Here is a 56,260-nt window from a genome sequence, read left to right as displayed (position 1 = left end):
CTTGCCGGAGCCGGTCGGGGCGACCACCAGGACGTCCGAGCCCTGCGAGATCGCTTTCCACGTCCCCGCCTGGGCGGCGGTGGGCGCGGAGAAGGCACCCGTGAACCAACCGCGGGTCGCGGGGGAGAAGCCGTCCAGGGCTCGGTGCGCGGAGCTGACCATGGATCCATCGTGCACCCGGGCACTGACAATCGGCCTGATCCGGCCGATCCGGCCGATCATGACGGCAGGCCGGGCAGCGGCACGGCCCGGGTGGGGAGGGGGCCCGGCGGAGGTCGGTGGCCGGGCCCGGTGACGGAGAATGGACGCATGGCGGCATCGGGTGAGCGGGCACGGCACTGGCGGTATGCGGAGCTGCCCCACGTCGACCTGCTGCGGGCCCGGTACATACGGAAGACCTTCGTACGCCACACCCACGAGCACTTCGTCATCGCCGCCATCGCCGACGGAGTGGACGTCTTCCACCACGGCGGCAGCGATCAGTACGCCGGAGCGGGATCACTCGCCCTGGTCAACCCCGACACCCCGCACACGGGGCGGGCCGGAGGGCCGGAGGGATGGCGCTACGGTGCCGTCTACCCGGCGCCCGAACTCGTGACCGGGATCGCGGCGGAGACGACCACGCTGCGCGGGACGCCCGGCTTCGTGCGGCCGGTGCTCGACGACCCGTACGCCGTCGAGCTGGTGCACCGCGTGCTGCGGGCCGCCGACGAGGGGAACGCGCTGGCCGCCGACACGCTGCTCCGGGTGGCCGTGACCCGGCTGCTGCGGTTGAACGGCGGCCCGCTGCCGCGGCGGAAGGTGCGGACGGCAGGGTCCAGGAGCGCGGCACGCGCGCGTGCCGCGCTGGAGGAGCGGATGGCCGACCCGCCGAGCCTGGAGCGCCTCGCCGGAGAGCTGGAAACCAGTCCCTTCGCGCTGCTGCGCGCCTTCCGGGCCACCTACGGCATGCCGCCCCACACCTGGCTGACGGACGCCCGTGTGCGCCGGGCACGGCGACTGCTGGACGCCGGGTCGAGCCCGGCCGAGGCCGCCGTCGCCGTGGGTTTCACCGACCAGCCGCACCTGAACCGGCACTTCGCGCGGATCGTGGGCGTGCCTCCCGGGGCGTACCAACGCGAGCGCAAGAACGTACAAGACGCGCGGTGGCGGCCTCTCCTACCGTGCGGGGCGTGACAGAACAGACAGCCGATCCCGGCGCGGGTGCCGCCGGAGCCAAACCGGACGCCGCCGTCGTACGGGACGCCCTCGGGGTGGGAGTCGCCGTCGGGTTGTCCGGCTTCGCCTTCGGGGTGACCTCGGCAGGCAGCGGACTCACACTGCCGCAGACCTGCGCGCTCAGCCTCCTGGTGTTCACCGGAGCGTCCCAGTTCGCCCTCGTAGGAGCCCTCGCGGCCGGCGGCAACCCGCTGACCGCCGCGGCGGGAGCCTTCTTCCTGGGTGTGCGCAACGCCTTCTACGGACTGCGGCTGTCGCAGCTGCTGGCCCTTCCGCGCGCGGTGCGGCCGTTCGCCGCGCAGTGGGTCATCGACGAGACCACGGCCGTGGCACTCGCCCAGCCCTCGCGGCGCGGCGCCCGGATCGGGTTCACCGTCACCGGGCTCACCCTGTACCTCCTGTGGAACCTGACCACGCTGCTCGGCGCGCTGGGGGCGGAGGCCATCGGGGACACCGACGCCTGGGGGCTCGACGCCGCCGGCCCCGCGGTCTTCCTCGCCCTGCTGGCGCCGATGCTCACCACCATCACCGAGCGCGCGGTCGCCGCGCTGGCCGTTCTCCTGGGGCTCGGCCTGCTTCCCGTGCTGCCCGCGGGTGTGCCCGTCCTGGTGGCCGCGTCGGCGGCACCGGTCGTGCTGTGGGCGCGCGGTCGCCGTGCGGATGACGCCGCAGAGGGCCCCACGCGGGAGGGCGAGCGGTGAACGTCTGGATCGCCATCGGGGTGACGGCGGTGGGCTGCTACGCCGTCAAGCTCCTGGGCCTGCTGGTGCCGGCGGGCGCCATGGAGCGGCCCTTGGTGCGGCGCCTGGCCGCCCTGCTCCCCGTCGCCCTCCTCGCCGCGCTCACCGCCCAGCAGACCTTCGCCGACGGGCAGGCGCTCGTGCTGGACGCCCGGGCCGCTGGGGTCGCCGCGGCCGCCGTCGCCCTGGTGCTGCGCGCACCGTTCCTGCTCGTCGTCGCGGCGGCCGTGGTGGTGACCGCGGGCGTACGAGCCATGGGCGGCTGAGCCGGTTCAGTCGAGGGAACGGCCGTACGCCCGGAGCGTGCGCAGGGCCTCCAGGGTCACCCCCGGGCGGGCTTCCAGGGCGGGGGCGGGCGCCCAGCGGCGCCAGCGGACGGGCCAGCCTCCGTCCTCGTCCTGCGCCGCCGCGAGGAAGTCGAGGGAGCGGGTCATCTCGTCGTCCGTGAACCACGCGCGCGCGAGGGAGTGCGGATGCCTCGCGTAGTCGTGGGGGAAGTGGTGCTCGCCCGGGGCGTAGCCGGGGGAGACCGGGTAGGCGTCGAGGTCGTCCGGGTCCAGCGCCGCGAGGCGCTGCTCGCGCACCAGGCGGCCCAACCGGTCGGCCGCCGCCTGCGCGCGGGGGCGGTCGGGGGCGGCGTCCAGGAAGGCCACGGCGGCCTCGACCTCGTACGGGTGCGAGGTCGTCAGCGACTCGACCGCCCGCCAGCAGAAGTCCGTGGCCCGGAAGAGCCAGGCGTGCCAGACCTCGTTGCGGTGCAGCAGGCCGACCACCGGACCGGTGGCGAGAAGCTCGCCGGGCGGGTCGTCGACGACCGGAACGAAGGGCGCGGTGGGATACCCGCGCTGGCTGGGACGGATCGCCGGCAGGGCACCGTCCGAAGTGGACACGGACGTGAGATAGCGGCACATCCGTTCCACGCGCTGCCCGCCGCAGCGTCCCACGGCATCCAGGACACGCAGGGCGTGGGCGGTGTGCAGCGGCTGGCTGACCGGGCCGCGCAGATCGGGTTCCAGCGCGTGGGCGTATCCACCGTCCTCGTTGCGGTAGGCGTCCAGCGCGGTCTCCACCGGGTCGGCGGCGCCGCCGCGGAAGTGGAAGGCGAAGAGGCGCTGTTCCAGCACGCGCGCGGTGAGCCAGACGAAGTACTCCGCGCGCGCGAGCGGGGAGCGCGTCCCGGAGGTCGGGGGAGACTGGGGGAGTGGGGAAGCTCCGTTTTCGGCCATGGTCAGACGGTAGGGCGGAAAGCGGTACCGGCATGTGGTCCAGGCCCAGGGCCCACCCTCAGGGGCGGGATACTGGAGTCATGCGGTTGACGGTCTTCTGGGAGCGGATGACGGATCACTTCGGTCCGGGCTACGCCGACACCTTCGCGCACGATCACGTGATGTCGGAGCTGGGCGGGCGTACGGTGCACGAGGCACTGGACGCCGGCTGGGACGCCAAGGACGTGTGGCGGGTGGTCTGCACCGTCATGAACGTGCCCCGGGAACATCGCTGACCGGTCACGAAGAGCGCCGGACCGGCCTCCGCCGCCGTCGGCGTGGGCGAGACTTGCTCCGTGGCACCCACTGACGAGACCGGGCAGGCGCCCCGGCACGCATCCCCGACCGGCACGACGCCGCCCTCCGGGCCCCCGGCAGGCGGCACCGCCGGGCCGGGGGCCCGCATGCCGCGCTGGCTGCCGCGGGCCATGGTGCTGGCCCTCGCGCTCATCGCCGTCTTCCAGTTGGGCAGCTGGGCCTTCCACCAGCTCACCGGTCTGCTGATCAACATCCTCATCGCGTTCTTCCTGGCCCTCGCCATCGAACCCGCGGTGAGCTGGATGGCCGGACGCGGACTCCGCCGCGGGCTGGCCACCTTCCTCGTCTTCCTCGCCGTGGTGGTCGCCGCCGCGGGGTTTGTCACCCTGCTCGGTTCGATGCTGGCGGGCCAGATCGTCAAGATGGTCGAGGACTTCCCGGACTATCTCGACTCCGTCATCAACTGGGTCAACGGCCACTTCCACACGGAGCTGCGGCGGGTCGACATCCAGGAGGGCCTGCTCCGCTCCGACTGGCTGCGCAACTACGTGCAGAACAGCGCCACGGGCGTCCTGGACGTGTCGGCTCAGGTCCTCGGCGGACTCTTCCAACTGCTGACGGTCCTGCTGTTCTCGTTCTACTTCGCCGCCGACGGCCCCCGGCTGCGGCGCGGGCTCTGCTCGATCCTGCCGCCCGCCCGGCAGGCCGAGGTCCTGCGCGCGTGGGAGATCGCCGTCGACAAGACCGGCGGCTATCTGTACTCCAGGGGCCTGATGGCGCTGATCTCGGGAATGGCGCACTACATCCTCCTGGAGATCCTGGAAGTGCCCTACGCCCCCGCGCTCGCCGTGTGGGTGGGCCTGGTGTCGCAGTTCATCCCCACCATCGGCACCTATCTCGCGGGCGCCCTGGCCATGCTGATCGCCTTCACGGTCAACCCCTGGTACGCGCTGTGGGTGCTGATCTTCGTCGTGATCTACCAGCAGTTCGAGAACTACGTGCTCCAGCCCAAGCTCACCTCCAAGACCGTGGACATCCACCCCGCGGTCGCCTTCGGCTCCGTCATCGCGGGCACCGCCCTGCTCGGCGCGGTGGGCGCGCTGATCGCCATTCCGGCGATCGCCACGTTGCAGGCGTTCCTCGGGGCCTACGTGAAGCGCTACGACGTCACGGACGACCCGCGTGTCCACGGGCGCCGAGTCCGCCGCTCGGTGCCCGGAACTTCGACGCGTCTGCGGAAGCTGTGGGCCCGGCGTCCGGAACCCGGGAGTCCCGGAACGGACGGGGCGGAGGACGGCGGCTCCTCCGAGGGCCGCACCGACACCTGACCCGGCCGGATGCGCGGGGTCGGCCCGACGGCTCCTGCGGTTCCTGCGTTTCTCGTGCTCCCGCGGTCCTTCTCCCGCGGTCCTTGCAGTCCCTGCGGCTCCTGCCGCTCGGCGTCGGTCCCCGCCTCGACGCCGGTGCCGATCTCGGCCGTGGTGTCCCCCTCCTCACGTGGCCTCCGCACGCCGGCCACCGGTCGCCGGCCCGGCGGACGTACGCTCGGAAGTGCCGCGTGGTGCGCTTGACACGAAAATCGAACATCCATTCTCATGGAGGCTCTGGCGAGGCTCGTGACGGGCGATTCGACTGGGTTCGGGCGGATAAGTGCCCGAGTTATCCACAGGCCGGACCCGCATCAGGGCGGATTGTCAGTGGCAGGCATTAGCGTCTTTGACGTGAAGCGATCGAATCAAGCAAACCGGGTGGAACCCATGGCAGGAACCGACCGCGAGAAGGCTCTCGATGCCGCACTCGCACAGATTGAACGGCAGTTCGGCAAGGGCGCGGTCATGCGCATGGGCGACCGGTCTAAGGAGCCCATCGAGGTCATCCCGACCGGGTCGACCGCGCTCGACGTGGCCCTCGGCGTCGGCGGCCTGCCGCGCGGCCGTGTCATCGAGGTCTACGGTCCGGAGTCCTCCGGCAAGACGACCCTGACCCTGCACGCCGTGGCGAACGCGCAGAAGGCCGGCGGCCAGGTGGCGTTCGTGGACGCGGAGCACGCCCTCGACCCCGAGTACGCGCAGAAGCTCGGCGTCGACATCGACAACCTGATCCTGTCCCAGCCGGACAACGGCGAGCAGGCCCTGGAGATCGTGGACATGCTGGTCCGCTCCGGTGCCCTCGACCTCATCGTCATCGACTCCGTCGCCGCGCTCGTCCCGCGGGCGGAGATCGAGGGCGAGATGGGCGACAGCCACGTCGGTCTCCAGGCCCGGCTGATGAGCCAGGCGCTCCGGAAGATCACCAGTGCGCTCAACCAGTCCAAGACCACCGCGATCTTCATCAACCAGCTCCGCGAGAAGATCGGCGTCATGTTCGGCTCCCCGGAGACCACGACCGGTGGCCGGGCCCTCAAGTTCTACGCCTCGGTGCGACTCGACATCCGACGCATCGAGACGCTCAAGGACGGTACCGACGCGGTCGGCAACCGCACCCGCGTCAAGGTCGTCAAGAACAAGGTCGCGCCGCCCTTCAAGCAGGCCGAGTTCGACATCCTCTACGGCCAGGGCATCAGCCGCGAGGGCGGCCTGATCGACATGGGCGTGGAGCACGGCTTCGTCCGCAAGGCCGGTGCCTGGTACACGTACGAGGGCGACCAACTCGGCCAGGGCAAGGAGAACGCGCGCAATTTCCTGAAGGACAATCCCGACCTCGCCAACGAGATCGAGAGGAAGATCAAGGAGAAGCTGGGCGTCGGAGTCCGTCCCGAGGAGCCGACGGCCACCGAGTCCGGACCGGCCGCCGCGACGGCCGAATCCGCACCGGCGGTGCCCGCGCCCGCGACCGCCAAGGTCACCAAGGCCAAGGCCGCGGCAGCCAAGAGCTGACCCGTGACACGACGAACCGACTGGGCCGAGTACGCCTTTCCGGATGCCGCTGCGCGGAAGCGTGAGCGGAGGGGACCGGGTGGCCGCGGCTCCGGGACGGACGACGGCGCGTACGGGGTGGCTGCGGCCCCGTACGGGACGGGCCTGTCCGCCGCCGCGGATGACCCGGCCGGCCCTTCCGCGCCGACCGGCGCGGGCGGCACGGACGACGCCGAGGGCTGGTACGACACGGGGGAGACGCACGAGGCCGGTTCGCCCGACGGCGGCGCGACGCGCCGCGGTGACGGCGGGGCGCGCCGCGGCGGGCTGGGCACCGGCGGCGGGCGCGGGCGCCGGCGGCGCGAGCGGACGGAGTCGTCCGCCGAGGACGGAGGTGACGCCTCCTCGTCGAGGGCCGAGCAGGGGGAGCCTCCGCGGGACCCGGTCGAGCAGGCCCGGGCGATCTGCCTGCGCCTGCTCACCGGGACCCCGCGCACACGTAAGCAACTCGCCGACGCCCTGCGTAAACGGGAGATCCCTGACGAGGCCGCAGAGGAGGTGCTGTCCCGGTTCGAGGAGGTCGGGCTGATCAACGACGGCGCCTTCGCCGACGCCTGGGTGGAGTCCCGGCACCACGGGCGCGGGCTGGCCCGCCGCGCGCTCGCCAGAGAACTGCGCACCAAGGGCGTCGAACCCACGCTCATCGACGCGGCGGTCTCCCAGCTGGACTCCGAACAGGAGGAGGAGACGGCGCGGGATCTGGTCGACCGGAAGCTGCGCGCCACCCGCGGCCTCGACCGCGACAAGAGGCTGCGTCGCCTCGCGGGCATGCTGGCACGTAAGGGCTACCCCGAAGGCATGGCCCTCCGAGTGGTCCGTCAGGCGCTGGAGGAGGAGGGCGAGGACACGGACTTCCTCGGCGAGGAGGGGTTCTGATCCCCGACGCCCGCCGGGTCGCGGCCGGCTGTTGGACGACGGACGGCGCGCGCACGGGGCCGCCGCACGCTTCGACCGCGCACGCCGCATTGGCGTGTGACGCGGGCCCAGGGGAGGGGGCGGATCGGACTGCGCTGTGGACTCCGAGGTCGAGTCCGCGCCGGCGCGCGGCACGGTCTACGAGGCCGCACCTGGACCGGAACGCGGCACAGTGCGTGATGAGGCTGCGCCTACCGGGACGCGGCACAGTGCATGGGGCCGCTCCCGGACCAGGACGCGGCACAGGTCGATCCGGCCCCGAGCAAGGCGCAGGACGAGGTCGCGTGGGGACCGGTGACGCGCGGATCGGGGCCGCGAACGGACCGGGTGAGGCGTAGACCAGGGCCGGTTCGGACCCGAGTCGGTGTCCCGGTCGGGGCGGGGCTTGGGCCGGTGCCCTGGTCCGTGCGGGGCCCGGGTCGGTGTCCCGGTCCGGGCGGGACACGGGTCGGCGTCCCGGCCCGGCTCCAAGGGGTCGGCGGACGTGCCGACGACCTCCGGACCGGGACAGCCCGGTCAAGCAGCGGCCACCGGCAGTCCGGCCGCCCGCCACGCCTGGAACCCGCCGATCAGATCGGTGGCCCGGTACAGACCCAGGCGGTGCAGGGACTCCGCCGCCAGGCTGGAGGCATAGCCCTCGTTGCACACCACGACCACGCGCAGGTCATGGCCCGTGGCCTCGGGGAGACGGTGGCTGCCCTGCGGATCGAGGCGCCACTCCAGCTCGTTGCGCTCGACCACCAGGGCGCCGGGGATCACGCCGTCCCGTTCGCGCAGGGCTGCGTACCGGATGTCCACCAGCAGCGCCGCACCTGCCTCGGCGGCCTCGTACGCGGCGTCCGGCTCGGTCCGTCGGTAGCCCCTGCGCACCCGCTCCAGCAGTGTGTCGATTCCGGTCGGCTCGCTCACTGCCAGTCCTCCGGGCGCTCGACCTGCTCCAGCCGCAGGGTCTGCCCGCTGCGGCTGTAACGGCGGATCTGCGGCAGGGGCGGATAGTAGGCGTGCACGGAGACCGCGTGCCGGTCGGGCGACTCGTTGAGCACCTCGTGCACGTGGTGCCGGCCGAAGGCACGCCCTTCTCCGGCCGACAGCCGGCGCTCCCGGTCCACACCGTCGGTGAGTTCCAGGGTCTTCCAGCCGTCGGAGGGGAGGCGGGCGGCGAGGGCATGCTCCGTGAGTTCGCCCGCGGCGGTCACGAAGGCGCCGACGGACTCGGCGTGGTCGTGCCAGCCGGTGCCCGTGCCGGGCGGCCAGCCGATCAGCCAGGCCTCGCTGCCGCCCGGTCCGGCCAGCCGCACCCAGGTGCGGCCCTCGGGATCGAGCGGCAGGGAGTCGATCAGGTCCGCGTCGGCGGCCGTGCGCCGTGCGAAAACAAGGAGTTCGGCCTGGGTGGGAGCGGATGCGGACACAGGGGCGGGTGAGGCGACAGACACGGGTACCGTCCTGGAGGTTTCGCAAGGGAGCGCGCGGCAGTCCGCCGGAGCGGCGCGCGCGGGGAACGTGGTGCGAAGTCAGCAGGACGGGCGACACACGCAGCCCGCATAGCGGACGAGGTCCATATGGACCCTCCGCCACAGGCGCGCATAGGTGTCGGTCACGATCCGGAGTAGACCATGGCGGATTCGGCCGGTCAACTCACCGTCACCATACGGACAGTGACCGACCGATGCAGTCACTTTCCGGAGGCGGGCACAGGCACCTGGCGAAGGATGCCGGTGCCGACAGCACGACCGGCGCCGGTACGACTGCCGACGGCACAACCGCCGACAGCCGAAGACCCGTGGAGCGATGCCCCAGTCAGCGAGGCCCGGTCCCCGCCCCCGCGCCCGCCTCCGCCGCCTCCTGCGTGGCCGTCGGCGCCCCGCCGAGCACCGCCTCGGCCGCCGCGTACAGGTCGGCCGGCCGCACCCCGCCCAGCGCCGTGACCAGGTGCCCGTCGGGCCGCACCAACAGCACCGTGTGCGCCGCGGCGCCCGGGTAGGCCTCGGTCACCAGCAGCTCGGCTCGGCACGGCAGGGCCGTCACCGCAGCCGCCAGGCGGGGCATGATCCCGGCGGTCACCCAGTGCTTGCGGTCCCACACCCCCGTACCCGGCGCGATCAGCAGCACCAGCAGAGCCCCGCGCCCGAGCCGGTCGCGCAGCCGCACGAAGGTGCCGTCCTCCGCCGTGACCCGCACATCGGTGACGGGCTCCCCGGGCGGGGTGTCGACAGCCACTTCCCCGGTGAGCCCGGCAGGCGCCAGCGGCGACTCGGCGTACGTCCCCGGCGCACCGAGCGCCCCGCGCCCCAGGTGACCGTCCGCGAGCAGCGCGTCGTTGCCGCGGGCCGAGCCGGGGACGTAGGAGCGCAGGCCCCCGCCGCCGCGCAGCAGCGGCAGCACCTGGTCGGCGGCGCGCAGCCGCGCGGCGATCGCGGTGCGCCGCTCCTCCTGGTAGCTGTCGAGCAGGGTCTCGTGCGGCCCGTGGTGCCAGGCCAGGGCCAGTTTCCAGGCGAGGTTGTCGGCGTCCCGCAGCCCCTCCTCGAGGCCCTGCGTGCCCAGGGTGCCCAGCAGATGCGCCGCGTCCCCGGCGAGGAGCACGCGCCCCACCCGCCAGCGGCGGGCCAGTCGGTGGTGGACCGTGTGGACGCCGGTGTCGAGGAGTTCGTAGGACGGGGTCGTTCCCTCGGCCCAGCCGGTGAGGGTCTCGCGGACCCGGTTCACCAGGAGTTCCGGGGTGACGAGGTCCTTTCCGGGCGGCAGCAGCCAGTCCAGGCGCCACACGCCGTCCGGCAGCGGGCGGGCGACGATCTCGCCGGCCGAGGGACCGGAGGTGCGCCACGGCGGCATCCGGTGGAGCAGCGCCTGGTCGGTCCACGGGAGTTCGGTGCGCAGCGCGGCGACGGCGTATCGTTCCACCGCCGTGCGGCCGGGGAAACGGATGTCCTGGAGCTTGCGCACGGTCGAGCGTGCGCCGTCGCAGCCGACCAGGTAACTGCCGCGCCACCAGGTACCGCCGGGGCCGCGGGTGTGGGCCGTGACGCCCGAGGTCTCCTGCTCGACGGTGTCGAGCCGGCTGTCCACCGCCGTCTCGACGAGCGGCTCGCGGGCGATCGCGGTGCGCAGGACGCCGGTCAGCTCGTGCTGGGCGATGTGCAGCGGGGCCGGATCGGCCTCGCCGAACTCGACCTGGCGGATCACCTGCTTGCGCCGCATCGACCGCCATCCGGCCCAACGGGAACCCAGCCCCGTCAGGGGCGTGCCGGTCAGCCGCTCGACGAGGGCGACGGTGTCCTCGCGCAGCACGACCGTGCGCGAGGGGCGGGGCTCGTCCTTGCCCGGACCTTCGTCGAGGACGACACTGGGCACCTCCTGCCGCGCCAGCGCCAGGGCGAGCGTGAGCCCGACGGGCCCCGCTCCGGTGATGATCACCGGGTCCACGGCGCGGCGCCCCCTGCCCGTGACGGTGTCCCGGGGGACGTGGGTGAACAGGACATTGGGGCAGGGTGCACGGTCACAGAACGTATGCAACCTATTGCCGCTGCTTGCGTCAAGCGACGGAGGCAGTGGCGATCACGCCACTGCCTCCGTGATGGTCGTACGAACTGACCGGTTGTCAGGCGGTGCCGCCCGCGCCGGTCGCGCCCGTGCCGGCCATTCCGGCGTCGTCCGCCTTGAGCACCGCTCCGGTCGACTTCTTGGCCCGCCGCAGCCTGCGCTCCAGCCAGCTCGCGAAGGTGGTGAGCGCGAAGTTGAGCGCGATGTAGATCACGGCGACCACGGTGAAGCTGGCGATGACGTTGGCGCCGTAGTAGCCGCTCATCGTGTTGGCCGAGGCGAGCAGCTCGGGGAAGGTGAGGACGGCGCCGCCGAGCGCGGTGTCCTTCAGGATGACGACGAGCTGGCTGACGATGGCCGGCAGCATCGTGGTGACCGCCTGCGGCAGCAGGATGGTCCGCATCACCTGGCCCTTGCGCAGGCCGATCGCCATCGCGGCCTCGGACTGGCCCTTGGGCAGGGCCAGGATGCCCGCCCGGACGATCTCCGCGAGGACCGAGGCGTTGTACAGCACCAGGCCGGTGACCACCGCGTACAGCGGACGGTCGTCGGAGCTGACGTTGGTGTACTCGGCGAACAGGGCGAGCCCGAAGATCATCAGGACCAGCACCGGGATGGACCGGAAGAACTCGACCACGATCGCGGCCGGGACCCGCACCCACACGTGGTCCGACATGCGTGCGATGCCGAGGACCGCACCCAGCGGCAGCGCGATGACCACCGCGAGCGCCGCGGCCTTGAGGGTGTTCTCCAGACCCGGCCAGATGTACGTGGACCACGCCTCGGTACCGGTGAAGAACGGCTCCCACAGCGCCCATTCCAGCTGGCCCTTGTCCTTGAGGGTGCCGAACACCCACCAGAGCAGGGCCGCGAGGGCCACCACGAAGACCGCCGTGAAGACGATGTTGCGCCGCTTGGCCCGGGGGCCCTGGGCGTCGTAGAGAACGGAACTCATCGCTTCACCGCCACCTTCTTGCCCACCCAGCCCAGGATCAGGCCGGTCGGCAGCGTCAGAACCACGAAACAGAAGGCGATGACCGCGGAGATCAGCAGCAGCTGTGCCTCGTTCTCGATCATCTCCTTCATCAGGAGCGCCGACTCGGCCACACCGATCGCGGCGGCCACCGTGGTGTTCTTGATCAGCGCGATCAGCACGTTCGCCATCGGGACGACGGACGAGCGGAAGGCCTGCGGCAGCACGACCAGGCTGAGCACCTGACCGAAGCTGAAGCCGATCGCGCGGGCCGCCTCCGCCTGTCCGACCGGCACCGTGTTGATGCCGGAGCGCAGCGCCTCGCAGACGAACGACGAGGTGTAGAGGATCAGGCCGAGGACGGCGAGCCGGAAGTTGATCGTCTCGACATCGTTCGCGCCGAGGGACACTCCCAGGGTCTGGTTCAGGCCCAGCGACGTGAACAGGATGATGACGGTGAGCGGGATGTTCCGCACGATGTTCACGTAGGCGGTCCCGAAGCCGCGCATCAGCGGCACCGGGCCGACCCGCATGGCCGCCAGTGCGGTGCCCCAAATCAGGGAGCCGACGGCCGACAGCACAGCGAGCTGCACCGTCGTCCAGAAGGCTCCCAGCAGGTCGTAATCCTTAAGAAAGTCGAACACGATCTCCCGCGCTTCCGCGTGTAGGGATGCCCGCCCCAGTGCGCCGCCCCTTCCGGAGGGCGGCGCACTCTGTCAGGCGCTGCCTCAGCTCTTGATGTCGCCGATCTTGGGCGCCGGCTCGTTCTGGTAGTTGGCCGGGCCGAAGTTGTCCTCGACGGCCTTGTCCCAGGACTTGTCGGAGACCATCTCCTCGAGGGCGGTGTTGATCTTGTCCTTGAGGTCGCTGCCCTTCTTGACGCCGATGCCGTAGTTCTCGTTCGTCAGCTTGAAGCCGCCGAGCTTGAACTTGCCCTTGAACTGCGACTGGGCGGCGTAACCGGCGAGGATCGAGTCGTCGGTGGTCAGCGCGTCGATGGCACCGTTCTGCAGGCCGGGCAGGCAGGCGGAGTACGTCGGGTACGGCTGGAGCTGGGCCTTGGGCGCCAGCTTGTCCTTGACGTTCTGCGCGGAGGTCGAGCCGGTGACCGAGCAGAGCTTCGCGGAGTTCAGGTCCTCCGGCGACTTGATCTTGTCGTCGTCGGCGCGGATCAGCACGTCCTGGTGGGCGAGGAGGTACGGGCCGGCGAAGTCGACCTTCTCCTGGCGCTCCGGGGTGATCGAGTACGTGGCGGCGATGAAGTCGACGTCACCGCGCTGGAGCATGGTCTCGCGGTCGGCGCTCTTCGACTCCTTCCACTCGATCTGGTCCTCGGTGTAGCCGAGCTTCTTGGCGACGTACGTGGCGACGTCCACGTCGAAGCCCGCGTAGCCGTCGGGGGTCTTCTGGCCGAGGCCCGGCTGGTCGAACTTGATGCCGATGGTGATCTTCTTGTCGTCACCACCGGAGCCGCCGTCCTTGTCGTCGCCGCCGCACGCGGTGGCGGTGAGGGCGAGCGCGAGCACGGTGGCCGAGGCGGCGGAGACCTTGCGGAGCTTCATGGTGAACATCCTTTGACTGTGATCGGACGATCAGACGATCAGATGCGAGAGGCGTACCGGGCCGGCCTGGCGCGAAAGGCGCCGGGCGCCGGAGCCGGACGGTGTCAGTGGTGCAGGATCTTCGACAGGAAGTCCTTGGCACGGTCGCTGCGCGGATTGCTGAAGAACTGGTCCGGCGTGGCCTCTTCGACGATGCGGCCGTCCGCCATGAACACCACGCGGTTGGCCGCGGAGCGGGCGAAGCCCATCTCGTGCGTCACCACGATCATGGTCATGCCGTCCTCGGCGAGCTGCTTCATGACCTCCAGGACCTCGTTGATCATCTCCGGGTCGAGAGCCGACGTCGGCTCGTCGAAGAGCATGACCTTCGGGTCCATGGCCAGCGCCCGCGCGATGGCGACGCGCTGCTGCTGACCACCGGAGAGCTGCGCGGGGTACTTGTCCGCCTGGGCGGCCACGCCGACCCGGTCGAGCAGGGCGCGCGCCTTCTCCTCGGCCTTCTTGGAGTCGACCTTGCGGACCTTGATCTGTCCCAGGGTCACGTTCTCGAGCACGGTCTTGTGCGCGAAGAGGTTGAAGGACTGGAACACCATGCCGACGTCCGCCCGCAGGCGCGCGAGCTCCTTGCCCTCCGCGGGGAGGGGCTTGCCGTCGATCGTGATCGACCCTGAGTCGATGGTCTCCAGGCGGTTGATGGTGCGGCACAGAGTGGACTTGCCGGACCCGGAGGGCCCGATGACCACGACGACCTCGCCGCGGGTGATCGTCAGGTCGATGTCCTGGAGCACGTGCAACGCGCCGAAGTGCTTGTTGACACTCTTCAGGACGACCAGTTCGCCGGTCGCGGCCACATCTTCCTTGGCCACCGATACTTCGGTCATCGCTCTCGGGCTCCGTCCTCCTCGGTTTCGGAGGACAGTAATAACGGTGAACGACCTGCGTCTCTACATCTGAGGGGAATCTGAGCATCACGATCCGATAGCAATCGGACACGAGTCGTAGCACTTGTGAGCAGGGCGCATATCGGCCGGATAACTTCGAGCGGCCGCAACCGGAACCCTCTTGACGCCGTCCCCCTCCATCGGCGTCACTGCACAAGGTGCACGCGCGTGTGCCCGCGTCTTTGTACCCATCCCGAACGTACGGCCGATGAACCGAAGGGGGCCCGGATGAGACTGCTGCTCGTCGAGGACGACAACCACGTAGCCGCCGCTCTGTCCGCGATCCTGGCACGGCACGGCTTCGACGTCACCCACGCGCGCAACGGCGAGGAGGCGCTCCAGGCGCTCGTCCCCGAGAGCGACTGCTTCGGCGTCGTCCTCCTCGACCTCGGCCTGCCCGATCAGGACGGCTACGAGGTCTGCGGCAAGATCCGCAAGCGCACCGCCACCCCGGTCATCATGGTCACCGCCCGCTCCGACGTCCGCTCCCGCATCCACGGGCTGAACCTGGGCGCCGACGACTACGTGGTGAAGCCGTACGACACCGGCGAGCTGCTCGCCCGCATCCACGCCGTCAGCCGGCGCACCGCCCACGAGGACGCCACCGGGAGCACCGAGACCGTGGTCCGCCTCGGTGCCGTGCGCATCGAGCTGCCGACCCGCCAGGTCACCGTGGACGGCGCGGCCGTCCAGCTCACCCGCAAGGAGTTCGACCTCCTCGCCCTGCTCGCCCAGCGCCCCGGCGTGGTCTTCCGGCGCGAGCAGATCATCAGCGAGGTGTGGCGCACCAGCTGGGAGGGGACCGGGCGCACGCTGGAGGTCCACGTCGCGTCACTGCGGGCCAAGCTGCGCATGCCGGCCCTCATCGAGACCGTCCGCGGCGTCGGCTACCGCCTCGTCGCCCCCACCGCGTAGCGGGGCCGGGTGAGCACACGCCTGCTTCCGCTGCTCATCGTCCTGATGGCGGCCGTCCTGCTCGCCCTGGGGGTGCCCCTGGGCGTGAGCGTCGCCCGCGCGGAGCAGCAGAAGGTCGTCATCGACCGCATCGACGACACGGCGCGCTTCGCCGCCCTCGCCCAGTTCGTCACCGAGGACGTCCCGGGCGGTTCGCGCCGGACGACCACCGACGAGCGCCTGGAGACCCTGCAGACCGAGCTGATCAGCTACCACGAGGTCTACGGCATCAAGGCGGGCGTCTTCTACCGCAACCACATCCCCATGGCCAACGCCCCGACGACCTGGTTCCTCCCGCAGACCGGCGAGGTCCGCGACTCCTTCGACGAGGCGCTGCTCAGCCGGCGCAGCCACGATCCCCAGCAGGTGTGGCCCTGGGAGGACGGCACGCTCGTGGTCGCCTCACCGGTGATCCGGGACGGGGACGTGGTCGCGGTCGTGGTCACCGAGTCACCCACCGACTCCATGCGGTCGCGCACCCTGCGCGGCTGGCTGGTCATCGGCGCCGGGGAGATCGCCGCGATGCTGCTCGCCGTGGGCGCCGCGCTCCGGCTGACCGGGTGGGTGCTCAAGCCGGTACGGGTGCTCGACGCCACCACCCACGACATCGCCACCGGCCGGCTCAAGTCCCGGGTGGCACCGGCCGGAGGACCGCCGGAGCTCAGACGTCTGGCCCGTTCCTTCAACGAGATGGCCGACCACGTCGAGGACGTGCTGGAGCAGCAGCGCGCCTTCGTCGCCGACGCCTCCCACCAGCTGCGCAACCCCCTCTCGGCGCTCCTGCTGCGCATCGAGCTGCTCGCCCTGGAACTGCCCGAGGGCAACCAGGAGATCGCCTCCGTCCAGGCCGAGGGCAAGCGTCTGGCCCGGGTCCTGGACGACCTGCTCGACCTGGCCCTCGCCGAGCACAGCGAGGCGGACCTCCAGGTCACCGACATCGGCGCACTGGCCGCCGAGCGCGTGGCGGCCTGGTCACCGACGGCCGAGGCCAAGGGCGTACGGCTGGTGGGGGACTGCCCGCCGACCACGGGCTGGGCCGACCCGGTGACGCTGTCCAGCGCCCTGGACGCGGTCATCGACAACGCGGTGAAGTTCACGCCGAGCGACGAGACCGTCCGGGTCGTGGTCGCCTCCAACGGGGACGCCGCCACGGTCGTCGTCACGGACAACGGCCCCGGACTGACCGAGGACGAGCTGACGCGCGTGGGCGACCGTTTCTGGCGCAGCGGCAGGCACCAGAACGTCAAGGGGTCCGGCCTCGGCCTGTCCATCTGCCGGGCACTGCTCGCGGCGGGCGACGGCTCGATCTCCTTCGGCCACCACACGCCGCACGGCCTGGAGGTGACGGTCACCGTGCCGAGGTCGGCCCCGCGCACCGAGCCGGAGCTTCCCTACGGCTTGACGGACCGGTAGTAGCGCCGGGCGCCCTCGTGCAGCTCCAGCGGGTCGGTGTAGATCCCCGTCCGCAGATCCACGAGCTGCGCGGAGTGGACGTGGGCCCCGATGCCGTCGCGGCTGTCGAGCACCGTCCTGGTCAGCCACTCGGTGAGCCGCGGATCCATGTCCGCGCGCGTCATCAGCAGGTTCGAGACGGCCATCGTGGGCACCACGGCGCCGTTCTGCACCGTGGGGTACGCCGACTCGGGCATGTTGGTGGTCCGGTAGTAGCGGGTCGCCCCGCCGGACGCGTGCAGCCTGGTGACGAGGTCCTCGCCGATCGGCACGAACCGGAACGCGGACTTCTCGGCGATCTGCCGCAGGCCGTCCGTCGGCACCCCGCCCGACCAGAAGAACGCGTCCAGCTCGCCGCCCAGCCGCCCGGGGCCGGTGTCGATACCGTCCGCGCGGGGCGTGATGTCCTTCTCCGGGTCGATGCCCTCGGCCTTCAGCAGCCGGGTGGCGATCAGCCGGACGCCCGAGTTCGGCAGCCCGATGGCCACCCGCTTGCCGCGCAGGTCGGCGACGGACTGGATGTCCGAGTCGCTGGGCACCACGAGCTGCACGTAGTCGTCGTAGAGGCGGGTGACGCCCCGCAGGCCCTCGGCGCCGGGCCTGCCGGCGATCTTGTACGTCTCCACCGCGTCGGCCGCCGCGATCGTGAAGTCGGCCTTCCCGGAGGCGACCCGCTCCACGTTCTCCTGCGAGCCCGCGCTGGTCATCAGCCGCACCTTCAGGCCCGGCATGTCCTTGCGCAGCTCGGCGCGGAGCAGCTCGCCGTACTTCTGGTAGACCCCCGCGCGCGTGCCGGTGCTGAAGGTGATCGTCCCGCTCGGCGGCTCCTCGCCCAGTGGCAGCAGCCACCACAGCAGCAGCCCGAGGGCGACGGCACCGGCGACCGCGCCCTGGACGGCCCGGCGCCCGCCGATGCGGGAGAACAGCGTGGACATGGGCGCGATCCTGCCAGTCCGCAACGGTGCTGACCAGGGCCGAGCTCACACGGCGACCGCACGGAGGCGGGCGTCCACTGTCAGTGGTGCTCGCTACAGTCGTCGGCATGAGCTCTTCGCCCGCCGACCTGGTCCGTGCCTTCCACCGCGCCTTCGGGCTGGACGCCCGCTCCACCCCGGCCGAGGTCGCCCCGGACCTGGCCGCCCACAGAGGAGAGCTGCTGGCCGAGGAGGCCGCCGAGGTCGCCGAGGTGTCGGTGCGGGGCCCGCTCGACCGGCTCGCGCACGAGCTGGCCGACGTGGTCTACGTCGCCTACGGCACGGCCCTCGTCCACGGCATCGACCTCGACGAGGTGATCGCCGAGGTCCACCGCTCCAACATGACGAAGGTGGGCCCGGACGGACAGGTGAGCCGCAGGGCCGACGGCAAGGTCCTCAAGGGCGAGCACTACGAGGCTCCGGACGTCTCGGGCGTCCTGCGCAGACAGGGCTGGACGCCGACGGGGGCGCGGACGCAGGGCGCGTGACACGGGGCGGGGAGCGCGGCGCGGCCTCCGCCGACGCCGAAGCACGACGACCCCGGTACCTGCGTACCGGGGTCGTGCGGTGGCCGGCGGGACGATGTCCCGGGCCGGGAACGGGGGTCAGTCGCCCACCGACGCCTCGGCCGTGCGAGGCGCTCCGTCGGCCCGGTCGGGAACGCCGCCCTGGCGGCCGGGGCCGTCGGGGTCGTCGCGGCGGCGGAACAGGCGCGACGCCAGCGGTTCCGTGAAGCGCGCGGTGAGCGGACCGAGAACGACCAGGATGAGGACGTAGGCCGTGGCCAGCGGGCCCAGGGAGGGCTCGATGCCGGCCGAGACCGCCAGACCCGCGATGACGATCGAGAACTCGCCGCGTGCCACCAGCGCGCCGCCCGCGCGCCAACGGCCCTTGACGGAGATCCCGGCGCGCCGCGCGGCCCAGTACCCGGTGGCGATCTTGGTCACGGCGGTGAGCAGAGCCAGCGCGAGAGCGGGCAGCAGGACCGGCGGAATGCTGGCCGGGTCCGTGTGCAGGCCGAAGAAGACGAAGAAGACCGCGGCGAACAGGTCCCGAAGCGGACTGAGCAGGGTGTGCGCCCCTTCGGCGACCTCGCCGGACAGCGCGATGCCCACCAGGAACGCGCCCACCGCCGCCGACACCTGCAGCTGCTGTGCGACACCCGCGACCAGGATGGTCAGGCCCAGCACCACCAGCAGCAGCTTCTCCGGGTCGTCGCTGGAGACGAAACGCGAGATGACACGGCCGTAGCGCAGTGCCAGGAAGAGCACCAGCCCCGCCGCGGCCAGCGCGATCGCCAGCGTGATGCTGCCCGTCATCAGCCCGGCACCGGCGACCAGAGCCGTCACGATGGGCAGGTACACCGCCATCGCCAGGTCCTCCAGGACCAGCACGCTCAGGATCACCGGGGTCTCCCGGTTGCCGACGCGTCCGAGATCACCGAGCACCTTCGCGATGACACCGGACGACGAGATCCACGTCACCCCGGCGAGAACCACGGCGGCCACCGGGCCCCAGCCCAGCAGCAGCGCGGCCACCGCGCCCGGCACGGCGTTGAGCGCGCAGTCGACGAGGCCCGCCGGGTAGTGGGACTTGAGGTTGGTCACCAGGTCACTGGCCGTGTATTCCAGCCCCAGCATCAGCAGCAGGAGGATGACGCCGATCTCGGCGCCGGCCGCCACGAACTCCTCGCTCGCGCCCAGCGGCAGCAGCCCGCCCTCGCCGAACGCCAGCCCGGCCAGCAGGTACAGCGGAATGGGGGAGAGACGGTACCGGCCGGCGAACCGGCCGAGCAGCCCGAGCCCCAGGATGATGGAACCGAACTCGATCAGCAGAACCGCGGAGTGCACCGGCTCACTCCTGCCCGAGTATCGCCGCGGCCGCGTCGACGCCCTCGCGGGTGCCGATGACGATCAAGGTGTCACCGCCCACCAGCCGGAAGTCGGGTGCCGGCGACGGAATGGCCTCGGCCCGGCGCAGCACCGCGACGATCGACGCGCCGGTCTCGGTCCGCAGGCACGTCTCGCCGAGCAGACGGCCGTTCCACCGGGAGGTCGCGGAGACCTCGATCCGCTCGGCGACCAGCCCGAGGTCGGTGGTGTAGAGCAGGCTCGGGCTGTGGTGGGAGGGCATCAGCGCGTCGATCAGCGCGCCCGCCTCCGCCGCGGCCAGCCGCAGCGAGTGGGCACAGGAATCGGGGTCGTCGGTCCGGTACACGTTCACCGTTCGGGCGCCGTCGCGGTGCGCCACCACCGACAGGTGGCGGTGTTCGCGGGTCACCAGGTCGTACTGGACCCCGATACCCGGCAGCGGCGTCGCCCTCAGGCGTGGAGCTGACACGAGCTTTCCCCTCATTCGTCTTGCTTTCCTGACCGCGCTTGCCGCACGTGTGTGACGTGCTCGCGGCCTCGCCATGCTGTCATCCGCACGTACCGTGGCGATATGGGTGTCGCGACGGATATACGAAGCCGGCCGTGGGCGGCGAAGGTGGTCGCGGCGGTGTCGTGCGCGAAGGCCGGGAGGAGCGGAAAGAGGAACGTGTCGCTGTTCTGGCGGATCTTCTCGCTCAACGCCGTCGGCCTGGTCGTGGCCACCGCACTGCTGCTGGGACCGGTCACCGTGTCCACGCCCGTCCTCCCGGGAGAGGCGCTGATCCTGCTGGCGGGCCTCACCGCGCTGCTGGCGGGCAACGCGGTCGTCCTGCGCATCGGGCTCACTCCGCTGCACCGGCTCGGCCGGGCCATGGCCACCGCCGACCTGCTGGTGTCCGGGGCCCGTCCCACGGTCGCCGGACCGGCCGAGGCGGCGGAGCTGATCGCCACGTACAACACGATGCTGGACCGGCTCCAGGCCGAACGGGCCGCCGGCGCGGGCCGCGCGCTGCAGGCCCAGGAACGCGAACGCCACCGCATCGCCCGCGAACTCCACGACGAGGTCGGTCAGACCCTCACCGCCGTCCTCCTGCAACTGAAGCGGGTCGCCGACCGGGTCCCCGGTGAACTGCGTGAGGAAGTGTCCCTGGCCCAGGAGGCCACCCGGGCCGGCCTGGACGAGATCCGCCGCATCGCCCGCCGCCTGCGGCCCGGGGTCCTCGAGGAGCTGGGCCTCGCCAGTGCCCTGCGTTCGCTCGCCGCCGAGTTCACCCACCACGGGCTGACCGTCCACCACCACGTCCACGGCGACCTGCCCCGGCTCGGCCCGGAGGCGGAACTCGTGATCTACCGGGTCGCCCAGGAGGGCCTGACCAACACCGCCCGCCACGCCTCCGCCGACCGCGCGGAACTCCGCCTCCGGCCGGTGCCCGACGGCGTCGAACTGCTCGTCCGCGACAACGGCACCGGTCTCGGCGCGGCCCCCGAGGGAGCCGGCATCCGGGGGATGCGCGAGCGGGCCCTGTTGACGGGGGCCGACCTCCGCGTCGCCCCCGCACCCGGCCGGGGCACCGAAGTACGCCTGCGCGTCCCCGCCCCGAACCGGGGACCGCACGGCGGGCACCAGTCCCCACCCGTAACGCCTGCCCCCGCCCCCGCACACCCCGTCGGCGACCGCACCGCAGACCGAACCGGAGACCGCCCCTGATGCCCCCACGGCCCCCGATCCGCGTCCTGCTGGCCGACGACCACACCCTCGTGCGCCGCGGGGTGCGCCTCATCCTGGACGGCGAACCGGACCTGACCGTGGTCGCCGAGGCCGGTGACGGCGCGGAGGCGGTGTCCGCGGCGCGGGCCACCGAGGTCGACCTGGCCGTCCTGGACGTCGCCATGCCCCGCATGACCGGTCTCCAGGCGGCGCGCGAACTCTCCCGCCGTCTGCCAGAGCTGCGCATCCTCATACTGACGATGTACGACAACGAGCAGTACTTCTTCGAGGCCCTCAAGGCCGGTGCCTGCGGATACGTCCTCAAGTCCGTCGCCGACCGCGACCTCGTCGAGGCGTGCCGCGCCGCCGTGCGCGACGAGCCGTTCATCTACCCGGGCGCGGAGCGGGCCCTGGTCCGCTCCTACCTGGACCGCCTGCACAGCGGTGGCGGCCTGCCCGAGCGACCCATCACCGAGCGGGAAGAGGAGATCCTCAAACTGGTCGCCGAGGGCCACACCTCGAAGGAGATCGGCGAGCTGCTGTTCATCAGCGCCAAGACCGTGGAACGCCACCGTGCGAACCTCCTCCAGAAGCTGGGCGTCCGGGACCGCCTGGAACTCACCCGGTACGCGATCCGCGCGGGCCTCATCGAGCCCTGAGCGCCAGGCGCCCCCTCCGGCCCCGCCCGCTCCGAACAGCCTCTGACCAGCCGTGTCCCCCGCCCCGGCCGTCCGTCGCCCCGGTTGTCCACAGGCGGCCCGGGTCATCGCCGCGGACCGCCTACCCTTATTGCCATGAGCAGCATCGACCGGAGCCAGTCAGTGGGCGGCACGCGCACCTACGAAGTACGCACCTACGGGTGCCAGATGAACGTCCACGACTCCGAGCGATTGTCCGGTCTGCTGGAGGGCGCGGGCTACGTGCGTGCCCCGGAGGGTGCCGACGGCGAGGCGGACGTCGTCGTCTTCAACACCTGCGCCGTCCGGGAGAACGCCGACAACAAGCTGTACGGCAACCTCGGCCACCTCGCCCCGAAGAAGGCGAGCCGGCCCGGGATGCAGATCGCGGTCGGCGGCTGCCTGGCGCAGAAGGACCGCGACACCATCGTGAAGCGGGCCCCCTGGGTGGACGTCGTCTTCGGCACGCACAACATCGGCAAGCTGCCGGTGCTGCTGGAGCGCGCCCGCGTCCAGGAGGAGGCGCAGGTCGAGATCGCCGAGTCCCTGGAGGCGTTCCCCTCCACGCTGCCGACGCGCCGCGAGAGCGCGTACGCGGCCTGGGTCTCCATCTCCGTCGGCTGCAACAACACGTGCACCTTCTGCATCGTCCCGGCGCTGCGCGGCAAGGAGAAGGACCGGCGTCCCGGCGACATCCTCGCCGAGGTCGAGGCCCTGGTCGCCGAGGGCGTCTCCGAGATCACCCTGCTCGGGCAGAACGTCAACGCGTACGGCTCCGACATCGGCGACCGGGAGGCGTTCAGCAAGCTGCTCCGCGCCTGCGGGTCGATCGAGGGCCTGGAGCGGGTCCGCTTCACCTCTCCGCACCCGCGCGACTTCACCGACGACGTCATCGCCGCCATGGCCGAGACACCGAACGTCATGCCGCAGCTGCACATGCCGCTGCAGTCCGGCTCCGACCCGGTACTGAAGGCGATGCGCCGCTCCTACCGCCAGGAGCGCTACCTGGGCATCATCGAGAAGGTGCGGGCCGCCATCCCGCACGCTGCGATCACCACCGACATCATCGTGGGCTTCCCCGGCGAGACCGAGGAGGACTTCGAGCAGACGCTGCACGTGATCCGCGAGGCCCGCTTCGCGCAGGCCTACACCTTCCAGTACTCCAAGCGTCCCGGCACCCCGGCCGCCGAGATGGACGGCCAGATCCCCAAGAAGGTCGTCCAGGAGCGTTACGAGCGTCTCGTCGCCCTTCAGGAGGAGATCTCCTGGGAGGAGAACAAGAAGCAGGTCGGCCGCACCCTGGAGCTGATGGTCGCCGAGGGCGAAGGCCGCAAGGACGGCGCCACGCACCGCCTCTCCGGCCGCGCTCCCGACAACCGCCTGGTGCACTTCACCAAGCCCGGCCAGGAGGTCCGCCCGGGCGATGTCGTGACGGTCGCGATCACCTACGCCGCCCCGCACCACCTGCTCGCCGAGGGCGAGGTGCTCGGCGTGCGCCGCACCCGCGCGGGCGACGCGTGGGAGAAGCGCAACGCGACCGAGAAGGCGAAGCCCGTGGGCGTGATGCTGGGCCTGCCGAAGATCGGCGCTCCCGAGCCCCAGCCCGTCGTGGCGAGCGGCTGCGGCTGCGACTGACCGCACGGAGGACGGCGGCCGACCGCGGGTGCGGCGGCCGCGGACGCGGGACGGGACTACGCTGCCGATCATGCTTGTCGCCGCCGCTGTCTGTCCCTGCCCGCCGCTCCTCGTGCCGGAGGTCGCCGCGGGCGCCGCACCCGAGCTGGACGCCGCACGGGCCGCGTGCATGGACGCGCTGGGCCTGCTCGCGGCCGCCCGGCCCGACCGGCTGGTGGTCGTCGGACCCGGTGACGGCCCGGGACCGGAGGTCTTCCCCCAGGGCACGCCGGGCTCGTTCCGTGGCTTCGGCGTGGACACGGACGTGTGCCTGGGCCCGGAGGCCGGTGCGCGGACCGAGCGCACGGGGCGCGAACTGCCGTACGGGCTCGCCGTCGGCGCCTGGCTGCTCGGACGGACCGGGTGGGCGGAGGTCCCCGTCGAGGGCGTCGGCGTGGGCGAGTCCCTTCCCGCCGGGCGCTGCGTCGACCTCGGACGGGAGGTCGTGGCAGGGGGCGGGAGAGTGGCGCTGCTCGTGCTGGGTGACGCCAGCGCGTGCCGCACGCTCAAGGCTCCGGGTTACCTCGACGAGCGGGCGGCACCCTTCGACGCCGAGGTGGGGCGGGCGCTGGGAACGGCGGACGTGGCCGCCCTGGCGGCGATGGACGTGGTGCGGGCCCGCGAGCTGAAGGCGTCCGGCCGGGCGCCGTGGCAAGTGCTGGCGGGCGCGGCGGAGGGTGCCGGTCTCGCCGGCGCGCTGCTGTACGAGGACGCGCCCTACGGGGTGGGTTACGTCGTGGCCGCCTGGTCATAGCGCGGCGCCTGGAGGGCCGGGGAGGCCTGGCAGACGGCCGGAGGGAGCGAGGGATACGCGGAGCATCGCGGCGCCTGGCACGGCATCGGCTGTGCGCGAGCGGGCGGACGGCCCGGAGCTGGCCGCTCGTGACCGTCCGCCGCCGCGGTGGCGGTGACCCGTGTGCGGGCCGATGCCCGGGGCGTACTCGGCCCGTACCCGGTCAGGAAGCAGGCGGCGGACCGGCGGGCGGGGTGCCGCCGCTTCCGTCCGTGCCGTCGGCGTCCTTGTGGGCGAGGCGATCCATGGCGCCCTTGGCCTTGCCGGAGCCGGTCTGGATCCGATCGCTGTACTTGCCCTTGGTCTTCTCGTCCACGGTCCTCGCCACTTTGTCGAGACCGCGGTCGATCTTGTCCCCGTGCTGCTGCGCGAGGTCGGTGACCTTGCCCTTCGCCGGTTCCAGCTTGGCTTTCAGATTGTCCAGGAGACCCATGGTTCGCCTTCCCTCACGGAAGCAGTCAGGTGCGGGCGCCCTTGTCGGCCTCGTTGTCGACGGCCTCCCCGGCGGACTGCTGCTTGGGGATGCCGACGCTGTCCGAGTCGGCGGCCTCGTCGGCCTCCGCGGGCTGTGCCGTGTTCCGGGGGCCGGTCTCGGCCGCCTCCGCGGTCTCGGCCGCGCCTTCCTCCGCCGCGCGCTCGGTGTCCGGGGTGTCGGTCTCCGTCTCGGCGACCGGTGCCTCCTCGGAGGTCTTCGACTTCTGGAAGAACCGTGCAAAAACGCCCATATCAACTCCATACGTTACTCGTGCGGGCGAAATCCCGCGGCATCCGGTGCGTCCGTTTGCGTGGCCGGGGCCATGGCCCCGGTGATCCGGGGAGCGGGAACCTCGAACGAGCAACGACCCCGGATCCGCGCCGTCACGTAACTCGTTCGAGGGTGGAGAGAGAGGTTTGCGAGACTGGTGCGGTGAGCAGCGCGCATCCCGCACCCCGAGTCATCGCCGTAGTCGGACCCACTGCGGCCGGAAAGTCCGATCTGGGCGTTTTCCTGGCCCAGCGGCTCGGCGGCGAGGTCGTCAACGCCGACTCCATGCAGCTCTACCGTGGGATGGACATCGGCACCGCCAAGCTGACGCCCGGGGAACGCGGCGACGTGCCCCACCACCTCCTCGACATCTGGGACGTCACGGTCACGGCTTCCGTCGCCGAGTACCAGCGGATGGCGCGGGAGCGGATCGACGCCCTGCTCGCCCAGGGGCGCTGGCCCGTCCTCGTCGGCGGCTCCGGCCTCTACGTCCGCGGCGCCGTCGACAACCTCGAGTTCCCCGGAACCGACCCCGAGGTCAGGGCCCGGCTGGAGGAGGAGCTCGCGCTGCGGGGCCCGGCTGCGCTCCACGCCCGGCTGGCCGCAGCCGACCCTGAGGCGGGACGGGCCATCCTGCCGAGCAACGGGCGCCGGATCGTGCGCGCCCTGGAGGTGATCGAGATCACCGGCAGGCCCTTCACCGCCAACCTCCCCGGCCACGACTCGGTCTACGACACCGTGCAGATCGGCGTGGACGTGGCGCGCCCCGAGCTGGACGAGCGCATCGCCCTGCGGGTCGACCGGATGTGGGAGGCGGGGCTGGTCGACGAAGTGCGCGCACTCGAAGCCCAGGGGTTGCGCGGGGGGCGTACGGCGTCGCGCGCGCTCGGCTACCAGCAGGTGCTCGCGGCCCTCGCCGGCGAGTGCACGATGGACGAGGCGCGGGCCGAGACCGTCCGTGCCACCAAACGCTTCGCGCGCCGTCAGGATTCGTGGTTCAGGCGCGACCCGCGGGTGCATTGGTTGAGTGGGGCTGTGGCGGATCGCACGGAACTTCCGCGGCTCGCGCTGTCGTTGGTCGAACGACCGGTTACAGCCTGATCACGTGATGGCATCGGGACGCCCCGGCCGTCATCGCGGCCTCCGGCGGCGTGCCATCATCGAGCTTCGATCGACCGATTGAGTCCTAGTTGGGAGGGCGCGTGGCGATGGAGGCCGGCCCTCGCGACACCGCACCGAGTACCGAGCACGAGCCCGCCGACCACGACGGGCCGGAGCCGGCCGGAGCCGCTCTGAGCCCCGACGGACCCGACGAGACGCCGGTGGGTGTGGCGGCCGACGGTCCGCAGCCCGAGGAGATGTACCCGGACGAGGTCGAGGTCGAGCTGCGCCCGCAGCGGCGACTGCGGATCTGGCAGCTCGCGCCCATCGTGTGTCTGGCCGCGGTCGGCTCCCTGATGTTCGCGTTCCCGCTCGCCTTCGACTTCGGCGACAGCGGCGCCGTGATCGCGATGCTCGGACTGCTGATCTGCTCCTGCGCGGCGGGCTGGGGCATGATGGCCGCCCGCCGGGTCGGTTACACCTGGCCGGGCCTGCCGCAGCGCGGCTCGGGACGCCGTGCCGACTGGCGGATGATCCTGGTCTACGTCCTGGCGGTCGCCGCCGTGGTCGTCCTGGCCGTGTGGCGGGTGGCCCGCCTGCGCGGCTGACCCGGCGCACAGCCGAGGGTCCGGCGGTCGAGCGCACCCGACGCGCGCCGCGTCACGCCCCGGCTCCCGTCCGTGGCCGGGCCGACCGGCGTGTGCCGTCGCGGCGCCCGCCCCCGTCGTCCTGTCGTCGCCACCCCGTACGATCGAGGAATGAGCACGCGGATCGCCTTCCTCAAGGGTCACGGCACCGAGAACGACTTCGTGATCGTCCCGGACCCGGAGAACGCCATCGACCTGCCCCCCGCCGCGGCCGCGGCCCTGTGCGACCGCCGCGCGGGCATCGGCGCCGACGGGCTGCTGCACGTGGTGCGCTCCGCAGCGCACCCCGAGGCCAGGAACATGGCGGCCGAGGCGGAGTGGTTCATGGACTACCGCAACGGCGACGGCTCGGTCGCGGAGATGTGCGGCAACGGCGTCCGGGTCTTCGCGCGCTACCTCCAGCGTGCCGGACTCGCCACCGAGGGCGACCTCGCCGTCGCCACGCGCGGTGGTGTGAAGACCGTGCACATCGCCAAGAACGGCGACATCACCGTGGGCATGGGCCGCGCGCTGCTCCCCGAGGGCGACGTCTCGGTGAGCGTCGGCGAGCGCAGCTGGCCCGCGCGGAACGTGAACATGGGCAATCCGCACGCGGTGGCCTTCGTCACGGACCTCGACCACGCGGGCGACCTGTTCGCCCCGCCGCCGTTCGAGCCCGCGGCCGCCTACCCGGACGGGGTGAACATCGAGTTCGTCGTCGACCGCGGACCGGGCCACGTCGCGATGCGCGTGCACGAGCGCGGCTCCGGGGAGACCCGCTCCTGCGGCACCGGCGCCTGCGCCGTCGCCGTCGCCACCGCCCGCAGGGACGGCGCCGACCCGGCCGTCACCGGTACCCCGGTGACGTACACCGTCGACGTACCCGGTGGCACCCTGGTGATCACCGAGCGGCCCGACGGCGAGATCGAGATGACGGGCCCCGCGGTGATCGTCGCCGAGGGCGAGTTCGACGCAGACTGGCTGGAAGGGGTACTCGACTGAACCACAGCCCGGTCCAAGACACTCAGTGCGAAAACGTAAACCCTCGGTCCATCGCTCGAATGGGTGATCCGTTTCACGCTCGGCGAGAGGCGGTCAGCCGCACGTGATGGGCTCGATAGCATCAAGCACCGGCCCGGACGGGGGACCGACACCATCCCCTGAGCCGTGTCCGCCCTGGGATACCCCGTCCGCCGGTCCGCGCAGCCGGAGGTGCCCATGAATGCGGAGGCCGTGAATCCAGCGAGCCCAGGCCCGATGACGCCCGCGGTCGCCGGCGGCGTCGCGCCGTCCGCGCCCCGCCGGAAGTCCCGCCCCCGGATCGACCTGCGCCGCCTGGGGCGCGCCGCACTGCTCGGCTCCACCGCCCGCGGCCGGCTGCCCGACGCCATCGGCCACGTCGTCGAGGCCCACCGCGCCCACCACCCCGACGCCGACCTGGACCCGCTCCGTCGCGCCTACGTCCTGGCCGAGTCCTCGCACCGCGGCCAGATGCGCAAGAGCGGCGAGCCCTACATCACGCACCCCCTCGCCGTGACCCTGATCCTTGCGGAACTGGGCGCGGAGACCACCACGTTGACCGCCTCCCTCCTCCACGACACGGTCGAGGACACCGAGGTGACCCTCGACCAGGTGGGCGAGGAGTTCGGCGCCGAGGTCCGCTATCTCGTCGACGGCGTCACCAAGCTGGAGAAGGTCGACTACGGCGCCGCCGCCGAGCCCGAGACCTTCCGCAAGATGCTCCTCGCCACCGGCAACGACGTCCGCGTGATGTCGATCAAACTCGCCGACCGGCTGCACAACATGCGCACCCTCGGCGTCATGCGCCGCGAGAAGCAGGAGCGTATCGCCAAGGTCACCCGGGACGTGCTCATCCCACTCGCCGAACGGCTCGGCGTGCAGGCGCTCAAGTCCGAACTGGAGGACCTCGTCTTCGCGGTCATGCACCCCGAGGAGTACGAGCGCACGCGGAAACTGGTCGACGAGAATGCCGCCCGCGCGGACGACCCCCTGGCGGCGGTCGCCGACGAGGTGCGCAAGGTGCTGCGCGAGGCCGACATCCCCGCCGAAGTCCTCATCCGGCCCCGCCACTTCGTCTCCGTCCACCGCGTCTCCCGCAAACGCGGTCCGCTGGGCGGCGCCGACTTCGGCCGTCTCCTGGTCCTTGTACAGGAGGACGCCGACTGCTACGCCGTCCTCGGCGAGTTGCACACCTGCATGACGCCCGTCGTCTCGGAGTTCAAGGACTTCATCGCCGTCCCCAAGTTCAACCTGTACCAGTCGCTGCACACCGCGGTGGCCCGCGCGCACGACGGACAGGTCGTCGAAGTCCTCATCCGCACCCACCAGATGCACAAGGTCGCGGAGGCCGGCGTCGTCGCCCTCGGCAACCCCTACGCCCAGCCGCCGGAGGAGCAGACCACCGGCGACGGCGAGCGGATCGACCCGACCCGGCCCGGCTGGCTGTCGCGGCTGCTCGACTGGCAGCGGGGCGCCCCCGACCCCGACACCTTCTGGTCCACCCTCCGCGAGGACCTCGCCCAGGACCGCGAGATCACCGTCTTCCGCCCCGACGGCCGGGCCCTGGGCCTCCCCGAGGGCGCGACCTGCGTCGACGCCGCGTACGCCCAGTACGGAGAGGACGCGCACGCCTCCATGGGCGCCCGGGTCAACGGCCGTCTGGCGACGATGAGCACGGTGCTCCGGGACGGCGACACCGTGCAGCTCCTGATGGGCCAGGACCCGGCCTCGCAACCCTCCAGGGAGTGGCTGGAGCACGCCCACACGCCCGCCGCGCGGATCGCCATCCAGCGCCGGCTGGCCTCCCACCCGGAGCCGGTGCCCGCCGCCGAAGCGGAGCGGACCTCCGAGGACTCCGAGGACTCCGAGCACTCCCTTTCCGGCGACGCGCCCGCCCCCCGCCCCGCGGCCGACGGGCCGGCCCTCCGCCCCGTGTCCGCCGACGTCCTGGTGGACCTGCCGGGGGCGACCGTACGGCTGGCCGGCTGCTGCACCCCCGTGCCGCCCGACGAGATCACCGGCTTCGCCGTGCGCGGGGGAGTGGTGACCGTGCACCGCGCGGAGTGCGCCGTGGTGGCGCGGATGAAGAGCGCGGGTCGCCCGGAGGTGGGCGTGCGCTGGGGAGAGAGCACCCAGTGCCGGGTCACCCTGCTCGCCGAATCGTTCGGCCGCCCGCACCTCCTCGCCGACCTCACCGAGGCCATGGCCCTCGAAGGCGCCGAGATCGTCTCCGCGACCGTCGAGCCCCCCGACCGGCAGCGGGTACGCCACAGCTACACCGTCCTGCTCCCGGACGCGGCCAGGCTGCCCGCCCTCATGCGCGCCATGCGCGACGTGGCCGGCGTCTACGACGTGAGCCGGGCCCAGCCGCAGACCACGGGAGTCTGAGCCGCACCGGGCCGGGCCGAGTCGTAAGAAGGCCGGGCGGCGGGGGCGCCGGGCCGCACGGGCCGCACCGGGCCCAGTCGTCTGCAGGCCGGGCCACACGGGTCGGGCCGCACCGGGTCGGTCCCGGCGGCCGGGACCTACACGTTCGGGTGTCCCGGGCGCGCGCCGTCGCCGCGACGCACGCGCGCGTTGATAGCCGTGAGGGATGCCGCACACCCCGCACACCCCGACTCCGCGCCCCCGTGGCCGGGCCCGCCGCCGGCTCCGGCTCGCCGCGCTGCTCGCCTCGGCCGTCTCCGTCTGCATGGTCGCCGCGAGCGCCCCGCCGGTCCCCCTCGGCGTAGGCGACCGCCTCTTCCCGCACCTGGGCAACCCCGGCTACGACGTGGCGGCGTACGACCTGTCCTTCACCTACACCGGCAGCAACAGCGAGCCGCTCAAGGCCGTCACCACCATCGACGCCCGGACCACGGCCGACCTGGACCGGGTCAACCTCGACTTCGCCCACGGCACGGTCGACTCCGTCGAGGTCGACGGCGAGCCCGCCGGGTTCGCGGCGGCCGGCGAGGACCTCGTCGTCACGCCCGAGGACGCGCTCGACGAGGGCGAGTGGACGCGCATCACCGTCCGGCACACCAGCGACCCCGTCTACCCCGAGGACCGCGAGGGCGGCTGGGTGCGCACCGCCGACGGCCTCGCCATGGCCAATCAGGCCGACGTCGCCCACTTGGTGTTCCCCTGCAACGACCACCCCTCCGACAAGGCGCGCTTCACCATCCGCGTCACCGCCCCCGACGGACTCACGGCCGTCGCGAACGGCCTGCCGGCGGGTGTGGAGCGCGACGGCGGAGCGACCACCTGGACGTACCGGCACGACCACCCCATGGCCACCGAGCTTGCCCAGGTCTCTATCGGCCGCTCCACCGTGCTGCGCCGCACCGGCCCGCACGGACTGCCCCTCAGGGACGTCGTGCCGACCGGGCACCGCGCGGCGCTCGAACCGTGGCTGGCGAAGACCCCCGACCAGATCACCTGGATGGAGGACAAGGTCGGGCCCTACCCCTTCGAGACGTACGGCCTGCTCATGGCCGACGCCACCACCGGATTCGAGCTGGAGACCCAGACGCTCTCCCTCTTCGAACGGGAGCTGTTCACCGAGCCCGGCTACCCCGAGTGGTACGTCGAGTCGATCATGGTGCACGAGCTGGCCCACCAGTGGTTCGGCAACAGCGTCGGCCCCGCCACCTGGTCCGACCTGTGGCTCAACGAGGGCCACGCCACCTGGTACGAGGCGCTCTACGCGGAGGAGACCGCCGACAAGCCCATGGAGGCGCGCATGAAGGCCGCCTACGGCGCCTCCGACCGCTGGCGTGCGAAGGGCGGACCGCCGGCCGCCCCGAAACCGCCCACCTCCGGCAGCAAGACCGGCATCTTCCGGGCCAACGTCTACGACGGCGCGGCCCTCGTGCTCTACGCCCTGCGCCAGGAGATCGGCCGCGCCGCCTTCGAGCGCCTCGAACGGACCTGGGTCGCCCGCCACCGGGACGGCACCGCGACGACCGCCGACTTCGTCCGGCTCGCCTCCGAGGTCTCCGGCCGTGACCTGGGCGCCTTCCTCCAGGCATGGTTGTACGGCCAGAAGACCCCGCCGATGCCCGGCCACCCGGACTGGAAGCCCACGGCGACCGACCAGGCGCCGGCGTCGGCCCCGGTCGCGGCCGGGGCGCACGGAGAATAAGCCGGTGACGAGACGGCCCGTGCCGTGCGACCATCTTCGCGGCGACGCGGTGCGGGCCGCGGGAATCTCCCCGGTGGCTCGCGCGTTGTGCACAGTGATGCGGTAGCAGTGCCGCACGCCACGTTTCCCAGCTACGTAAGGATCCAATGACCTCCTCTTCTTCCCCCTCCCAGGACACCAAGCGTCTCGCGCAGACCTATCCCGAGGGCCTTCGGGCCGATGCCCTGATGGAAGAGGACGTCGCCTGGAGCCACGACATCGCGTCCGAGTGGGACGGCGAGCAGCTCGACCGCGCCGACCGCGCGGCCCTGCGCCGGGTGGCAGGCCTCTCCACAGAGCTCGAGGACGTCACCGAGGTCGAGTACCGCCAGCTCCGTCTGGAACGGGTCGTCCTCGTCGGCGTGTGGACCTCGGGCACGGTGCAGGACGCCGAGAACTCCCTCGCCGAGCTCGCCGCGCTCGCGGAGACCGCGGGCGCGCTCGTGCTCGACGGGGTCGTCCAGCGCCGCGACAAGCCCGACGCCGCCACCTACATCGGCTCCGGCAAGGCCGAGGAGCTGCGGGACGTCGTCCTCGACACGGGCGCGGACACCGTCATCTGCGACGGTGAACTCAGCCCGGGCCAGCTGATCCACCTCGAGGACGTCGTCAAGGTCAAGGTCATCGACCGCACGGCCCTGATCCTGGACATCTTCGCCCAGCACGCCAAGTCCCGAGAGGGCAAGGCGCAGGTAGCGCTCGCGCAGATGCAGTACATGCTGCCGAGGCTGCGCGGCTGGGGTCAGTCGCTGTCCCGTCAGATGGGCGGCGGCAAGGGCGGCGGCCTCGCCACCCGTGGCCCCGGTGAGACCAAGATCGAGACGGACCGGCGCCGCATCCGCGAGAAGATGGCGAAGATGCGCCGGGAGATCGCGGAGATGAAGACCGGCCGCGAGATCAAGCGCCAGGAGCGCAAGCGCCACAAGGTGCCGTCCGTCGCCATCGCGGGCTACACCAACGCGGGCAAGTCCTCGCTGCTCAACCGCCTCACCGGCGCGGGCGTGCTGGTCGAGAACGCGCTGTTCGCGACCCTCGACCCGACCGTGCGCCGGGCCGAGACGCCGAGCGGCCGGCTGTACACGCTGGCGGACACCGTCGGCTTCGTCCGGCACCTGCCGCACCACCTGGTCGAGGCGTTCCGCTCCACGATGGAGGAGGTCGGCGACTCCGACCTGATCCTGCACGTGGTGGACGGTTCGCATCCGGCTCCGGAGGAGCAGCTGGCCGCCGTGCGCGAGGTGATCAGGGACGTCGGTGCCACCGACGTGCCCGAGATCGTCGTGATCAACAAGGCCGACATGGCGGACCCGGTGGTCCTCCAGCGACTGCTGCGGGTGGAGAAGCGCTCCATCGCCGTCTCGGCCCGCACCGGGCAGGGCATCGCCGAGCTGCTCGCCCTGGTCGACAACGAGCTGCCGCGTCCGTCGGTCGAGGTCGAGGCGCTCGTGCCGTACACCCGGGGTGGGCTGGTCGCCCGCGCCCACGACGAGGGCGAGGTGCTGTCCGAGGAGCACACCCCGGAGGGCACCCTCCTCAAGGTGCGGGTGCACGAGGAGCTGGCGGCGGAGCTGACGCCGTACGCTCCGGCGCCCCTCGGCTGAGGCACGCACGGCAATGACGAGGGCCCGCTTCCCACGACGGGGGAGCGGGCCCTCGCACGTGCGGATCACTGACCGCCGTACGTCCTGCTCATGTTCTGGTACATCGCCTCGGCCTCCCGGCCCAGCTGCGGGCCCGCCAGCCAGGTGTTCTCCAGCGGACCGATCGAGGTGTTCGAGACCAGCACGGTCTCACCGTCCACCACCCGGAACCAGCCGCCGCCGGACGAGCCCCCGGTCATGGTGCAGCCGATGCGGTACATCGTCGGCAGCGACGGGCTGAGCGACAGCCGGCCGGGCCGGTCGACGCACTTGAACATGGTCAGGCCGTTGTAGGGCGGAGCGGCGGGGTAGCCCCAGGCGCCCATGCTGGCGATCTCCGTCGCGGACGGGGCGGAGAAGTCCACCTCCAGCGCCGCGCCCACCGTCTCCTCCAGGGACTTGCCGCCCTGCTCCGGCTTCACGTGCAGCACGGAGTAGTCGTACGCGGCTCCGTCACCGCCGTCCTGCGCGCCGCCCCGGATCCACTGGTTCGAGGTCGACGCCCAGTCGGCCCACCAGGTGCCGTACGGGGCCATCTCGCCGGTCGTCGCGTCCGCCAGCTCCGTCTCGCTCTTGTCGAGATCGTTGTACGACGGCACGAAGGCGAGGTTGCGGTACCAGCCGCCGCTGCCCCCCGCGTGCACGCAGTGGCCCGCCGTCCAGACCAGGTTGGACTTGCCCGGGTGGTTCACGTCCTTGACGACCGTGCCGGAACAGACCATCGAACCCTCGGGGGAGTCGAAGAAGACCTTGCCGACCGGGGCGGCGTTCCGGCGGTACGGCGTCTTCTCGGCCACGGCCTCGACGGGGGCCGGCTCCGGGTCGGTGGCCCCCTGGTCGGCGGCGGCGTCCTTGGTGCCGATGGTCTTGTCGGCCGCCTTCGCGGACTTCATCCGGTCCGGCTGCCACAGGCCTTCGATCACCGGATTGACGAAGTCCTTGGCCTCACTGAGCCACTTGTCCCTGTCCCAGTCCTTCCAGCCGCCGTCCTTCCACCGGTCGACGTCGATGCCGTGCTCCTCGAGCCGGTCGGCGAGGCCGGTCGGGACCTCCACCTGACCGTCGGCGCCGGTACCGGCGGCCTGGGAGGTGCCGCCGCCGGGCTCCGCGTCGGCCTCGACCCCCTCCGAACCACCGCAGGCGGTCATGGTGAGGGCCAGGGCGGCGACGAGGCCGGTGGCGGCGAGTGCCGTGCGCCGCCAAGGGCGTGGCGCGGCGGACGCGGCTGTGGAACGCATGGTGAGGGGACCCCCGTTGACTTGCCTGTGAGTGCGGACGTACGAGTGTGCGGGCACGTGCGGTGCGGTGCGGGGCGCTCGCCCTGCGCACCCCACCGTTCACCCCGTGCGGCGCCGTGCCTCAGCGCCTGATCACTGGCCGGCGAACTTGCCGCTCACCGCGTCGAACACGCCCTTGGCCTCCTCGCCCAGCCGCGGACCGGCCAGCCAGCCTGCCGTCACCGGGCCGATCGAGGTGTTGGACACCAGCGCGGGCTTGCCGTCGGAACCGGCCGCGATCCAACCGCCGCCGGACGAACCTCCGGTCATGGTGCAGCCGATGCGGTACATCGTCGGGTCGGTGGCGTTGATCGACAGCCGCCCGGGCTTGTCCTCGCACTGGAAGAGCTTCTGGCCGTCGTAGGGCGGCGCGGCCGGGTAGCCGATCGCCTTGATGTTCTCGACCTGCGGCACGGCGGGCGCGTCGAAGTCCACCGGGAGCGCCGAACCGACCGTCTCCTCCAGGGACTTGCCGTCGCTGCCCTTCTCCGGCGTCACGTGGATGACGGCGTAGTCGTGCGGGGCGCCGTCGCCGCCCGTCGCTCCGCCCTGCTCGATCCACTGGTCCGAGGTCTGCGCCCAGTCACCCCACCAGACGCCGTACGGGGCGACTTCTTCCTTGGTGGCGTTCTGGAGTTCCTCGTTCGACTTGCCGGCGTCGTTGTACGACGGTACGAAGGCGATGTTGCGGTACCAGCCGCCCTTCTTGCCGGCGTGCACACAGTGGCCCGCCGTCCACACCAGGTTCGACTTGCCGGGGTTGGCCGGATCCGCCACGACGGTCGCCGAGCAGACCATCGAGCCCTCGGGGGAGTCGAAGAGCAGCTTCCCGGCCGTCGCCGCGCTGTCGTGGTACTTGGGCGGCACGGCCTGCGCCTCGACCGGCACCGGCTCCGGGTCGGTCACGCCCTGGTCACCCGAGAGGTCGTTGTCGTCGACCTGCTGGTCCGGCTCCTCGGCCTCCCGCATCCGGTCCGGGTTCCACAGGTCCTCGATGATCGGGTTGACGAAGTCCTGCGCCTCACGCAGCCAGTCGTCCTTGTTCCAGTTCTTCCAGGCGCCGTCCTTCCACTCGTCGACGTCGATCCCGTGTTCCCTGAGCTTGTCCTTGATGTGCTCCGGGATCCGGATCTCGCCGTTGCCGCCGTCCGCAGCGGTCGCGGAGGCGGAGGCGTCGCCGCCCGCCTCGGCGTCACCGGAATCGCACGCCGTGGCGGTGAGGGCGAGCGCCGAGACGAGTGCCACGGTGACCGGCACGGGGGAGGTGGTGCGCCGCCCGCGCCCGCGCCTGTGTCCGCGCCCGGTGAAGGACGGCCGTATGGATCGCATGGTGTTGACTCCCCCTGCTGTGAACTGCACTGGAACGGCACCACACACTATTGGTTCGCTGTGGGGGAGTTCCGACGGAACGGCAACGGTTCGGATACAAGCCGTCTGACCTGGCCCGTCGCGCCCAGCGGTGGACGCCCCGTCCGGACACACCCGACGCCGGCGGCCTCCCCGACGGATCTCCGGGCAACCCGTAACCCGGCCGACGGGCGGCGGTTGGTACCGGTGGGGCCTGCTGTCCGGACGCGGCCCCTCGTGCCGTGGGCCCCCCGACACGGTGGCGCGTCTCCGGACAGCCGGGAGGTCGGGAGCCGTGGCGGAATCCGCGTACGGGGGAGCTGCGTTCGGGGGAGCTGCGTCCGGGGGCCGGAACGCCGGACCGCTCACGGCGAGACGGGCGGCAGACGCTCCCGCGCGAGCCCTCTCTCCGCGCAGGAGCGGCCCGACGCGTGAGCCCTCGGCCCGCACGTACGCGGGGGCCCTCCCGCTCGTGCCGGTCAGGGCCCGGGGGCTCACCATCGAGGGCGCCGACGGCCGCCGCTACCTGGACTGCGTGTCGGGCGCCGGGACCCTGCCCCTGGGGCACAACCACCCGGTGGTGCGGGAGGCGATCCGCAGGGTTCTCGACTCCGGGGCCCCCTTGCAGGCCGGGGGACTCACCACTCCGGTGGAGGACGCCTTCGTCACCGAGCTGCTGCGCACCCTGCCTGCCGGACCGGGTCACCGCCCGCGCGTGCGGTTCTGCGGACCGGCCGGTGCCGAGCCGGTCGCCACCGCTGCGGCCCTGGTCCGTGCCGCCACCGGTCGGACCCGCATCGTCACCCTCACCGAGTCCGACCACGGCGCGACCACCGACCTCCTGGGCCCCGCCGGCGCCGGGCGTCGGCCGGCCGGGGTGATCTTCGAGCCGGTCCGCGGCGCGGCCGGTGTGCTGCCCGCCCCGGAGGCCTGGATGAGGGACCTGCGCCGCGTCACGGCCGAACGGTCCGTCCCGCTGATCGCCGACGAGACCGAGTCCGGCGTCGGGTGGACCGGTGCCTTCTGGGCGGTCGAGCACGGCGCCGTCACCCCCGACGTCCTGGTCCTCTCCCACGCGATCGGCGGCAGCCTGCCGCTGGCGGCGGTGGTGTACGCCGACGACCTGCACACCGCAGGGCCCGGCGCCGGCACCTTCCGCGGCAATCAACTCGCCCTGGCGGCGGGCGCGGCCACCCTGGCCCACGTCCGCGAACACCGCCTCGCCGAACACGCCGCCACGCTGGGGTCCCGGATGCTGGCCCGACTGCGCGGCCTGGCCCAGGAGTTCCGGTGCGTCGGCGAGGTACGCGGGCGGGGGCTGATGATCGGGATCGAGCCGGTGGCGCCCGAGGGCGCGCGCGAGACGCCCGGCGACGGTACGGGGGACGCGTGCGACGCATGGGACGACGCGGGCGGCGGGAGGGGTGGAACGGGCGCGGGTCGTGCGCTCGGCTCCGCCGCCACGGTCGCCGCCGCCGTGCAACGGGAGTGCCTGCGTCGCGGGTTGATCGTCGGCCTCGCGGGCCCGGCCCGCAACGTCGTGCGACTGCTGCCGCCGCTGATCATCACCGAGGAGCAGACGTCGGCGGTTCTGGAGCGCCTCGCCGACGCCCTGGAAGCGGTCGAGCGCGGTCGCGGCGACCACGCCTTACCGGGCGCGGCGCGCGCCGCACGCTGAACTCCGCCGCCCAGGTTCCAGCCCGTCATGAGGACTCGCGTTGCACACCAACCCCCTGCCCGAACGGGCGCCCGCCGACCTCGCAGAACCGACCTCGGCTGCCGCTGCCGCTGCGGCTCCGGACCCGCACCTCGATCGGTCCGCGCCGGCCTCCACCGGTGGTCCTGTGCTTCCCGGGCAGGCTGCCGCCGGTCCGGTGCTTCCCCAGCAGGCCTCCGCCGTCCATCGCATGCCTGTTCCTGTGCCCTTCTCGGCGGCGGCATCCGAGACCCCGCCACCGGTCGATGCCTGGGACGACCCTGCTCCCGACCTCGGCCGCGCCCCCGGCGCCCACCCCGGTCTCGGCCCCTACGCCGAGGCGCAGGCCGTGGCCGTGGAGAACCTGCTGCGCTGCTGGGCACGCGAGACCGGCGCGTCCGCCCCCGGGAGCGGCAGCCTTCGTGTGCCCCTGCCGGCCAGCGGAACCTCCCTGACCGTTCCCGTCCGCTACTGGTCGCCGACAGGCTGCCACCGCTTCGGCCTCCCCCGCCTGGCGGCCGCTCCCGCCACCACGCCCCCCGTGGACGCCGTCGCGCTCGCCGCGCTGCTCGTCCGGGAGGCGGCCGGCGGTCCGGGCCCCGACGGAGCCGATCTCGTCGCGCGCGTCGCCGACTCCGTACGCCGTACGGCCGTGTTCCTCCGCGAACGCGAACGCGAACGTGAGCGTGAGTGCGAAGGCGTCCGCGACAGCGATGACCGGGAGGAGGGCGGGGACGAGGGCCGAGATGAGCGCGACGACCGCCGGGTAAGTCGCGGGCGCCACCGCCCCGACACCGACGGCTCCGACCTCTTCCTCGCCGCCGAGCAGGCGCTCCTCCTCGGGCATCCGCTGCATCCCACTCCGAAGAGCAGGGAGGGCCTCACCGAGGCCGAGGCGCGCCGGTACTCACCCGAACTGCGCGGCTCCTTCCCCCTGCACTGGATGGCCGTCGCGCCCTCCGTCCTCGCCACCGACTCGGCCTGGACCGAGCGCGGCCGACCGGTCACGGCGCCCGGGCTCACCGCCCGCCTCGCCGGCGACGGTCCGGTGCCGCCGGACGGTTACGCGCTACTGCCCCTGCACCCCTGGCAGTTCCGCGCGGTACGGCACCGGCCGGAGACCGCGGCCCTGCTGGACGCGGGACTGCTCAGGGACCTCGGTGTCGGGGGCGGTGACTGGCACCCCACCTCCTCCGTGCGGACCGTCCACCGACCCGGCGCCGCCGCCATGCTCAAGCTCTCGCTGGCCCTGCACATCACGAACTCCCGCCGGGAGAACCTCCGCAAGGAGCTCCACCGCGGAGTCGAGGTCCACCGTCTGCTGCGCAGGGGCCTGTCCCGCCAGTGGCGGGCCGCCCACCCGGACTTCGACATCGTCCGCGATCCGGCCTGGCTCGGCGTCGACGGACCCGACGGCGGACCCGTTCGCGGGCTCGACGTGGTCATCCGGCACAACCCGTTCCGGCCCTCGGACGACGTCTCCTGCGTCGCCGGCCTCGTCGCGCCGCGTCCGTACGGGCGGGTGGACGGCACGGACCGGCACACCGCCCGCGTCCCGCGCTCCCGGCTCGCCGAGATCCTCACCCGGCTCGCCGTCCGGACCGGCCGCCCGAGCGCAGCCGTGACCGTCGAGTGGTTCCTGCGCTACCTGCGGCACGTCGTACGCCCCGTCCTGTGGCTGGACGCCCACGCCGGTGTCGCCCTGGAGGCGCACCAGCAGAACACGCTCGTCCTGCTGGACTCCTGCGGCTGGCCCGTCGGCGGCCGCTACCGGGACAACCAGGGCTACTACTTCCGCGAGTCCCGCCGCGCGGAACTCGACGCGCGCCTGCCCGGCATCGGCGAACACAGCGACACGTTCGTGTCCGACGAGGTCACCGACGAGCGCCTCACGTACTACCTCGCCGTCAACAACGTCTTCGGCCTGATCGGCGCCCTCGGCTCCCAGCACCTGGCCGACGAACGGCTCCTGCTGGCGGCCTTCCGGGGCTTCCTCCGTGACCTGGCCTCGGGCCCTGCCCCCCTGCGCTGCCCGCCGGCCGAGCATCTCCTCGACTCGTCCGTCCTGCGGTGCAAGGCCAACCTGCTGACCCGGCTGCACGGCCTCGACGAACTCACCGGCCCGGTGGACACCCAGTCCGTCTACGTCACGATTCCCAACCCGCTGCACGCATGAGCGGGCCGCCGCCTGTGCCGTTCCGCCTCCGACTCGGAAACCGAGCCCCCTGCGGGCCCCGCCCCGATCTTCCTCCGCCGAAGGAGCGACACCGTGACCTCCACCGATGCGAGCACCGAAGACACTCTGGACCTCCACCTGCCCGAAGAGCTCGTCGCCCTGCTCCGGCGGGAGCGCCGCGAACGGGCGGAAGCGCACGCGCCGACCCGCGAGGACCTGCTCGACCGTGTCGCCGACTGGGGGCCGGCCGTCACCCCCGAAGGCGGGTTCCAGCTGGTGCCCGTCCACGTCGAACGGGACGTCCCGCTGATCGCCCGCTGGATGAACGACCCCGCCGTCGCCGCCTTCTGGGAGCTGACCGGCCCGCCGAGCGTGACCGAGGACCACGTGCGGGCCCAGCTCGCGGGCGACGGACGCAGCGTTCCCTGCGTCGGCGTCCTGGAGGGCGTGCCGATGAGCTACTGGGAGGTCTACCGGGCCGACCTCGACCCGCTGGCCCGGTACTGCCCCGTCCGCCCGCACGACACCGGCCTCCATCTGCTGATCGGCGACTCCGCCGACCGCGGGCAGGGCCTCGGTACGACGCTGCTGAGGGCCGTCACCGACCTCGTCCTCGCCAGGCGGCCCGCCTGCACGCGTGTGCTCGCCGAACCGGACGTCCGCAACACGCCCTCGGTCGCCGCGTTCCTCGGCGCCGGGTACCGGTTCTCCAGCGAGGTCGACCTGCCCGCCAAGCGTGCCGCCCTCATGATCCGTGAACGGTCCTCCGGTGCACTGCCGTAGCGCCCCGCCGCTCAAACCCGGCCCCGCCGCACCGTCCCTCGCCCACCGGCCTCGCCGTCCAGGAGCCCCCGTGTCACCGCTGTACCCACGGCCCCGCCGGCCCCACGTGTCCGCCTTGCCGACCCGTCTGTCAGTCCTGGGCCGTAGGGTGGTCGCGCTATGACGAAGCCCTCACTCCCCGAACTCCTGCACGCCGCCGTCACCGCCGTCGGCGGCACGGAGCGTCCCGGCCAGGTGGCCATGGCCGAAGCCGTCGAGGAAGCCATCGACGGCGGCTCCCATCTGCTGGTCCAGGCCGGCACCGGCACCGGCAAGTCGCTCGGGTACCTGGTGCCCGCGCTGGCGCACGGGGAGCGGGTCGTCGTGGCGACCGCGACCCTGGCCCTCCAGCGCCAGCTGGTGGAGCGGGACCTGCCGCGGACGGTCGACGCGCTCCACCCGCAGCTGCGCCGCCGCCCGGAGTTCGCGATGCTCAAGGGCAGGTCCAACTACCTGTGCCTGCACCGGCTCCACGAGGGGATGCCGCAGGACGAGGAGGAAGGCCTGTTCGACCAGTTCGAGGCCGCCGCCCCCACCAGCAGGCTGGGCCAGGACCTGCTGCGCATGCGCGACTGGGCGGACGAGACCGAGACCGGCGACCGGGACGATCTCACGCCCGGTGTCTCCGACCGGGCGTGGTCCCAGGTGTCGGTGTCCTCCCGGGAGTGCCTGGGCGCCTCGAAGTGCGCGTACGGCGCCGAGTGCTTCGCCGAGATGGCCCGCGAGCGCGCCAAACTGTCCGAGGTCGTCGTCACCAACCACGCGCTGTTGGCGATCGACGCCATCGAGGGCGCCCCGGTGCTGCCCCCGCACGAGGTGCTGATCGTGGACGAGGCGCACGAGCTGGTGTCCCGGGTCACCGGGGTGGCGACCGGTGAGCTCACTCCCGGGCAGGTCAACCGCGCGGTGCGGCGGGCCGCGAAGCTCGTCAACGAGAAGGCCGCCGACCAGCTGCAGACGGCCGCCGAGGGCTTCGAACGGCTGATGGAGCTGGCGCTGCCAGGCCGTCTGGAGGAGATCCCGGAGGACCTCGGCTACGCTCTGATGGCGCTGCGCGACGCCTGCCGCACGGTCATCTCGGCGATCGGCGCGACCCGCGACAAGTCCGTGCAGGACGAGGACGCGGTCCGCAAGCAGGCACTGGCCTCCGTGGAGTCGGTGCACGACGTGGCGGAGCGGATCACGAACGGCTCCGAGTGGGACGTCGTCTGGTACGAGCGCCACGACCGCTTCGGTGCTTCCCTGCGCGTCGCCCCCATGTCGGTCTCCGGTCTGCTGCGCGAGAAGCTCTTCACGGACCGCTCGGTCGTCCTGACCTCCGCGACCCTGAAACTGGGAGGCGACTTCAACGGCGTGGGCGCCTCGCTGGGCCTCGCCCCGGAGGGCACCGAGGGCGACGACCTCCCGCAGTGGAAGGGTGTCGACGTCGGCTCGCCCTTCGACTACCCGAAGCAGGGCATCCTGTACGTCGCCAAGCATCTGGCGCGCCCCGCGCGGGACGGTGACCGGGGCGACATGCTCGACGAGCTCACGGAGCTGATCCAGGCGGCGGGCGGCCGTACGCTGGGGTTGTTCTCCTCGATGCGGGCGGCTCAGCTCGCCGCCGAGGAGCTGCGCTCCCGCATCCCCGAGTTCCCGATCCTGCTCCAGGGCGAGGAGACACTCGGCGAACTGATCAAGAACTTCGCCGCCGATCCGCAGACCTGCCTCTTCGGCACGCTGTCGCTCTGGCAGGGCGTCGACGTCCCGGGACCGAGCTGCCAGCTGGTCGTCATGGACAAGATCCCGTTCCCACGGCCGGACGACCCCCTGATGAGCGCCCGCCAGAAGGCCGTCGAGGAAGCGGGCGGCAACGGCTTCATGGCGGTCGCCGCCACGCACGCCGCGCTGCTGATGGCCCAGGGCGCGGGCCGTCTCGTACGGGCGTCGGGCGACCGCGGGGTGGTCGCCGTGCTGGACCAGCGACTGGCCACGGCCCGGTACGGGAGCTATCTGAAGGCGTCGCTGCCCGACTTCTGGTTCACCACGGACCGCAATCAGGTCCGCAGATCACTCGCCGCGATCGACGCGGCGGCCCGCCAGACGGAAGGCGACTGACCGCGGGGCCCGCCACCGGCCCCGGGGCCGCCGGCCCGCCACCGCCACCAGGGCCGACGTGACCGCACGCCCGCACGCCCGCACCGGGGCGTCGGCCCCTGGGCCCCACATCCGCCACTCGGCGCGTCCGCGGGACTCCATGCCCGTGACCCGGGTTTGTGAGCCCGCACGCCGGTCGTCGGTTACGGGCCTCGACCGCCCGATGCCCTGCAACGGCCCGCCCGGACAGCGCTGGGCCCCGGAACCGGCGCAGAGGTTCCGGGGCCCGGTCGGGGTCGGCGGGGCGCTGCCGTCTCGGCGCGCCCGCCCGCCGTGGCGCTCAGACGCGGCGCAGTACGGCCACCACCTTGCCGAGGATGGTCGCGTCGTCACCGGGGATCGGCTCGTAGGCCGCGTTGTGCGGGAGGAGCCAGACGTGGCCGTCCTCGCGCTTGAAGCGCTTCACGGTCGCCTCGCCGTCGAGCATCGCGGCCACGATGTCGCCGTTCTCGGCGACCGGCTGGCGGCGGACCGTGACCCAGTCGCCGTCGCAGATGGCGGCCTCGATCATCGAGTCGCCGACGACCTTCAGGACGAACAGCTCGCCGTCACCGACCAGCTGTCGGGGCAGGGGGAAGACGTCCTCGACCGACTCCTCGGCGAGGATCGGCCCACCGGCTGCGATGCGCCCGACGAGCGGCACGTACGACGCGGCCGGCTTGCCGGCGGTGTCCGTGGGCTGGACGGAGGAGGCCTGGTCGGAGCCGCGCACCTCGTAGGCACGCGGACGGTGCGGATCGCGGCGCAGGAAGCCCTTGCGCTCCAGCGCCATCAGCTGGTGAGCGACGGAGGAAGTGCTGGAAAGGCCGACGGCCTGACCGATCTCCCGCATCGACGGCGGGTACCCCCGTCGCTGCACGGAGTCGCGGATGACCTCGATCACCCGGCGCTGCCGATCGGTGAGCCCCGAGCTGTCCGCCCGGATGCCGGGAGGTCGGCCCGGCAAGGAGCGCTTGTGCCCCTCTGGGTTCGTGGCGTCGCTCATCGCGTGCACCGGCTCAGGTCGGCCCTGGGGGCGGTCCTGGCCAGTGATGATGGCACTGTCGGCGGTGGTGGTCACGTCGGCCCCTCTCGATGGTCTCCCTGCTGCACAACGGTAGTAGCTTTCGAAAGGTTGCGCCAAACACACGTTCGAGTGAAAAAAGGCGAATCGCTCGTCCGGAACGCATGTGTGGGTGTATGGCTACCGTGGCGCCCGACGGACAAAAGGGCTCATTGCTGTACTCTTCACCGCCGTGGTGACAACCTCGGGGATGTCGCTCCAGTCTGCCATCCGGCATCCCGTTCGACCGGGCGGGTCCCGTCATCTGTGCGGTAGTGCCACGCCCCCTCCCCGCGGCGCCCACGGTATCTCCGCATGCCCCGGGGTGATACGGCCGTGCGGGTGAGTCCCCGCCCGTGTCGGCGCGTGCCGTCGCGGGCGCGTGCGGCCGTACGCGAGGGGTGTCACGTGTACGCACGGGTGCGACACGCGTGCAGGGTGTGAATGTAAGAGCCAATCCCCATATCTAGTGGTTGGATTGCATCAGCGGCCCACAAGTTGTGGTCCCCCGGGTCTTCGGACCCGCCGCGATCGCCTATGCTGGGGGCTGCTTCGGGGGGCCTGAGTGGCCTTTCGAGGCTGTTGATTCTGCTGTGAGGAGGGTTCGGAGTTCATGCACTGCCCCTTCTGCAGGCACCCCGACAGCCGTGTCGTCGACAGTCGGACGACGGACGACGGCACGTCGATCCGCCGCCGCCGCCAGTGCCCTGACTGTTCCCGTCGCTTCACGACGGTGGAGACGTGCTCGCTCATGGTGGTGAAGCGGTCCGGGGTCACCGAACCGTTCAGTCGCACCAAGATCATCAACGGTGTCCGCAAGGCCTGCCAGGGCCGCCCCGTCACCGAGGACGCGCTCGCCCAGCTCGGCCAGCGGGTCGAGGAGGCGGTGCGGGCCACCGGAAGTGCCGAGCTGACCACCCACGACGTGGGGCTGGCCATCCTCGGCCCGTTGCAGGAACTCGACCTCGTCGCCTATCTGCGGTTCGCCTCCGTCTATCGGGCTTTCGACTCGCTCGAGGACTTCGAGGCCGCGATCGCGGAGCTCAGGGAGGCGACGAGGCCCCCCGGCCCGGACGGCGACGGGGCCGGCGCGGGGAGTCAGGAGAACGACCGCGGGTCCGCGGGGGCGGCACAGGTCCCCGAGCCCGCAGGCGCCGCCGACTGACCGGTGGGCCGGACCCGGTGCCCGGGCCCGGCCGCACGGCGGCGAGTGAGGAAGACCTGTTGCGGGCGGAGTGAGAGACGTCCGCAACACCAGACAGAACATCGTGCCACGGGAACAATCGGGGCACTTCAGGGCGTTTTCGCCCGTACAGGGAGGCGGCATGACAGAGACGGCGAGCGGTCCGGCACGGAGTTCCCGCGCCAAGGGCCCCAAGGCGGGCAAGGGCCTCCGGGTCGAGCGCGTCCACACCACTCCCGGCGTCCACCCCTATGACGAGGTGGCCTGGGAGCGCCGTGACGTCGTCATGACCAACTGGCGCGACGGCTCGGTCAACTTCGAGCAGCGCGGCGTCGAGTTCCCCGACTTCTGGTCGGTGAACGCGGTCAACATCGTCACCAGCAAGTACTTCCGGGGCGCCGTGGGCACCCCGCAGCGCGAGACCGGCCTCAAGCAGCTGATCGACCGCATCGTGAAGACGTACCGGAAGGCCGGTGAGGACCACAGGTACTTCGCCTCGCCCGCCGACGCCGAGATCTTCGAGCACGAGCTGGCCTACGCCCTCCTGCACCAGATCTTCAGCTTCAACAGCCCGGTCTGGTTCAACGTCGGCACGCCCCAGCCGCAGCAGGTCTCCGCCTGCTTCATCCTGTCCGTCGACGACTCCATGGAGTCGATCCTCGAGTGGTACAAGGAAGAGGGCATGATCTTCAAGGGGGGCTCGGGCGCCGGCCTGAACCTCTCCCGGATCCGCTCCTCCAAGGAGCTGCTGTCCTCGGGCGGCAACGCCTCCGGCCCGGTCTCCTTCATGCGCGGCGCCGACGCCTCCGCCGGCACGATCAAGTCCGGTGGCGCCACGCGCCGGGCCGCCAAGATGGTCATCCTCGACGTCGACCACCCCGACATCGAGGGCTTCATCGAGACCAAGGTCAAGGAGGAGGAGAAGATCCGCGCCCTGCGTGACGCGGGCTTCGACATGGACCTGGGCGGCGACGACATCACGTCCGTCCAGTACCAGAACGCCAACAACTCGGTCCGCGTGAACGACACGTTCATGAAGGCCGTCCAGGACGGCGGCAAGTTCGGCCTGACGTCCCGGATGACCGGTGAGGTCATCGAGGAGGTCGACGCCAGGGCGCTCTTCCGCAAGATGGCCGAGGCCGCCTGGGCCTGCGCCGACCCGGGCATCCAGTACGACGACACCATCAACAACTGGCACACCTGCCCGGAGTCCGGCCGCATCAACGGCTCGAACCCCTGCAGCGAGTACATGCACCTGGACAACACGTCCTGCAACCTCGCCTCGCTGAACCTGATGAAGTTCCTCAAGGACGACGGCAAGGGCAACCAGTCCTTCGACTCCGAGCGCTTCGCCAAGGTCGTGGAGCTCGTCATCACCGCGATGGACATCTCCATCTGCTTCGCGGACTTCCCGACCGAGAAGATCGGCGAGAACACCCGCGCCTTCCGCCAGCTCGGCATCGGCTACGCCAACCTCGGCGCCCTGCTGATGGCGACCGGCCACGCCTACGACTCCGACGGCGGCCGCGCCCTGGCCGGGGCCATCACCTCCCTGATGACCGGTACGTCGTACCGCCGCTCCGCGGAGCTCGCCGCGATCGTCGGCCCCTACGACGGCTACGCCCGCAACGCGCAGCCGCACCTCAGGGTCATGAAGCAGCACTCCGACGAGAACGCCAAGGCCGTCCGCATGGACGACCTGGACACGCCGATCTGGGCCGCCGCCACCGAGGCCTGGCAGGACGTGCTGCGCCTCGGTGAGAAGAACGGTTTCCGTAACGCGCAGGCGTCCGTCATCGCCCCGACCGGCACCATCGGTCTGGCGATGTCCTGCGACACCACCGGCCTCGAGCCCGACCTCGCCCTGGTCAAGTTCAAGAAGCTGGTCGGCGGCGGCTCGATGCAGATCGTCAACGGCACCGTTCCGCAGGCCCTGCGCCGCCTGGGCTACCAGGAGGAGCAGATCGAGGCGATCGTCGCCCACATCGCCGAGAACGGCAACGTGATCGACGCTCCCGGCCTCGCGCACGAGCACTACGAGGTGTTCGACTGCGCCATGGGCGAGCGCTCCATCTCCGCCATGGGCCACGTCCGCATGATGGCCGCGATCCAGCCGTGGATCTCCGGTGCCCTCTCCAAGACGGTGAACCTGCCGGAGTCGGCCACCGTGGAGGACGTCGAGGAGGTCTACTTCGAGGCCTGGAAGATGGGCGTCAAGGCGCTCGCCATCTACCGCGACAACTGCAAGGTGGGCCAGCCCCTCTCCGCGAAGACCAAGTCGGTCAAGGAGGCGGAGAAGACGGCGGTCACCGAGAAGGCCGAGGCGACCATCCGCGAGACGGTCGAGAAGGTCGTCGAGTACCGCCCCGTCCGCAAGCGCCTCCCGAAGGGTCGTCCCGGCATCACCACCTCCTTCACGGTCGGCGGCGCCGAGGGCTACATGACGGCCAACTCCTACCCGGACGACGGTCTCGGTGAGGTCTTCCTGAAGATGTCCAAGCAGGGTTCGACCCTCGCGGGCATGATGGACGCCTTCTCCATCGCGGTCTCCGTCGGCCTCCAGTACGGCGTGCCGCTGGAGACGTACGTCTCGAAGTTCACCAACATGCGCTTCGAGCCGGCCGGCATGACGGACGACCCGGACGTGCGGATGGCGCAGTCGATCGTCGACTACATCTTCCGCCGCCTGGCGCTGGACTTCCTGCCCTTCGAGACGCGCTCCGCGCTCGGCATCCACTCCGCCGAGGAGCGTCAGCGCCACCTGGAGACCGGTTCGTACGAGCCGTCCGACGACGAGCTGGACGTCGAGGGCCTGGCCCAGTCGGCGCCGCGCGCCCAGGAGCTGAAGGCCGTCGCCACGCCGAAGGCCGAGGTCGAGGCGGCCAAGCCCGCTCCGCAGCAGGCGCACACCAGCGCCGAGCTGGTGGAGATGCAGCTGGGCATCCAGGCGGACGCCCCGCTGTGCTTCTCCTGCGGCACGAAGATGCAGCGGGCCGGTTCCTGCTACATCTGCGAGGGCTGCGGCTCGACCAGCGGTTGCAGCTGACGAGTAGCTCCCGGTAGTAGCCCGTGAGTAAGGGGCGCCCGCATTGGCGGGCGCCCCTTACTCACGCGTCGGCACTCACGCGTCGGCCCGCGCGCGTCCGCGTCGTCACGGCCGGCGTGCCGCGCCCATGGTGGCGGTGAAAGTTGCGGGATCGCCCTCGAAGCCGTGCACGCCGGCCCGGAACTCCCACGCCCCCGCCTCGTCGCGCACGAACTCCGCGACCGTGGCCGCCGTGGCGCCCGAAACGCCGCTGAAGTCGTCCGTGGCCAGGTCGGTGTACCCCTCCCTGATGCGCAGGCCCGGACTGGACACGTCGGCGAAGGAGCGGTCCTCGGCGCGCTGCTGTATGGCGACGCCCACCACCACGCGCGCGTACCGGGGGGCCAGCCGCCCCAGCTCCAGCGTCATGACCTCGTCGAAGCCGAAGCCCTTGCCGTCCTGGCTGTCCCGGTTGAGATAGATGGTGCCGTCGGGGGAGCGGCTGTCGAAGTGCACCACGTAAGACGGATCGCCGTACGGATCGTCCACCGTGTACGTCCCGGCGACCAGGTCCAGATCGGCGGGTGGCTGCCCCGCCGGACTCGGATCCCACCGCAGCGCGACCTCGACCTTGCCCACGCCCTTGCTGAGGCCGTTCACAGCCTTCCCCTTCCCACGTCCCCCGCCCCACCCGGCTGCATCAACTGCCGAGCGGTGACGGCCGGTTGTCCATCCTGCCACGCACAGCGACGCCAGTGCGGGCAAGTGGTCGTCCCGAGAGTGACCGGTGCCACGCTCCTGGCCTTACCATGGCGCGGTGCTGGTCAAGTGGATTCGCTGCACCGTGGTGGACCGCCGCGGTTTCGAGCGGGGGCAGCGGAAGTGGGCGGGGCTTCCGGGAGAGCCGGGTTTTCGGGGGCAGGGGGGCGGCTGGAGCCGGGGGCGGCAGGACGTGGCGCACGTCTTCGCCTTCTGGGAGAGCCGCGCCTTCTACGACTCCTTCATGGCCCGCTCCCACGACCGGCTCGCCTCGGCCCAGGCGGGCACCTTCAAGGACGCGCAGGTCAGGCTCTTCGACTACCGGTTCGACGTGAAGACGGGGTTCGAACCGCGCTTCACCGACGCCGACCTGCTGCGGGTGGCCCTCTGCCGCGTGCACGAGGAGCGGGCCGAGCACTACGTCCTCATGCAGGAGAAGGTGTGGAATCCCGCGATGGCCGGTTCGCCGGGCATGGTCCGCGGGCTGTTCGGCGAGGCGCCGGGGCACGAGTACCTGGTCCTGTCCATGTGGCGGTCGGCCGCCGAGCACGGGAAGTACCGCACCGAGCGGGTGGAGCGCCTGGCCCTGCGCGCCCAGACGGAGGCCGACATCGCGGCGCTGACCGGGGACATCGTGCAGCTGGAGCCGTCCTGGACGGTCTGAGATCCGGCCCGGCCCGGTGCCGCTGGGCGAGGCCCGTGATGTGGGGGCCGTGTGAGGTACGCCGTATGGGGCCCGTTCGAGTGCTTGGTTCCGCCCGTCCCGATCTAGGGTTCTGACATGGCACGACCACGGCGCATCGTTCTCGTCCGGCACGGAGAGTCGATCGGCAATGCCGACGACTCGGTGTACGAGCGGGAGCCCGACCACGCGCTCGCCCTCACCGAGCAGGGCTGGGCCCAGGCGGAGGAGACGGGCAAGAGGCTGCGCGAGGTGTTCGGTCCGGAGCGGGTCAGCGTGTACGTCTCCCCGTACCGCCGGACCCACGAGACGCTGCGCGCCTTCCACCTCGATCCCGAGCTCATACGGATACGGGAGGAGCCCCGGCTGCGCGAGCAGGACTGGGGCAACTGGCAGGACCGCGACGACGTGCGCCTGCAGAAGGCCTACCGGGACGCCTACGGCCACTTCTTCTACCGCTTCGCCCAGGGCGAGTCCGGAGCCGACGTGTACGACCGGGTCGGCGGCTTCCTGGAAAGCCTTTTCCGCAGCTTCGAGGACCCCGACCACCCGCCGAACGTGCTCCTGGTGACGCACGGTCTGGCGATGCGGCTGTTCTGCATGCGGTGGTTCCACTGGACGGTCGCGGAATTCGAGTCGCTGAAGAACCCCGGGAACGGCGAGGTCCGGATGCTCGTTCTCGGCTCGGACGGCAAGTACACCCTCGACCGTCCCTTCGAACGCTGGCGAGATCCGGAACCGTACGGGATCACCGGATAGAGTGGCAGGGCGATGACCGCTCATTCATCTCCTGACGAGCGCCTGGACCGGGCGCTGTCCAGCCTGCGCGGACTGTCGGTGGGGGACGCGCTGGGCTCACAGTTCTTCGTGCCCGAGAACTACCCGCTGCTGAAGCGCCGCGAGCTGCCTCCCGGCACCTGGCAGTGGACGGACGACACGGAGATGGCCTGCTCCGTTATCTCCGTCCTCGCCTCTCACGGCCGTGCGGACCAGGACGCCCTGGCGCTCTCCTTCGCCCACCACCACGACTTCGACCGCGGCTACGGGCCCGCGGTCAACCGGCTGCTGCGCCTGGTCCGGGAGGGCGGTGACTGGCGCGAGCTGGCCGCCGCGCTCTTCAACGGCCAGGGATCCTGGGGCAACGGGGCCGCGATGCGCATCGCACCGCTGGGCGCCTGGTACGCGGACGACCCGGAGCAGGCGACCCACCAGGCGGAGATCTCGGCCTACCCCACGCATCAGCACCGCGAGGCGGTGGTGGGCGCCATGGCGGTCGCCGCGGCCGCCGCACTGGCCGCGGACCCCGGCGGTCCGCCGACCCCGCACGCGCTCCTCGACGGGGTGATCGCGTTGGTGCCCAAGAGCGCGGTGGGCGCCGGACTGCGACGCGCCCGGGACATGCTGGACTACGGCGACGCGGCCACGGTCGCGGCCGTACTGGGCTGTGGCAGGCGGACGACCGCCCACGACACCGTGCCCTTCGCCCTGTGGTCCGCCGCCCGCGCTCTCGGGGACTACGAGCGCGCCTTCTGGACGACCGCTCAGGTCGGCGGGGACGTGGACACGACCTGCGCCATCGTGGGCGGAGTGGTCGCCGCCGAGAAGGCGGGAGCGCCGCCGGTCGAGTGGACGGCGCGGGTCGAGGCCCTGCCCGAGTGGATGACGGCGTCCGTCTAGCGGACTCGACCCCGGTCGGCCGACGTGCCGGGCCGGGGTTCGGCACTCTCCGCTTTCGGCACCCTCCGCGTTCGGCACTCTTGGCGTTCGGCACTCTTCGCGTGTGGCGGTCGAAACTCTCCGTGTGCGGCGGGAACTCCGAGTGACGGCACGTGCGTTGTCGTGACATGTTGCCGCGCGGGTCGTGGCCCTGCCCGGCGGCGGGACTGTCACGAGGGGGTGGAGCGTGGGCGCGCTGTTCGTGCTGGCCGGCGTGGGGCTGTCCCTGGTGCTGCTCGCGCCGATCCCGGGCTCCCCGTCGGCCCGGGGGCGGCGCGAGGGGGGCCTGCGGGCCTCCATGACGCCCGCCGGCTCCCCTCGCCCGGCCCGCGCCGGCGCGCGGTCAGCCGATCCCCGGCCCGGCGGAGCCGGACAGGGCCTCCAGGTCGCTCTTGCGTACCCGGATCACCAGCCACGCCGTGGCCAGGGCGAGTACGGCCATGGCGGCAGCCGGGATGAAGGCCGCCGATATGCCCTGTGCCAGTACGTCGTGCGCCCAGGGCGCCGGCAGCTGGTGCGTCTGCGCGAACTCCGCCTTCTGCTCCGCCGAGCCGTGGGCGAGGAAGTCCTGCACCTGCTTCTCCGCCTCGTCCTTGCTGGCCGTGCCGAACACCGTCGTCAGGATGGCGAGCCCGATCGACCCGCCCACCTGCTGCATCGCGTTGAGCAGGCCGGACGCCGCGCCCGCCTCGTGCTGGGCGACCCCCGAGACGGCGGTGAGCGTCAGCGTGACGAAGTTCAGCCCCATGCCGAAGCCGAAGATCAGCATCGGACCGAGGACACCGCCGACGTAGGAGCTGTCCGAGCTGATGAGGGCCTGCCAGCCGAGCCCGAGCGCGGCGAGCGCCGAGCCCACCACCATGAACGGCTTCGGGCCGAAGACGGGCAGGAACCGCTGCGAGAGCCCCGCACCGAGGGCGATCACCACCGTGACCGGCAGGAAGGCCAGACCGGCCTGGATGGGCGTGTAGCCCAGCACGTTCTGGACGAACAGCACGATGTAGAAGAACATGCCGAACATCGCGGCGGCCAGGCTCAGCATGATCACATACGTGCCGGAGCGGTTCCGGTCGGCGAACATCTTCAGTGGGGTGATCGGCTCCTTGGCCCGCGACTCGATGAGGGTGAAGGACAGCAGCAGGACCACCGCGGCCGCGAAGGAACCGATGGTCAGACTGTCCCGCCAGCCCTCGTCGGCGGCGCGTATGAAGCCGTAGACGAGAGACGCCATGCCCGCCGTCGAGGTCACCGCCCCGGCGATGTCGAAGCGCCCGGAATGCCGTTCCGACTCGCTGATGTACAGCGGGGTGAGCACGGCGATCAGAACGCCGATCGGCACGTTGACGAAGAGCACCCAGCGCCAGTCGAGCCATTCGGTGAGCATGCCGCCCGCCAGCAGTCCGATGGCGCCACCACCGGCGGACACCGCGGCGAAGACCCCGAAGGCCCGGTTGCGTTCCGGGCCTTCGGGGAAGGTCGTCGTGATCAGCGCCAGCGAGGTGGGCGAGGCGATCGCGCCTCCGACGCCCTGCAGGACGCGGGCCGCCAGCAGCTGCCAGGGTTCCTGGGCGAAGCCGCCGAGCAGCGAGGCGAAGGTGAACAGCAGGATGCCGGTCATGAAGACCCGGCGCCGGCCGAGGATGTCTCCGGCTCGGCCGCCGAGCAGGAGCAGACCGCCGAAGGTGAGCGTGTAGGCGCTCACGACCCATGTGAGGTCGGTGGTGCTGAAGCTGAGCGCTTCTTGGATGTGCGGGAGCGCGATGTTCACAATCGTCGCGTCGAGGACCACCATGAGTTGGCAGGCCGCGATGACGGTGAGCGCGATGCCGGGGTGCCCCTCCCGGCGGGCGGCTCCCGGCTTCTGATCTTTGACCAAGGAAGAGGTCGTCACTATGTGTCCCCCACGCATGACTTAGTGAACGCTGGCGTTCACTGTTGCTTCAACGTTAGTGACACCCGGACAGTGAACGCAAGCGTTCACTTCCCGTGCCGCCGTGTGGTCCGTCCCCCGTTGTGGCCGCCTGGCGCACCCTGCCCGACACCCGACATTCCGCTTACTGGAGATCCCCGACATGGTTGCTTCGCACTGGGCGGCCGCCTCCGCCCGGACACCCTCGCGCCGACGAGGCGTCGTCCTGGAACGAGCGATCCTCGAGGCCGCCCTCGACCAACTCGGCACCGTCGGCTGGAACGGCCTGACGATGGAGGGGGTGGCCGCCGGTGCCCAGACCGGCAAGGCCGCTGTGTACCGCCGCTGGCCGTCCAAGGAGGACCTCGTCGCGGACGCCCTGCTGTCCGGCCTCCCGACCTTCGACGCGGCGCCGGATCTCGGGAACGTGCGCGACGACCTTCTGGCGCTGTGCCTCAGAGCGCGGGACGCGATGTACTCCCGACCTGGGCACGCCGTGCGATCGGTGATTCACGAATGCGACAGCGCGCAGGCGGAGCGCTTCCATTCGGTGATCGTCAAAGGAGTGGTCGAGCCGACCCTTGCCCTGCTTCGCGAGGTCATCAACCGCGGAATAGAGCGAGGCGAGGTGCGATCTGACGCGATGCACTGGTGCGTCTTCGATGCCGTCCCCGCGATGATGATGTATCGGTCAAAGATTCGCGGGAGTGAATGGACGGATCGGGAGGTCGAGGAACTGATCGACCAGCTGATGGTCCCGCTGCTGCGCCCCGACCCCGTCTGACCGCGGCCCGCGCGGACGCCGATCCGTCAGGGGGAACCGGGTGTCGCCGACGGATCGGGGCGGCGTACGCTAAGGGCGTCATGCCGTACGAACCGCCTACTCACACCGTCGAGCGCTCTCTCCGCGCCACGACCGGAGCGAAGATCATTGCCGGTGTCGACGAGGTGGGGCGGGGTGCGTGGGCCGGCCCGGTGTCCGTCTGCGCCGCGATCACCGGACTGCGCCGGGCCCCGGTCGGCCTCACCGACTCCAAGCTGCTCACCATCAAGCGCCGCACCGAACTCGCCGAGGAACTGCGGACGTGGGTGACCTCCTACGCCCTGGGCCACGCCTCTCCCGAGGAGATCGACGCCCTGGGTATGACGGCGGCGCTGCGGCTTGCGGCCGTGCGCGCCCTCGAGTCCCTGCCGGTCCGTCCCGACGCCGTCATCCTCGACGGCAAGCACGACTATCTCGGGGCGCCCTGGCGGGTTCGTACGGTGATCAAGGGTGACCAGTCCTGCGTGGCTGTCGCGGCGGCCTCGGTGCTCGCCAAGGTCCAGCGCGACAAAATGATGGCCGAACTGGGCATCGACCATGCAGACTTCGCCTTCGCGGACAACGCCGGGTATCCATCACCCGTGCACAGGGCCGCACTGGCGGAGCGGGGCCCCACCCCGCACCACCGGTTGTCGTGGGCGTATCTTGATGCGCTGCCCCAGTGGCAGCACCTCAAGAAGGTCCGCAGTGGGGTGGACGGAAGCGCTCCGGAAATCGAGGGTCAGCTCGGCTTCGATTTCTGACAGTTCCGCTCGCAGGCATGTGCCACCCGCCGACGCGAGCCGCACCAACGTTTGATAAATATCAGCTCATGCCTCTCATTCCCGAGGAGCCTCAGATTCACGAGAAGGCCCAGGGTCCCCGCGCCACTCCGGCCAGCGGCCGTACCGCGCCGACCCCCCGCCCCGTACCCGGCCCCCGTCCCGCGGCTCCACCGCGCCCCGGTCGCCCCGGCCCCGTGCGGCCGGCGCCGCCGACGCAGCGTGCGTCGCGCGACTCGGCCGTGGCCGACCCCGGCCCGTCGCGTCCGGCTGCTCCGGCCGCCGCCCCGGTCGCCCCGCAGATCCAGCTGATCCCGGCCTCGCCCGAAGGCGCGCTCGACGCCGCCGAGGAGGCCGTGGACCTGCTCCTGGACTCGGGGCGTACCCCCGGCGACGTGTTGGTGATCACCACTGGTGAGCCGCACCCGTGGGCCGCCCACGAACTGTCCTTCGGCGATGCCGCCTACTGGGCGCAGCACGACGCGGGCGACGACGTCTTCTACGCGGACGCCGCCGTCGCCGACCGCGCCGTGTCGCGGGCCGTGGTCGTGGTCGCGCTCAACGGCGGCCCCGAAGCCGCCGCTGTCACGGCCCTGTCCGCGGCCCGCTCCCGGGCCGGTGCCCTGCTGATCGTCTGCGGTGACCCGCAGCGCATCAACTCGGTGCTGGGCGCGGGCGTCTGAGCCCGTACCGCCGCGTGCGGCGGTCGTCGCTGTGACCCAGGGGCCGCGGACCGGCTCAGCACGGTGGTCGGCTCGGCATGCCCCGGGGCGCACCCCCCGGGGCACACGCCCCGGGGCCTAACAGGGCGTCGACGCTGTCGCGTAAGCCGCACGTCGACACCGGTCGTCACGGCGGTGTCCGTGTGGCGCCGGAGCGACGGTGCTCAGCGAGCCGCCGCGCGGCGCAGCACGTCCGAGGCGACGCCGCCGGTGCGCGGTGGCGGAAGCGGTGCCTCGGAGGTGGCGAACGGCTCGGGCGTCGACGCCGCGTTGGGCCGGCGCCCGCCGCGGCCCTCGCCCAGGACCTGCCAGCCGTCCTTGGTCAGCGTGATGTAGGCGCCACAGCGCAACCCGTGCAACGTGCACGCGTCCCGCAGCCCCCACATCCACGCGCCGTCCTCCTCCGTCCAACGCGCGTCGCCCTCACGGCAGTAGACCAGCACAGCGGTACGCACCGGAG

At 71.9% G+C, this 56,260-nt stretch carries 53 protein-coding genes (2 of these 53 running past the window's edge); 32 read left to right on the top strand and 21 right to left on the bottom strand.

Annotated elements, in window-relative coordinates:
* A protein-coding gene (locus ACZ6EG_RS30630; protein WP_469609375.1) for an ATP-dependent helicase crosses the window boundary here: on the bottom strand, positions 1-162 show its 5' portion. Its footprint begins 4,974 nt before the window's first position; 162 of the gene's 5,136 nt are visible here — the first part of the coding sequence; its start codon is at positions 160-162; the stop codon falls past the left edge of the window.
* Between the two features lie 147 nt (positions 163-309).
* Here ACZ6EG_RS30630 and ACZ6EG_RS30625 point away from each other — a divergent pair, with 147 nt between their 5' ends.
* From ACZ6EG_RS30625 to ACZ6EG_RS30615, 3 genes are read left to right on the top strand one after another with little or no spacing between them, the layout of a single operon-like run.
* On the top strand, positions 310-1,176 hold the full coding sequence (locus ACZ6EG_RS30625; protein WP_469609372.1) for an AraC family transcriptional regulator: 867 nt from the start codon (positions 310-312) through the stop codon (positions 1,174-1,176).
* Positions 1,173-1,919 carry an AzlC family ABC transporter permease gene (locus ACZ6EG_RS30620; RefSeq protein WP_469609369.1) on the top strand — a complete coding sequence of 249 codons (747 nt, stop codon included), beginning with the start codon at positions 1,173-1,175 and terminating at the stop codon, positions 1,917-1,919. Before ACZ6EG_RS30625 ends, ACZ6EG_RS30620 begins: the two co-directional genes overlap by 4 nt.
* On the top strand, positions 1,916-2,224 hold the full coding sequence (locus ACZ6EG_RS30615) for an AzlD domain-containing protein (RefSeq protein ID WP_053138034.1): 309 nt from the start codon (positions 1,916-1,918) through the stop codon (positions 2,222-2,224). The genes ACZ6EG_RS30620 and ACZ6EG_RS30615 overlap by 4 nt, the downstream gene beginning before the upstream one ends.
* A gap of 6 nt (positions 2,225-2,230) precedes the next feature.
* On the opposite strand, the gene ACZ6EG_RS30610 is transcribed toward ACZ6EG_RS30615, so the two are convergent.
* Positions 2,231-3,184 (bottom strand): hypothetical protein, encoded by a 954-nt coding sequence (locus tag ACZ6EG_RS30610; protein ID WP_391972099.1) that lies wholly within the window; start codon positions 3,182-3,184, stop codon positions 2,231-2,233.
* Positions 3,185-3,264: 80 nt separating this feature from the next.
* On the opposite strand from ACZ6EG_RS30610, the gene ACZ6EG_RS30605 reads away from it, so the two are divergent.
* The 4 genes from ACZ6EG_RS30605 (at position 3,265) to recX (ending at position 7,272) form a co-directional block, all read left to right on the top strand.
* A complete protein-coding gene (locus ACZ6EG_RS30605; RefSeq protein ID WP_356611301.1) occupies positions 3,265-3,459 on the top strand; it encodes a DUF3046 domain-containing protein in 195 nt (64 codons plus the stop codon).
* A 60-nt stretch (positions 3,460-3,519) separates the two neighbouring features.
* Positions 3,520-4,809 (top strand): AI-2E family transporter, encoded by a 1,290-nt coding sequence (locus ACZ6EG_RS30600; RefSeq protein WP_391972100.1) that lies wholly within the window; start codon positions 3,520-3,522, stop codon positions 4,807-4,809.
* 429 nt (positions 4,810-5,238) lie between these two features.
* Positions 5,239-6,357, top strand: coding sequence for a recombinase RecA (gene recA / locus ACZ6EG_RS30595; RefSeq protein WP_384700601.1), 1,119 nt, complete (start codon positions 5,239-5,241; stop codon positions 6,355-6,357).
* A 3-nt stretch (positions 6,358-6,360) separates the two neighbouring features.
* The gene (gene recX / locus ACZ6EG_RS30590) at positions 6,361-7,272 is read left to right on the top strand and encodes a recombination regulator RecX (protein ID WP_391972101.1); all 912 of its coding nucleotides are present in this window, start codon (positions 6,361-6,363) and stop codon (positions 7,270-7,272) included.
* A 555-nt stretch (positions 7,273-7,827) separates the two neighbouring features.
* On the opposite strand, the gene ACZ6EG_RS30585 is transcribed toward recX, so the two are convergent.
* The 8 genes from ACZ6EG_RS30585 to ACZ6EG_RS30550 all read right to left on the bottom strand — a co-directional run bounded on the left by ACZ6EG_RS30585 (position 7,828) and on the right by ACZ6EG_RS30550 (position 14,264).
* Complete coding sequence (locus ACZ6EG_RS30585; protein WP_391972102.1) at positions 7,828-8,220, bottom strand: rhodanese-like domain-containing protein; 393 nt, start codon at positions 8,218-8,220, stop codon at positions 7,828-7,830.
* On the bottom strand, positions 8,217-8,720 hold the full coding sequence (locus ACZ6EG_RS30580; RefSeq protein ID WP_469609362.1) for a cupin domain-containing protein: 504 nt from the start codon (positions 8,718-8,720) through the stop codon (positions 8,217-8,219). The genes ACZ6EG_RS30585 and ACZ6EG_RS30580 overlap by 4 nt, the downstream gene beginning before the upstream one ends.
* A 102-nt stretch (positions 8,721-8,822) precedes the next feature.
* Entirely contained in the window at positions 8,823-8,909 is an 87-nt protein-coding gene (locus tag ACZ6EG_RS30575; RefSeq protein ID WP_315986099.1) for a putative leader peptide, read from the bottom strand.
* A 199-nt stretch (positions 8,910-9,108) separates the two neighbouring features.
* Positions 9,109-10,731 (bottom strand): FAD-dependent monooxygenase, encoded by a 1,623-nt coding sequence (locus tag ACZ6EG_RS30570; RefSeq protein WP_391972105.1) that lies wholly within the window; start codon positions 10,729-10,731, stop codon positions 9,109-9,111.
* Positions 10,732-10,906: 175 nt separating this feature from the next.
* Positions 10,907-11,803, bottom strand: coding sequence for an amino acid ABC transporter permease (locus ACZ6EG_RS30565; protein WP_391972106.1), 897 nt, complete (start codon positions 11,801-11,803; stop codon positions 10,907-10,909).
* Positions 11,800-12,465 (bottom strand): amino acid ABC transporter permease, encoded by a 666-nt coding sequence (locus ACZ6EG_RS30560; protein ID WP_391972107.1) that lies wholly within the window; start codon positions 12,463-12,465, stop codon positions 11,800-11,802. The genes ACZ6EG_RS30565 and ACZ6EG_RS30560 overlap by 4 nt, the downstream gene beginning before the upstream one ends.
* An 84-nt stretch (positions 12,466-12,549) precedes the next feature.
* The gene (locus ACZ6EG_RS30555) at positions 12,550-13,383 is read right to left on the bottom strand and encodes a glutamate ABC transporter substrate-binding protein (RefSeq protein WP_391972108.1); all 834 of its coding nucleotides are present in this window, start codon (positions 13,381-13,383) and stop codon (positions 12,550-12,552) included.
* Positions 13,384-13,487: 104 nt separating this feature from the next.
* Entirely contained in the window at positions 13,488-14,264 is a 777-nt protein-coding gene (locus ACZ6EG_RS30550) for an amino acid ABC transporter ATP-binding protein (protein ID WP_356611281.1), read from the bottom strand.
* A gap of 288 nt (positions 14,265-14,552) precedes the next feature.
* Here ACZ6EG_RS30550 and ACZ6EG_RS30545 point away from each other — a divergent pair, with 288 nt between their 5' ends.
* Both ACZ6EG_RS30545 and ACZ6EG_RS30540 read left to right on the top strand, forming a co-directional pair.
* Positions 14,553-15,239, top strand: coding sequence for a response regulator transcription factor (locus tag ACZ6EG_RS30545; protein ID WP_356611279.1), 687 nt, complete (start codon positions 14,553-14,555; stop codon positions 15,237-15,239).
* A 9-nt stretch (positions 15,240-15,248) separates the two neighbouring features.
* Complete coding sequence (locus ACZ6EG_RS30540) at positions 15,249-16,691, top strand: sensor histidine kinase (protein WP_391972109.1); 1,443 nt, start codon at positions 15,249-15,251, stop codon at positions 16,689-16,691.
* Here ACZ6EG_RS30540 and ACZ6EG_RS30535 read toward each other — a convergent pair.
* On the bottom strand, positions 16,670-17,665 hold the full coding sequence (locus ACZ6EG_RS30535) for a TAXI family TRAP transporter solute-binding subunit (RefSeq protein WP_391972110.1): 996 nt from the start codon (positions 17,663-17,665) through the stop codon (positions 16,670-16,672). The two genes, ACZ6EG_RS30540 and ACZ6EG_RS30535, sit on opposite strands and share 22 nt — an antisense overlap.
* A 107-nt stretch (positions 17,666-17,772) precedes the next feature.
* Here ACZ6EG_RS30535 and ACZ6EG_RS30530 point away from each other — a divergent pair, with 107 nt between their 5' ends.
* Positions 17,773-18,192: a pyrophosphohydrolase domain-containing protein gene (locus ACZ6EG_RS30530; protein WP_361014807.1), complete on the top strand. Its 420-nt coding sequence runs from the start codon at positions 17,773-17,775 to the stop codon at positions 18,190-18,192.
* 117 nt (positions 18,193-18,309) lie between these two features.
* Here ACZ6EG_RS30530 and ACZ6EG_RS30525 read toward each other — a convergent pair whose 3' ends face one another.
* Together ACZ6EG_RS30525 and ACZ6EG_RS30520 are read right to left on the bottom strand one after the other, a co-directional pair.
* A complete protein-coding gene (locus tag ACZ6EG_RS30525) occupies positions 18,310-19,554 on the bottom strand; it encodes a cation:proton antiporter (protein ID WP_391972111.1) in 1,245 nt (414 codons plus the stop codon).
* A 4-nt stretch (positions 19,555-19,558) separates the two neighbouring features.
* Complete coding sequence (locus ACZ6EG_RS30520) at positions 19,559-20,044, bottom strand: cation:proton antiporter regulatory subunit (RefSeq protein ID WP_356611270.1); 486 nt, start codon at positions 20,042-20,044, stop codon at positions 19,559-19,561.
* A gap of 198 nt (positions 20,045-20,242) precedes the next feature.
* Between ACZ6EG_RS30520 and ACZ6EG_RS30515 the strand changes: the two genes are divergently transcribed.
* The 4 genes from ACZ6EG_RS30515 (at position 20,243) to ACZ6EG_RS30500 (ending at position 24,388) form a co-directional block, all read left to right on the top strand.
* Positions 20,243-21,283: a sensor histidine kinase gene (locus ACZ6EG_RS30515; protein WP_391972112.1), complete on the top strand. Its 1,041-nt coding sequence runs from the start codon at positions 20,243-20,245 to the stop codon at positions 21,281-21,283.
* Positions 21,283-21,942 (top strand): response regulator transcription factor, encoded by a 660-nt coding sequence (locus tag ACZ6EG_RS30510; protein ID WP_356611266.1) that lies wholly within the window; start codon positions 21,283-21,285, stop codon positions 21,940-21,942. The genes ACZ6EG_RS30515 and ACZ6EG_RS30510 overlap by 1 nt, the downstream gene beginning before the upstream one ends.
* A 135-nt stretch (positions 21,943-22,077) precedes the next feature.
* Positions 22,078-23,595 (top strand): tRNA (N6-isopentenyl adenosine(37)-C2)-methylthiotransferase MiaB, encoded by a 1,518-nt coding sequence (miaB, locus tag ACZ6EG_RS30505; protein WP_391972113.1) that lies wholly within the window; start codon positions 22,078-22,080, stop codon positions 23,593-23,595.
* Between the two features lie 70 nt (positions 23,596-23,665).
* The gene (locus tag ACZ6EG_RS30500; protein ID WP_469609348.1) at positions 23,666-24,388 is read left to right on the top strand and encodes a class III extradiol dioxygenase subunit B-like domain-containing protein; all 723 of its coding nucleotides are present in this window, start codon (positions 23,666-23,668) and stop codon (positions 24,386-24,388) included.
* A 202-nt stretch (positions 24,389-24,590) separates the two neighbouring features.
* On the opposite strand, the gene ACZ6EG_RS30495 is transcribed toward ACZ6EG_RS30500, so the two are convergent.
* Together ACZ6EG_RS30495 and ACZ6EG_RS30490 are read right to left on the bottom strand one after the other, a co-directional pair.
* Positions 24,591-24,860 (bottom strand): antitoxin, encoded by a 270-nt coding sequence (locus ACZ6EG_RS30495; RefSeq protein WP_391972115.1) that lies wholly within the window; start codon positions 24,858-24,860, stop codon positions 24,591-24,593.
* Positions 24,861-24,885: 25 nt separating this feature from the next.
* On the bottom strand, positions 24,886-25,152 hold the full coding sequence (locus ACZ6EG_RS30490; protein WP_391972116.1) for a hypothetical protein: 267 nt from the start codon (positions 25,150-25,152) through the stop codon (positions 24,886-24,888).
* A gap of 182 nt (positions 25,153-25,334) precedes the next feature.
* On the opposite strand from ACZ6EG_RS30490, the gene miaA reads away from it, so the two are divergent.
* The 6 genes from miaA (at position 25,335) to hflX (ending at position 33,685) form a co-directional block, all read left to right on the top strand.
* Positions 25,335-26,273, top strand: coding sequence for a tRNA (adenosine(37)-N6)-dimethylallyltransferase MiaA (miaA, locus tag ACZ6EG_RS30485; RefSeq protein WP_391972117.1), 939 nt, complete (start codon positions 25,335-25,337; stop codon positions 26,271-26,273).
* Positions 26,274-26,380: 107 nt separating this feature from the next.
* Positions 26,381-26,881 (top strand): hypothetical protein, encoded by a 501-nt coding sequence (locus ACZ6EG_RS30480; protein ID WP_391972207.1) that lies wholly within the window; start codon positions 26,381-26,383, stop codon positions 26,879-26,881.
* A gap of 150 nt (positions 26,882-27,031) precedes the next feature.
* On the top strand, positions 27,032-27,901 hold the full coding sequence (dapF, locus tag ACZ6EG_RS30475) for a diaminopimelate epimerase (protein WP_391972118.1): 870 nt from the start codon (positions 27,032-27,034) through the stop codon (positions 27,899-27,901).
* A 216-nt stretch (positions 27,902-28,117) separates the two neighbouring features.
* A complete protein-coding gene (locus ACZ6EG_RS30470; protein WP_469609341.1) occupies positions 28,118-30,307 on the top strand; it encodes a RelA/SpoT family protein in 2,190 nt (729 codons plus the stop codon).
* Positions 30,308-30,512: 205 nt separating this feature from the next.
* A complete protein-coding gene (locus ACZ6EG_RS30465) occupies positions 30,513-32,045 on the top strand; it encodes a M1 family metallopeptidase (protein ID WP_469609338.1) in 1,533 nt (510 codons plus the stop codon).
* 146 nt (positions 32,046-32,191) lie between these two features.
* Positions 32,192-33,685, top strand: a complete 1,494-nt coding sequence (gene hflX / locus ACZ6EG_RS30460; RefSeq protein WP_366768518.1) for a GTPase HflX — start codon at positions 32,192-32,194, stop codon at positions 33,683-33,685.
* 65 nt (positions 33,686-33,750) lie between these two features.
* Here hflX and ACZ6EG_RS30455 read toward each other — a convergent pair whose 3' ends face one another.
* Positions 33,751-34,962: a trypsin-like serine peptidase gene (locus ACZ6EG_RS30455; protein ID WP_469609333.1), complete on the bottom strand. Its 1,212-nt coding sequence runs from the start codon at positions 34,960-34,962 to the stop codon at positions 33,751-33,753.
* A 132-nt stretch (positions 34,963-35,094) separates the two neighbouring features.
* The gene (locus ACZ6EG_RS30450; RefSeq protein WP_391972122.1) at positions 35,095-36,330 is read right to left on the bottom strand and encodes a trypsin-like serine peptidase; all 1,236 of its coding nucleotides are present in this window, start codon (positions 36,328-36,330) and stop codon (positions 35,095-35,097) included.
* A gap of 490 nt (positions 36,331-36,820) precedes the next feature.
* Here ACZ6EG_RS30450 and ACZ6EG_RS30445 point away from each other — a divergent pair, with 490 nt between their 5' ends.
* The 4 genes from ACZ6EG_RS30445 (at position 36,821) to ACZ6EG_RS30430 (ending at position 43,139) form a co-directional block, all read left to right on the top strand.
* Positions 36,821-38,026, top strand: a complete 1,206-nt coding sequence (locus ACZ6EG_RS30445) for an aminotransferase class III-fold pyridoxal phosphate-dependent enzyme (protein WP_469609329.1) — start codon at positions 36,821-36,823, stop codon at positions 38,024-38,026.
* Between the two features lie 229 nt (positions 38,027-38,255).
* Positions 38,256-40,220 (top strand): IucA/IucC family protein, encoded by a 1,965-nt coding sequence (locus ACZ6EG_RS30440; RefSeq protein ID WP_469609327.1) that lies wholly within the window; start codon positions 38,256-38,258, stop codon positions 40,218-40,220.
* A 93-nt stretch (positions 40,221-40,313) separates the two neighbouring features.
* Positions 40,314-41,003 (top strand): GNAT family N-acetyltransferase, encoded by a 690-nt coding sequence (locus tag ACZ6EG_RS30435; protein ID WP_391972125.1) that lies wholly within the window; start codon positions 40,314-40,316, stop codon positions 41,001-41,003.
* 159 nt (positions 41,004-41,162) lie between these two features.
* The gene (locus tag ACZ6EG_RS30430; protein WP_391972126.1) at positions 41,163-43,139 is read left to right on the top strand and encodes an ATP-dependent DNA helicase; all 1,977 of its coding nucleotides are present in this window, start codon (positions 41,163-41,165) and stop codon (positions 43,137-43,139) included.
* Between the two features lie 319 nt (positions 43,140-43,458).
* On the opposite strand, the gene lexA is transcribed toward ACZ6EG_RS30430, so the two are convergent.
* Entirely contained in the window at positions 43,459-44,238 is a 780-nt protein-coding gene (gene lexA / locus ACZ6EG_RS30425) for a transcriptional repressor LexA (RefSeq protein WP_053138191.1), read from the bottom strand.
* Between the two features lie 595 nt (positions 44,239-44,833).
* On the opposite strand from lexA, the gene nrdR reads away from it, so the two are divergent.
* Both nrdR and ACZ6EG_RS30415 read left to right on the top strand, forming a co-directional pair.
* The gene (nrdR, locus tag ACZ6EG_RS30420) at positions 44,834-45,385 is read left to right on the top strand and encodes a transcriptional regulator NrdR (protein WP_391972127.1); all 552 of its coding nucleotides are present in this window, start codon (positions 44,834-44,836) and stop codon (positions 45,383-45,385) included.
* Between the two features lie 160 nt (positions 45,386-45,545).
* Positions 45,546-48,449: a vitamin B12-dependent ribonucleotide reductase gene (locus tag ACZ6EG_RS30415; protein ID WP_391972128.1), complete on the top strand. Its 2,904-nt coding sequence runs from the start codon at positions 45,546-45,548 to the stop codon at positions 48,447-48,449.
* Positions 48,450-48,554: 105 nt separating this feature from the next.
* Here the strand turns inward: ACZ6EG_RS30415 and ACZ6EG_RS30410 are convergent, their stop codons facing one another.
* Entirely contained in the window at positions 48,555-49,088 is a 534-nt protein-coding gene (locus ACZ6EG_RS30410) for a TerD family protein (RefSeq protein WP_391972129.1), read from the bottom strand.
* Positions 49,089-49,245: 157 nt separating this feature from the next.
* Between ACZ6EG_RS30410 and ACZ6EG_RS30405 the strand changes: the two genes are divergently transcribed.
* From ACZ6EG_RS30405 to ACZ6EG_RS30395, 3 genes are all read left to right on the top strand, one after another.
* Positions 49,246-49,851, top strand: a complete 606-nt coding sequence (locus ACZ6EG_RS30405; RefSeq protein ID WP_356611231.1) for a YdbC family protein — start codon at positions 49,246-49,248, stop codon at positions 49,849-49,851.
* Between the two features lie 117 nt (positions 49,852-49,968).
* On the top strand, positions 49,969-50,628 hold the full coding sequence (locus tag ACZ6EG_RS30400) for a histidine phosphatase family protein (RefSeq protein WP_356611229.1): 660 nt from the start codon (positions 49,969-49,971) through the stop codon (positions 50,626-50,628).
* 12 nt (positions 50,629-50,640) lie between these two features.
* Positions 50,641-51,546, top strand: coding sequence for an ADP-ribosylglycohydrolase family protein (locus ACZ6EG_RS30395; RefSeq protein ID WP_469609318.1), 906 nt, complete (start codon positions 50,641-50,643; stop codon positions 51,544-51,546).
* 382 nt (positions 51,547-51,928) lie between these two features.
* Here ACZ6EG_RS30395 and ACZ6EG_RS30390 read toward each other — a convergent pair whose 3' ends face one another.
* Positions 51,929-53,476, bottom strand: a complete 1,548-nt coding sequence (locus ACZ6EG_RS30390; RefSeq protein ID WP_391972131.1) for an MFS transporter — start codon at positions 53,474-53,476, stop codon at positions 51,929-51,931.
* Positions 53,477-53,657: 181 nt separating this feature from the next.
* On the opposite strand from ACZ6EG_RS30390, the gene ACZ6EG_RS30385 reads away from it, so the two are divergent.
* From ACZ6EG_RS30385 to ACZ6EG_RS30375, 3 genes are all read left to right on the top strand, one after another.
* A complete protein-coding gene (locus tag ACZ6EG_RS30385; protein WP_469609315.1) occupies positions 53,658-54,278 on the top strand; it encodes a TetR/AcrR family transcriptional regulator in 621 nt (206 codons plus the stop codon).
* Between the two features lie 80 nt (positions 54,279-54,358).
* Positions 54,359-55,060, top strand: a complete 702-nt coding sequence (locus tag ACZ6EG_RS30380; RefSeq protein WP_356611222.1) for a ribonuclease HII — start codon at positions 54,359-54,361, stop codon at positions 55,058-55,060.
* Positions 55,061-55,128: 68 nt separating this feature from the next.
* Positions 55,129-55,761: a hypothetical protein gene (locus ACZ6EG_RS30375; protein ID WP_391972133.1), complete on the top strand. Its 633-nt coding sequence runs from the start codon at positions 55,129-55,131 to the stop codon at positions 55,759-55,761.
* A gap of 203 nt (positions 55,762-55,964) precedes the next feature.
* Here ACZ6EG_RS30375 and ACZ6EG_RS30370 read toward each other — a convergent pair whose 3' ends face one another.
* Positions 55,965-56,260 carry the 3' end of a hypothetical protein gene (locus tag ACZ6EG_RS30370; protein ID WP_391972134.1) on the bottom strand. 319 nt of this gene lie beyond the right edge of the window, so the window shows 296 of its 615 coding nt (coding positions 320-615); its start codon lies off the right edge, out of view; its stop codon occupies positions 55,965-55,967.

It is taken from the genome of Streptomyces sp. NPDC041968 (assembly GCF_055589025.1).
Note: the sequence above shows the minus strand (reverse complement) of the source record. Positions and strands in the feature narration are given on the sequence as shown.

Bases quoted from the DNA above. Each gene is read 5' to 3' on its own strand.
- ACZ6EG_RS30625 (WP_469609372.1), top strand. From the start codon at position 310: ATGGCGGCATCGGGTGAGCGGGCACGGCACTGGCGGTATGCGGAGCTG.
- ACZ6EG_RS30610 (WP_391972099.1), bottom strand. From the start codon at position 3,184: ATGGCCGAAAACGGAGCTTCCCCACTCCCCCAGTCTCCCCCGACCTCC.
- ACZ6EG_RS30605 (WP_356611301.1), top strand. From the start codon at position 3,265: ATGCGGTTGACGGTCTTCTGGGAGCGGATGACGGATCACTTCGGTCCG.
- recA (WP_384700601.1), top strand. From the start codon at position 5,239: ATGGCAGGAACCGACCGCGAGAAGGCTCTCGATGCCGCACTCGCACAG.
- ACZ6EG_RS30565 (WP_391972106.1), bottom strand. From the start codon at position 11,803: ATGAGTTCCGTTCTCTACGACGCCCAGGGCCCCCGGGCCAAGCGGCGC.
- ACZ6EG_RS30555 (WP_391972108.1), bottom strand. From the start codon at position 13,383: ATGAAGCTCCGCAAGGTCTCCGCCGCCTCGGCCACCGTGCTCGCGCTC.
- ACZ6EG_RS30550 (WP_356611281.1), bottom strand. From the start codon at position 14,264: ATGACCGAAGTATCGGTGGCCAAGGAAGATGTGGCCGCGACCGGCGAA.
- ACZ6EG_RS30545 (WP_356611279.1), top strand. From the start codon at position 14,553: ATGAGACTGCTGCTCGTCGAGGACGACAACCACGTAGCCGCCGCTCTG.
- ACZ6EG_RS30535 (WP_391972110.1), bottom strand. From the start codon at position 17,665: ATGTCCACGCTGTTCTCCCGCATCGGCGGGCGCCGGGCCGTCCAGGGC.
- ACZ6EG_RS30530 (WP_361014807.1), top strand. From the start codon at position 17,773: ATGAGCTCTTCGCCCGCCGACCTGGTCCGTGCCTTCCACCGCGCCTTC.
- ACZ6EG_RS30510 (WP_356611266.1), top strand. From the start codon at position 21,283: ATGCCCCCACGGCCCCCGATCCGCGTCCTGCTGGCCGACGACCACACC.
- miaB (WP_391972113.1), top strand. From the start codon at position 22,078: ATGAGCAGCATCGACCGGAGCCAGTCAGTGGGCGGCACGCGCACCTAC.
- ACZ6EG_RS30500 (WP_469609348.1), top strand. From the start codon at position 23,666: ATGCTTGTCGCCGCCGCTGTCTGTCCCTGCCCGCCGCTCCTCGTGCCG.
- ACZ6EG_RS30495 (WP_391972115.1), bottom strand. From the start codon at position 24,860: ATGGGTCTCCTGGACAATCTGAAAGCCAAGCTGGAACCGGCGAAGGGC.
- ACZ6EG_RS30490 (WP_391972116.1), bottom strand. From the start codon at position 25,152: ATGGGCGTTTTTGCACGGTTCTTCCAGAAGTCGAAGACCTCCGAGGAG.
- ACZ6EG_RS30480 (WP_391972207.1), top strand. From the start codon at position 26,381: ATGGAGGCCGGCCCTCGCGACACCGCACCGAGTACCGAGCACGAGCCC.
- dapF (WP_391972118.1), top strand. From the start codon at position 27,032: ATGAGCACGCGGATCGCCTTCCTCAAGGGTCACGGCACCGAGAACGAC.
- ACZ6EG_RS30470 (WP_469609341.1), top strand. From the start codon at position 28,118: ATGAATGCGGAGGCCGTGAATCCAGCGAGCCCAGGCCCGATGACGCCC.
- ACZ6EG_RS30465 (WP_469609338.1), top strand. From the start codon at position 30,513: ATGCCGCACACCCCGCACACCCCGACTCCGCGCCCCCGTGGCCGGGCC.
- hflX (WP_366768518.1), top strand. From the start codon at position 32,192: ATGACCTCCTCTTCTTCCCCCTCCCAGGACACCAAGCGTCTCGCGCAG.
- ACZ6EG_RS30455 (WP_469609333.1), bottom strand. From the start codon at position 34,962: ATGCGTTCCACAGCCGCGTCCGCCGCGCCACGCCCTTGGCGGCGCACG.
- ACZ6EG_RS30450 (WP_391972122.1), bottom strand. From the start codon at position 36,330: ATGCGATCCATACGGCCGTCCTTCACCGGGCGCGGACACAGGCGCGGG.
- ACZ6EG_RS30440 (WP_469609327.1), top strand. From the start codon at position 38,256: ATGCCTGTTCCTGTGCCCTTCTCGGCGGCGGCATCCGAGACCCCGCCA.
- ACZ6EG_RS30430 (WP_391972126.1), top strand. From the start codon at position 41,163: ATGACGAAGCCCTCACTCCCCGAACTCCTGCACGCCGCCGTCACCGCC.
- nrdR (WP_391972127.1), top strand. From the start codon at position 44,834: ATGCACTGCCCCTTCTGCAGGCACCCCGACAGCCGTGTCGTCGACAGT.
- ACZ6EG_RS30415 (WP_391972128.1), top strand. From the start codon at position 45,546: ATGACAGAGACGGCGAGCGGTCCGGCACGGAGTTCCCGCGCCAAGGGC.
- ACZ6EG_RS30400 (WP_356611229.1), top strand. From the start codon at position 49,969: ATGGCACGACCACGGCGCATCGTTCTCGTCCGGCACGGAGAGTCGATC.
- ACZ6EG_RS30395 (WP_469609318.1), top strand. From the start codon at position 50,641: ATGACCGCTCATTCATCTCCTGACGAGCGCCTGGACCGGGCGCTGTCC.
- ACZ6EG_RS30385 (WP_469609315.1), top strand. From the start codon at position 53,658: ATGGTTGCTTCGCACTGGGCGGCCGCCTCCGCCCGGACACCCTCGCGC.
- ACZ6EG_RS30380 (WP_356611222.1), top strand. From the start codon at position 54,359: ATGCCGTACGAACCGCCTACTCACACCGTCGAGCGCTCTCTCCGCGCC.
- ACZ6EG_RS30375 (WP_391972133.1), top strand. From the start codon at position 55,129: ATGCCTCTCATTCCCGAGGAGCCTCAGATTCACGAGAAGGCCCAGGGT.